A 57,671-nucleotide genomic window follows, 5' to 3' on the forward strand; every position below is an offset into this window, starting at 1 on the left:
ATTTTAAAACAATTAGTAAAGCATGATTTGTACTAGTTATCTAGGACAGCCCCAATAATTATCTAGTCATCAACTGAAGATGGAATTTTCTAGCATGTTAAACTTGGGCAGATCTGTTTCTTTGAAAATAATTGCTTATTTTTTATTTCTTGTTCTTTATGGTCTTGTTCTGATAACTCTACAATCAAAAATGAGTCAGATAAAGTAAGTTCTATCAATAGATATGTGTTCAGAGATATAGCCGATTCAATATACCATGATATTCCGGCACCTAAGTTCCTTGGATATGAAAATGGTGTAGACGTAACACGATTTTATAAGGGACAAATCCCTTCTGATATGAATATAAATTTATTAATACAACAACTTAATGATAATAACTATAGTACTAGATTTTTAAGAGAAGACAAAAAAATGACTGCGGCTTATCTTTTTTACACAAAAGGATTTATTAGAAGGGTAGAAACACAAATATATATTGAAGTTGACATAGATAATATTTCTAATTTTAAAGCAACTTATTTTAGTAGTTTAGATATTTAATGTGAGATGTTAAAAGGGATTAAAGAGAAATTTATTCAAGTAGGTTATAGGGTTACGGTGGATTTGTATGTTAGGGGCTTTCACTGGTAATTATCTTATTTTTTAAGTTTTAGTCAGCGATAAATATGCCTAATGAGAAACCATATGCTTGAATTACTAGGCTGGATGCTTGGTGTTTCAAGTAATTTATTGCTTTTTGTTTGATTTTTAGTGAATATGCCATGTAATGGGGTCTATTCAGTTAGAGTAGAGGCGTTATTTGTACTTTGATTAGCTATAGTTATTTTTATTTGACGATGTCTGATAAGTTATGCAGTCGTATTGAGTCTCATAATAAGCATAACGCTTGATGGGGGTGTAATGTCGAAAAAAGGAAAAGCCTAAACGATTGTTTAGGCTTGTGAAATTTGGCTCCCCGACCTGGGCTCGAACCAGGGACCTGCGGATTAACAGTCCGTCGCTCTACCGACTGAGCTATCGGGGATTTGAATTTTGAATTATAATTTAACTGAAAAACTTGTCAAGTATACGCGCCATAACAAAGAACCGTAAATTCCTATTGTATTGAAATCAAAAATAATTTTTCGGAAATAAAAAAGAAAATGTTGAGATTGCCTTGGTTGATATATAAGCTTTTGAAGAAAAAAGACAAGTTGATTATAAGAGGCTTGACTACAAATGAGGTTGCATTGGCAAAAAACGTATATGGCGATTTAATAGATTATCAAAAAGTAACGGTTATTAATTGTCCTTATTTGCCATGGCAGCCGTCAGGAACTTTTATGGCGCCTAATGGCTGTATTTTTGTATTTGGTAAGCATTATAAAGATGACTATTCTGTAGAAAATAGTATCTATCAGGGCATTTTTATCCATGAAATGGCGCATGTATTGCAATATCAGCGGGGCGTGAATGTATTTTTTTGGGGTGCATTACTGCAAACCGCTTACTATTTGAGCTTTAAGCGGTATAGCCCGTATCGCTACATTCTTCGGAAGGATAAGCCTTTTTTTGCTTATAATGTTGAGCAGCAGGGTGATATTGCACGTGATATCTTTCTTAAAAGAATCCCGAATATTTTGTTAAAGAATAAGCTGGAAAGATGAATGCCTGTCTGAAAACTTTCAGACAGGCATTTGATTTCAGGTGGAGAGGGTTAGTTATGTATGGCTTGTTCCACCGCTAATTTTTCTTGGCGCTCTGCTTCGGCCGTTTCCCGTTCTCGCTTGGTAGTTTGGCGCATCATGTACCAGTTGATGATGATAACCAGTGTGCCTACGATGGCAATGATGATGGTTGCCAGTACGTTCATTTGCGGATCCAAGCCTCGTTTGATTTTTGAGAAAATCACTTGGGGCAGTGTAGAAGAACCTGGGCCTGATAAGAATGACGTGATAACCAAATCATCCAGTGAGAGGGTGATGCCGAGTAAAAAGCCGGATATGATGGCGGGGGCAATCAAAGGCAATGTGATGATGAAAAAGATTTTTAACGGTCTCGCCCCTAGATCCATTGCTGCTTCTTCCAGCGACTGGTCAAGCTCCAGCAGGCGGGAGCGGATGACAACAGTAATGTAAGCCATACACAAGGTGGCGTGACCGAGGAATATGGTAAAGAAGCCCCGATCCAACCATTCTGCTTGTCCCCCTGTGATACCTTGAATCATGCCTTGCACTTGGATAATCAACAAAAGCAGAGATAAACCGGTAATGACGTCTGGCATAACCATTGGAGCTGAGACCATCCCCGCAAATAAGGTGCTGCCGCGGAAGCGCTTGATACGCGCAAGCGCATAGCCGGCTAAAGTACCGAGGATAACGGCAACGAAGGAAGAAACGACAGCAATACGCAACGATAACCAGGCGGCTTCTAAAATTTCACTGTTGTTAAGCAGGCGGCCATACCATTTGGTTGAGAATCCGCCCCATACGGTTACCAATCTGGAATCGTTGAATGAATAAATAACTAAGACAATCAACGGAATATAGAGAAAAGCCAAGCCGATAAACAGCATTATCTTTAGAAACCAAGATGTTTTCTGTTTAGCCATGTTTGGCTCCTTCTTCTAATTCACGGTTTTCGTAGTATTGAAACAAGGCAATGGGTACCACGAGCAGCAAGACCATAATGACAGCCAGTGCGGCGGCTAACGGCCAGTTGTTGGCATCGAAGAAAGTCATCCAAAGCGTTTTACCAATCATCAGATTGTCGGAGCTGCCCACTAAATCGGGTATGACAAATTCACCTACCGACGGCACGAATACCAGCATGGAGCCGGCAATAATCCCTGTTTTCGACAAGGGCAACGTGATGGTAAAAAATGATTTAATCGGCCCTGCACCTAAGTCGGAAGCGGCTTCCAAAAGGCGGCCATCGAATTTTGCCAACTGGGTATAAAGTGGCAGAATCATAAAGGGCAGGTAGGCATATACCATGACCAGGTTCAATGAAAAGGAGTTATAAAACATTTGTAACGGCTCATTAATAATGCCATATTTAATCAACAGGTTATTGATGATGCCGTTTTGGCTCAAGAGCCCCATCCATGCATAAACCCTCAGCAGAAAAGATGTCCAGAAGGGTAGCATGATGGCTAGAAGCAATGTATTCCGATAATTCGGCTTGGCGCGCGCAATAGCGTAAGCCATAGGATAGCCCAGTAGTAGGCAGACAAGTGTTGTAGTAATGGCGGTTTTTAAAGAAAGCCAATAGCTGCGCAAATATATATTGCTGCCTTCCACACCGCTGAAGCCCAACATGTGCTCAAGCGTGTTGAGAAAATTGGCAAAAATATCTTGGTAATTCTGATAGACGATGTGCAAAATTTGCTTGCCGGTTTCTTCGTCGTTCAGAAACAGATCGGTATAGGGAGGAATTTTTAATTCTTGTTCTGCAAAGCTGATTTTGAGCACAATGAAAAACGGAATTAAGAAAAGCACCAGCAGCCAAATATAAGGAATGCCGATGACAATACCTCGCCCCGGGCGCAAGCGGCGTTTGATGTTGATAGACATGGAATTTCCTTAATTGGTCAGCGGGGTAGGTTGGTTTTCAGGCCAGTCGAGATACACCTCTTCCCCCCACGTTGGCGGTGTTAAATTGCGCACATACCAATAAGGTGCGGGAACTTGGCTTTTAATGATGCGTCCGTTTTCCATTTGCACGTGATAGATAGCAAAGCTCCCCAGATAGGCGATATCTTTGACCACGCCCTTTGCCCAGTTGTGAGTATCGCGGTGTGCCGGTTTTTCTTTATGCAGATCAATATCTTCTGGTCGAATGCTAATCCAGATAGTCTGTCCTTCACTGCCCTGGAATTTTTGATCGGTATAAATTTTGCTCGGCAGTTCGGGGCAGTTGACCAAGGCATGGTTGTCATTCATTTTATCAACGGTACCTTCGAAAATATTAGTTTCGCCGATGAATTCTGCGGTAAAGCGGCTATTGGGGAAGTCGTAGATATTGCTGGGTGTGTCTACCTGTTTGAGTTGCCCGTCTGACATAATGGCGACTCGTGTGGCCATAGTCATGGCTTCTTCTTGGTCATGGGTAACCATGATGCACGTTACTCCAACTTTTTCTAATGTGTTGACTAATTCCAGCTGAGTTTGTTGGCGCAGTTTTTTGTCCAATGCACCCAGAGGTTCGTCAAGCAGCAAGATTTTGGGGCGCTTGGCAAGACTGCGTGCCAAAGCGACGCGCTGCTGCTGCCCGCCGGAGAGCTGATGAGGTTTGCGTTTGGCAAATTTAGTCATTTGAACCAGACGTAACATCTGCTCTACACGTTCGGCTATATCAGCTTTGGGTATTTTGTCTTGTTTAAGGCCAAAGGCAATGTTCTGCTCAACTGTCATATGAGGGAACAGAGCATAGCTTTGAAACATCATGTTGATAGGGCGATCGTAAGGGGCAAGGTGGGTAATATCTTGACCGTCAAGAATAATTTTGCCTTCGTTCGGCGTTTCCATGCCGGCCAGCATACGCAGTAATGTCGATTTGCCGCTGCCCGAACTACCTAGCAAGGCAAAAATTTCATGTTTTTCAATATTGAGGTCGATGTGATCGACAGCGTAATTGTCACCAAACTTTTTTACCAAACCTTGGATTTGCAGATAGGCTTGGTTGGCAGACGCAGTGGTCATGGCAATACTCCAATAAAACGAGTACCGCGAAGCGGAATTTCGCGAGGGTGAAAATAAAGCTGTTTGATTGCTTTCTGAATTTAGGGCCTTCAAGCGTTCGGGCAGCGCGAAAATGGAAACTTATTGTTTGAGAACCTGTAATTATATTTTGTTGTTGCCAATCGGGGCAATGGAAAATTTAATTTTTTATGTGGCAACTGGGGATTTTTATATCATTCAAAGTTGAGATTTTAAGGATTAACGCCTGTCTGAAAGTATTTTCAGACAGGCGTTGTAATTTTCGTATAAAAATCGCAGAAGCTTAGTTTATCAATCGAGATTTTTAAATTTTTGGTCGGAGTGAAAGGATTCGAACCTTCGACCCCTTGCACCCCATGCAAGTGCGCTACCAGACTGCGCCACACTCCGACTTGGAAAGGAAAAGGATTATATGAAAAGAATTACTGCTTGGCAAGGGCTTTCTCTATGCCAGACAGCATTTCCTCCAATGCACCTCGTACTTCTTCTGCGTCAGCAGCAGGATTGCCTTGGTAATCCAAAGCGTTGTGATTGAATTCATCAATAAAAGGCGCAAAAGTACCTTGAAGCTGGCGCAGCTTGACGATATCCTGCCGGGTATAATATTCGCCTCCGTAGCCGATAACAACACCGTTTGCATTTTGCCATTCCGCAAATTGAGCTGGGCTAATTTGCACTAATTCGCATAATTCGGTCAATGTGAAATAGCGTTTGGCAGGCAAGAGAGGAAGGGCGTTAGTGTTGTTTGTCATAGTAATGCTCTACCATGCCTTTTAATTTCTGGCTTGCATGGAATGTAACGACACGACGGGCGGAAATCGGCACTTCTTCTCCTGTCTTCGGATTGCGGCCGGGCCGTTGCGGTTTGTCTCGTAATTGGAAATTGCCGAAGCCGGAAATTTTGATTTCTTCTCCGCGCTCTAAGGTAGTGCGGATTTCTTCAAAAAAGAGCTCGACGATTTCTTTCGCATCGTTTTTGGATACGTTACTTACTTTTTCTACTAGAATATCGGCTAATTCGGCCTTGGTTAAAGTCATTTGATTACCTTTGTGTTTAGATAAGGGTGAGATTATCACTAGTTTTTATTTGAAATTCAAGTGAATATCTTAATTGCTTAAACTCTTAAGCGAGCATTTGTTGTTTCTGCCGCTTGAATCAAAGCGGCTATGACCGGTTCTACAACTTCATCGGTAAGCGTTGCATCCATGTCTTGAAGAATCACTTTTACTGCAATGCTTTTCATGCCTTCTGGCAATCCGGTGCCTCGATATACGTCGAACGCGCTGATTTCTTTAATTAACTGGTTTTTTACGTTGTGTAAAGCGGAAAGCAGCTGATCGTGGGAAACGCTTTCGGGCAGTACGAAGGCCAGATCACGACGGGAAGGCTGGTATTTGGAAACCGGTTGGTAGGTGGTTTTTGCTGCGTCTAATACAGTATCCATATTTAATTCAAATACCAACGGGGCTTGCGGCAAATCATATTTCTGCAACCATTTCGGATGAATTTCACCGATAAAGCCGATGATTTGGCCATTATAAATGATTTCCGCGGTGCGCCCGGGATGAAGCGCAGGATGTTCCGCTTTTGCAAATGTAATATCTTTACCGGCAAGCAAATTCTCTATATCGCTTTTGACATCGTAAAAATCGACTGTACGGTTTTTCTCGCCCCATTGTTCAGGGAATACGGTGCCGCATGCCAAACCGCCGATACGTTCATTCTGTATGAAGTTGCCGTCAGTGTTTTTAGCGAATGTGCGGGCAATTTCAAAGATGCGTACGCGGTTTTGCTTGCGGTTTAAGTTGTTTTTCAGAATTTCCACCAAGCCGCCGATGAGGGTGGAACGCATGACGCTATATTGTGCGGCCAGAGGGTTCTGCAGGCGTATGGGATTGGTATTTTGAGCAAAGTCTTGCTCCCATTGTTCGTCTACGAAGGCATAGCTGACCACTTCCTGATAATCGCGTGCGGCCATTTGGTGATAAACGGAGAAGCGTGAGCGGCGGGTTTCAGGCAGCTCCAACATGCTTAACTGGCCGGAAGTGTAATTGCTGGGAATGTTTTCGTAGCCGTACACTCGGGCGATTTCTTCAATCAAATCGGCTTCGATTTCAATGTCATAACGGAAACTCGGCGAGGTTACGGTAAAGCCGTTTTCGGTTTTTTGAGGATGGAATTCAAGCGCGTTGAGTATGCTCTCAATGCGTGTTTCGTTTATGGCAAGGCCTAATAATTTTTCAACCCTCTCGTTGCGCACTGTTACGGTTTTTCGACAGGGGAGGTTGCCTAAAGCTTCGGTTATCTTGCCTGCACGGCCTTGGCAGATTTGCAGTATCAATTCGCTGGTGCGCTCGATAGCGTCATGTTGCAGTTCGAAGTCTACGCCGCGTTCGAAGCGGAAAGATGAATCTGAACCGAAGCCATATTGGCGCGATTTTCCTGCTATAGCTGCAGGAGCAAACCATGCCGATTCCAATACGATATTTTTCGTATCATTTGACACGGCGCTTTCTGCACCACCCATTAGGCCGGCAATGCTTAATGCTCTTGTTTCATCGGCAACCACTAATGTGTTTTCAGACAGGCATACGGTTTTTTCGTTTAGGCATTCGAGCGTTTCGCCGCTCTTTGCTTTGCGGATAATGATTTTGCCGTTTAATTTGTCGGCATCAAAAACGTGCATCGGTTGGCCGAGCTCAAGCATGACATAGTTTCCGATGTCTACCAACGCAGAAACACTACGGATGCCGCTACGCTCCAAGCGCTGTTTCATCCAATCGGGCGTTTGGGCTTTGGCATCGACATCTTCGATAACACGGCTTAGAAAACGGCCGCAATCAGCGGGAGATTCGATACGGACAGGAAAAATTTTGTCACTTTGCACCGGAACCGATTTAACGGCTACGGGTGTGATTTCACATTGCGTCAGGGCGGCTGTCTCACGAGCCAAACCTTTTATGCTTAAGCAATCTGTACGATTCGGGGTGATTTTTAGTGTAAAAACGGTGTCATCCAAATCCAGATATTCTCGGATATTTTGGCCTATGGGTGCATCGGATGGCAAAATCAACAGCCCGTCGGCATTTTCAGACAGGCCTAGCTCTTTGGCCGAGCACAACATGCCGTTGGACGTTTGCCCGCGCATTTTGGTGGGCTTGATTCTGAAATTGCCGGGCAAGACGGCACCCGGTAAAGCACAAGGTATTTTGATACCCGCTTTTACATTAGGTGCGCCGCAAACAATTTGGATGATTTCGCCCGTGCCGGCATCCACCTGAGTAATGTTCAAACGGTCGGCATCGGGATGTTTTTCAACGGATTTTACTTCTGCGACGACAACGCCGGAAAAGGCGGGTGCAGCCAGATCAGCTTCTTCGACTTCAAGTCCGGCCATGGTTAGCATGTGTGCAAAGTCATTCGACGAGAGTTGGGTATTTGCCTGTGTTTTTAGCCAATGGTAAGAAAATTGCATTTTTTGTCTCTTGGATTCGGATTGCTTTGGATTTCAAATGGTTTGAAATATGATGGTTTATTTAAATTGTTTTAAAAAATTCAAATCATTATCAAAGAACAAACGTAAATCGTTGACGCCGTAACGCAGCATGGCGAAGCGGTCTAAGCCGATGCCAAACGCGAAACCGGTATATTGTTCAGGATCGATATTTACGTTTTGCAATACGTTGGGATGCACCATGCCGCAACCGCCGACTTCCAGCCATTTACCATTATCGCCCATGATGTCGATTTCGGCGGAAGGTTCGGTAAAGGGGAAGAATGAAGGGCGGAAGCGGACTTGTAAATCATCCCGCTCGAAGAAGCGGCGGATGAAATCGGTAAACACGGCTTTCAGATCGGCGAAGGTTACCCCTTCTTCTACCCACAAACCTTCGGCTTGATGAAACATCGGGGAATGGGTGGCGTCGGAATCAACGCGATATACGCGACCGGGTGCGATAATCCGAATGGGCGGATTCTTTTTGTCGAGCATGTAGCGGATTTGAATCGGCGAGGTATGGGTGCGCAAAACATCGCCGTTTTCTACGTAGAAAGTATCCTGCATGGCTCGGGCAGGGTGGTTTTGCGGAATATTCAGTGCTTGGAAATTGTGGAAGTCGTCTTCGATTTCAGGGCCGGCGGCCACCTCGAATCCTATGCTGTGAAAAAGTTCGACTACGCGTTGCAAGGTTAAGGTTACCGGATGCAGGCCGCCTGAGTTCTGGCCGCGGCCCGGTAGGGTAACGTCTAAGGCTTCGGCTGCCAGTTGGGCTTGCAATTTGGCCTCGCTTAATGCTTCGTGTTTGGCGTTGTAGGCCGTTTGGAAGCGATTTTTGCATTCGTTGATGTGCGCGCCGACGGTTTTGCGTTCTTCCGGCGGCATTTGGCCAAGCTGTTTTAATAAGGCGTTTAATTCCCCTGTTTTTCCCATGTATTGGGCTTTTACGAGTTCGAGGGTATTGAAATCCGAGGAGGATTCGATGGCGGCAATACCGGCGGCGGCAATGTGATCTACGTTTTGCATGGATGGTATTTCAAGGTAAATGGTAATGGCTTCAATCGATAGCAGATAGGACTTTTAAATTATCGGAAGCCCTAAGGCTAATTCAAAAGCCTGTCTGAAAAGCTGTGTATTGTAGCGTAAATATGTTTTTATAAACAGAACTATGGCATTTTTTAATGCCTATCTGAAAAATATCCGCTCAATAATAAGCAAAACCCGACTTGGAATGCCATTCATCTTCAATTGTGATTGCAAATTGATGAATATCACGCTTGACCTCAGCGGGTTTGCTTATTGTTTCAAAATAAATTTTTAGCGCAAAAGTAAACAATCGTACTTAAAGATTAATCGTGAGTTAATAACTTCAAGGCTTCCTGATATTTTTCGACGGTTTTTTGGATGATTTCGGCAGGAACGCGCGGCGCAGGCGCTTGTTTGTTCCAGCCGCTTTGTTCCAACCAATCGCGGATAAATTGTTTATCAAACGAAGGTGGATTGGTTCCTATTTGATATTGGTCGGCAGGCCAGAAACGGCTGGAATCGGGCGTAAGCACTTCGTCCATTAAGGTAAGCGTGCCGTTTTCATCCAGACCAAACTCGAATTTGGTGTCGCAGATAATGATGTCGCGCGTTTGGGCATAAGCAGCGGCTTCGGTGTAAAGGCGAATGGCTTTATCGCGTACTTCAGCCGCTAATTCTTTGCCTATGATGTTTTCGCATTCTGCAAAACTGATGTTTTCATCGTGATAGCCTACCGCCGCTTTGGTAGAAGGGGTAAAAATAACTTCCGGCAATTGCTGGGCTTCCTGCATGCCTTTTGCCAGCGGAATACCGCAAACAGAGCCGCTTTTCTGATAATCTTTCCAGCCGCTGCCGGCAAGATAACCGCGTACGATGGCTTCTACTTTTACAGGCGTAAGCTTGCGCGCAACCACGGCGCGTTTTTCTAGAATGCGCGCCTGTGCTTCGGGCAAAACGTTGTAAACCGTATCACCGGTAAAATGGTTGGGCATGATGTGGCTGAGTTTGTTGAACCAGAAATTGGAAATCTGAGTAAGGATTTCTCCTTTTCCGGGAATCGGATCGTCAAGAATTACATCGAATGCAGACAAGCGATCAGAGGCAACCATTAATATTCTTTTATCGTCTATTTCATAAAGGTCTCTGACTTTGCCGGAATAGATTTTTTTCAAACTGATATCGGCCATCATGCTGTTCCTAGAAAAATTAAGAAAAGGGGTGTTATTTTAACAGGATTCAGAATTGTCTTGCAGGTTAAGGCACAAAAAAACCATCCGTTTCGGATGGTTTGAGCTTGTTTTTCAGGCGATGGCGCTTTGGGCCTGTTGCTGGATGGTTTCCAAATCGCTGCTTGCTGGCAATGAGGTATAAAGGCTTTCAGTGGCTTGCTGAATTTGCTCGGACCCCCATGCCTCGCCGCTATTGAACAAGAATTCTTCAATTTGATATTCTTGCCCGTCGAACCATTGGCTAACGGTCAAAGTATCGTCAGAATCATGCAGACTGATTACTAAGTCGTTGCCGGAGCGGGATAATTCCAGATCGGATGCGCTAATTCCTTCTCCGAAGGAGATGCGGTCTTCGCTGCTTTCGGATGGATCATAATCAACGATGGTGTCGCAACCGTCGCCCTTGCCGAATTGATAAGTATCGAAGCCGAAACCGCCGTTGAGGAGATCATTTCCAGAGCCGCCGTTAAGCAGGTCGTTGCCATCGTGTCCGAAAATTTGGTCGCAACCGTCGCCACCTAATAAGATATTGTTGCCATCGTTGCCGTGCAATAGATTGTCTAAGCTGTTGCCGGTTAAGTTTAAGTCTTTATCGCCTAATAGGGTTAGGTTTTCAATATTGTCGCCGGCGGTGTAATCGATGGCGGTAAAAACGGTGTCGGTACCTTCTCCGTAGCATTCGACCACTGTATCGCCGATTTGGTCGACATAATAAGTATCGTTGCCTTCTCCACCCGCCATATAATCTGCACCGGATTCGCCGTCGAGAATATCGTTTCCGGCATGGCCGTAGAGATTATCGTTGCCTGCGCCGCCGCTTAAGTCGTTATGGCCGTCGTTGCCGTGTAAAACGTTATCTAGATTGTTGCCTGTTGCATTTAAATTGTTGTCGGTCAGCAGATGGACGTTTTCAACGTGATCGGGCAAGATGTAATTGATGCTGCTGAAAACATGGTCGTTACCTTCGCCGGCTTTTTCTTCGACTTTGTCGCCTGCGGCATCAACGTAATAAACATCGTTACCTGCGCCGCCGCGCATGGTGTCGTTGCCGGCTTCTCCGTCTAATACGTCGTCGCCCGAGCAGGCATTGATGATGTCGTTTCCGGCACGACCGGAAATGTCTTCGTCAATTCGGGTGCCGTTGATTACATCGGCTTTGTCGGTGCCGATAATGATTTTTTTATCGCCGGTACCGTTGTTGTCTACCCATGTTTTGTCGCATGAGCCATCGTTGCAGCCTGAAATTTGCTCTTCGGGCAGTAACCTCAGAGAATCGTTACTCATCATATACCTCGCTTTGGAAAAACGGCAGAATCATGCCGATAAATATGTCAATAAAATATAAAATTTGTATTGCATTGTAATTAATAGCTAGTTTATATTCAATATGGTTAGATATTTTTTTATGAAATTCGTATAAATATGTATGATTTTTGCATATTAGAAGATATTTAATTTTTAATGAGAATATGATTTTATCTTATCTGAAATGAATTGATTGCTCGTGTAAAATAACCGTTCTTCATAGCGTTAACTCAAAGCCGATAAAATTTGGTAAAATGATAGAAAATTGATTTAAAAGGTAAATTAAAAGTGAGTGTAAAATCAACCTCTGCGGCGGTCGCGGCGCTGTTGTTTATTGTTTTTAGTTTTAGTGCGCAAGCGGAAGAGGAAAGGCCGGTTTTGCCGACAAATAGCCGTGTGATTTATGAAGGTGGTCAGGCGGTTGGTAAAGGATCGGTGAGAGAGTATTCTGAATGGGTAGGAACGCCAACGCGTTTACTGTCAAGCGGGACTAGCTACGGTACGCGTATCGAAGTAGGTACGGTGTACCCCGATTCTTATTTTTATGACGATAGTCGTTATCCTAGTGGTTGGAGGGGCGATTATTTCCAGTGGCAGAATCGCATGCGTTTGAGAGAACATCGATTGGAAGCTCAGCATTTATCGCCGAATACGAACAATAAACTTTATAACGAAGTGGTAACCAAACAACGCTTGAAAGAGCGACAACAGCAAGGATTGGATAATAGGGAGCGACCGTACCCGCCGCCTCCGCCACCACCGAGACCTATTCCTGATAGAAACAGAATGTAACTTTTGGTTGGCTCGGTAAGCAGTAACTTTGAATTTCGGCCTTTCAGACAAGCATATGCCTGTCTGAAAGGCCGAATTTTTGATTGTTTATATGCCTGAACATGCTTTAGCTGGGTTACGAGGCAAAATTTTTGTTTGCATCATCGTAACCGAGCAACTCATTAAGCTGTTTGGTTTGCGGGTAGAAACCATAGGTTAAGCTTTACCGGTGCTGCCGAAGCCGCCTTCGCCTCGCTCGCTGGCGGCGAATTCGTTAACGATTTTAAATGCCGCTTGTACTACCGGCACGATAACCATTTGTGCGATGCGTTCCATTGGTTGAATGGTAAAGGCTTCTTTGCCACGGTTCCATACTGAAACCTTGAGTTCGCCTTGGTAATCCGAATCAATCAATCCGACCAAATTGCCTAATACGATGCCGTGTTTGTGGCCCAAGCCTGAACGAGGTAATAGAACTGCGGCATAGTCGGGCCTGCCCAGATGGATGGCCAAACCGGTGGGAACGAGATAGGTGTCGCCCGGCTGCAGGGTAACTGCTTCGTCGAGGCAGGCTCGTAAGTCCAAACCGGCGGAGCCTGGGGTTGCGTAGGCTGGAAGCTGCTCGGTCATACGGGGATGGAGGATTTTTAGTTCGACTTCTGTTTGCATAATTGGGTATTCCTGAAATTCGGTTTAATGGGAATGAACGAGGTAGGTTGTTTAATGCCTGTCTGAAAATTTTCAGACAGGCATTTTTATTCTTTGACTTTATGATGGTTAATCAATAACCGATATAAACGCTGAATGATAACAATAAAATCATCACAACGCTAAAAATCAGCATCAACGGCCAGACAAATTTTGCCCATTTGCTCCAGCCTACTTCGGCGGTTGCTAAGAAAATCAATAATGCGCTGGAGGTCGGCACAACCATGTTGCTCAAGCCGTTGCCCATTAGAAAGGCGAATATGGTGGTTTGCGGCGACACGCCAGTCAATTCGCCCATCGGGCCCAGAATCGGAATGCTGACTGCTACCTTTCCTACGGCGGAAGGCATTACAATATCCAGCAATAATTCTGAAATGAAAACGAAAAAAGCGGAAAAATAAGTGCCGTGTGATCCGATGGATTCGACCAGATAATAAATCAAGGTATCAAGAATTTTCCCTTTTAGTAGAATAATTTCCACTGCAGCGGCCAATCCGATAAGCATGGCGGCCAGCACCATTTTTTTTCGTTCCTTCAATAAACGCATCGGCACATTGATTGGCGCTCAAGCCGCTGAATAATGTAACCAATACGCTTAAAAACAGATAATAGCCTGATAATTGAGTAGTTTTTCATCCGAGATGGTTGGCGGCATAAACCAGAAAGCCGATGCCGATAACCATAATCCAAAGCATGGCGGAATGTCGGAACGAAAGTTTGGGGCTGTCGGCTTGAGTCGGCGCAGGCAGCAGCTGTTCGTTTTTCTTGATATACCACAGCACGAAGCCGATGCCTATCAATAGAGTGATGACATAAGTTGCGACTCTCAGGCCGATTCCGCTAAATACGGGCAAACCCAACATAGGTTGGGCAACCGGCAGGATGTAAGGGTTGGTAATCGATGCGATATGCCCGATTTGATTGCCGAGCGCAACGATGGCCAGGCCGACCAGATTGGATAGGCCCATTTGGTTGCATAAGGCCACAACCAAGGGAATCATCAGTACATATTCTTTAGAAAAGCCTAGAAACGTTGTGCCTGCAGAGAAAATCAACATCAGCACGGGCACCAATACATAAATGTTGTTTCCGGTTATTGCCAGCACGCGTTGCAACCAGGCTTCGACCATGCCGCTTTTGTTAAGAATGCCGAACATGCCGCCGACAAATAAAACCATAACCACTAGGGCGAAAAGTTTGGCAATGCCTTCAGGTATCGACATGAAAAAGCCGGAAATGCTGATCGGCGCTATTTTTTTGGCAACGTGCGGTGCCGTGCCGGATGTCGCCGTTGCCTCGATTTTTTCCGTTTCCTCGTTTGTTTTTTTAGCATCTGTTTTAGGCTTGTCGGCAGGAGAAACCAGTATGTTGCTCAAAGAGAAGTCTTTTTCGAGCACTTGATATGTGCCGGGAACCACCATTTTATTTTTGCGCTGGTATTCGCCCGAAGGTAATACATAGCTCATGATGGCAGCAATCAGTGCGATTGCCGCCATCAGTAGAACAGGATTGATGCCTGACTTTTTAACAGGGGTTGGCTCGTTTATTGGTTGAGGGATTTTTGTCATGAAGCAACTCTTTAAATTTTCGATTTTGTTAAAAGGTTGCGTTTTCCCACTTGTTTTTCAGACAGGCATTAGAATGCGGCCTATTCGTTTTTCATGATTTTGCCGGATTGTAACAGATTGTCGGTGATTTCGCGCCATGCCGCCAATTCCGGTTCGCCTTCCTGCCGTTTGCCGAAAATCTGAATGACTGTTTTGCGGCGGCTGTCGAAGCCTTCCAGGCAGGTAACGAAACCATCGCGTATCGGTCGGCGCACCACCCAAGTTTCTACGATACCTTCATCATTCAGATGCATGCTGAAGCCTTCTTCTTTACCGTCGAGCACATTAAGATAGCCGCGTGCACGCACGATATTGTGAAGCAAGCCGGTTTGGATTTGAACGATGCCTCGGTTTCCGACAAAAATCATAATTTCGATATTGTGCTCGCAGGCGGCTTCCAATGCTTGTTGCCATGCTTCATGGCTTAGCTGGCGGGTGGAGCCTGCGGGTGCATGCCGATAGGCGGTTTGTCGGTCGATGTCGAATGTTTCGAGCAAGCCGCTGAAATGATGGACGTCTTTCAGTTCTTGCCAACGTTCTTGGAAAGAGATTTCTTTTTCAGGAGAAAGGGCAGGGGTTGCAATAACGGGCGGCAGTTCGCCGGTTTGGAATTCCGGCTTGCCTTCTGTGCGGAAGGCATCAATCAAGGCGTGCCATTCGGTTTCTTTGCCGTCTTCTCGCAGGAATACTTTTTGTATGCAAACGCCGAATTCGTCGTAAAACTGAACGGAACGGCTTATTTTGTCTTTGTCTTGCGTGGTAACGGCGAGTATGTGGTGCCAGCGGGCGGGGAAAATGCGTAAATCAATGCCGCCGATGTTGAGTGCAATGCCTGAGGTGGGCGCCATGCTGACATTTTCGTAAATGCCTTTTTTTTCATGCACGCATACGCTGTTGCGTACAACGCATTGCACCAGCCCTAGTGTGTTGAGTTTTAACACGACATCGCGCACGTTGGCTTTCCCGCCGAGGTAAACGGTATCGGGTGCTTCGGCCATTAGTGCGCCTTCGCTTACGCCTAAGTCTTCCGCTCCTTCGCGGGGAAAATAGATGCCTTGTTTTTGCGTTTTGTTGCTTTGGTATTGTTGCCAGAGGTTCATAGCGGTACTCCTTTGAGGGTGTTCAGGCAGGCATTAAGATGAGAAATGCCTGTCTGAAAAGGTTTATGAATGACATATTTCTGGCAGTGTTTTGTGTTGCACGGCTATATAGACGTGAAGTTTTCAGTGGCTTAATCCGGCCGCTTGATGAGTTTTGAAGTAGGCTTTAAACATAAATGCCTGTCTGAATATTCAGACAGGCATTACCGTTTGATTATTTACCAGTGTAGGCTTGATACTGGTAGTAGTTTCGAGCAGTGCGTTCCACACCGTTGAAAATAATGCCTTCTACTTTGATACCGGCATTGTTCAGACGAGTCATACTGTCTTCAAGCTCGTCGTGAGAAGTTTTTCTGTAACGGGCAATCAACAGGTTGAGGTCTGCAATACGGCCAATGACAGAGCTGTCGGTTACGGCCAACACAGGCGGCGTATCAATGATAACGTAATCGTATTTATCTTTTGCCATGGTGATGAATTCTTTAAATTTATCACTCATTAGCATTTCAGACGGGCTTTGCGGTGAATGGCCGCGTGAAATAAAGTCCAAACCCGGAACATCGGTTTTCTTGATGCAGCTGTCCAAGCTCAACGAACCATCAAGAATTTCGGCCAAGCCGTTTTCTTCAGACAGGCCGAACGAATGATGCAGCATGCCGCGGCGCAAGTCGGCATCAACCAGTAAAACGCGCGAACCGGCTTGAGCAGTAACGGCGGCCAGATTGGATGACACGAAAGATTTACCGACGTCGGGCGTAGTACCGGCAATCATAATCATGCTGCTCTTATTGTTGATGGTTGCGAAATGAAGGTTGGTTCGCAAGGCACGGATGGTTTCAACGGCAACATCGTTGGTATGGATATTGGCCAGAAGGTATTGCGGGCGTTTGCTTTTGCTGGTGCTCAAACGAGTATAGCGTTTGTCTGCCTTCAATTGGGTATTGGAAACCGGAATGGTCGCAATCAGATTGTAGCCCATCGCACGGATATCGTCGGAAACTTTGATGGTCGGGCGAGCAATGGCACGCAGTACAAACAAGGAGGAGGCCAGTAAACCGGCAGCAACCGCAGACAATAAAGTAATCATGGCGCGGCGCGGCTTGAAGGGTTTTTCTTCTGCGGCAGCCGAGTCGATAACGCGGATATTACCTTGCGAGCTGGCTTTCAGAATATTCAACTCTTGTTGACGGTTCAGCAGTTGAACATAAGTGGCCTGATTGATTTCGACATCACGGTTCAAACGGATAACTTCTTGCTCTGTTTGAGGCAAGGTTGAAATCTGACGGTTAATTCTCTCTTTGGCGGTTTCTAAAACTTTCAAGCGGTCGCGAACCGATTTGTAAGTCGGATGTTCCGGTGTGTACAGCTCCGACATGCCTGCTTCTTCGGCACGTAAGGTGGTAATCTGAGTCTCGATATCGGTCAGGCTGCGCAAAGCGCCTTGGGCTTCGGAGGGAATGTCTACCGAGCCGGTGTGGGTTCGATATTGATTCAACTTGGTTTCAGCTTCTTGCAGCGATTGTTTTAACCGCGGTAATTCTTCGCTGATGAAAGCCAAACCGCTGGTTGCCATCTGAACATCGCGGTTTTTATTTTGGCTGACATAATTGTCAATGATATGGTTGAGAACCATTTCAATCTGTTTCCGGTCCGAACCGTTATAGCTTAAGGTAATCAGTGACCCCGCCTCGCTTTGGGTATTGGCAGACAGATTGTCGTTAACCGAATTGATGGCACGCAAACGGGAAAGTTTGGTAATCGAGAAAGATTGTCCAGCATCAGCAACCAATTGGTTAACAACCAATTCGCCGGTACCGATTTTTAATGGTTTACCAACTTTGCCTTCTAAATTATCACCGTCAGGCGTTGTCAAAGTATAAGCACTCGGGCTTTTGACATCCAATGTGAATTTTTTATTTTCAAAGTCTTCAGGAACAGTCATTCTCTCAATTTTGAGTTGAGGCTGGCCGGAGCTATTAAATTTGGCAAGTGTGGCACCGATGATGGGGGTGTACATCGGCTGAATCTCCAAATCGAGTTGGAGGTTGTCTACAGTTTGCCCGATAACGGAGCGCGACTTAATTAAGTCGATTTCAGCATCGGAACCAGTACCGTTAATGCCGCTGCGTTGAGGAACGTTGGCATTATTCAATTGCGGCAAAATTTGGTTATTTTGAGCTTCTACTGCCAAGAGAGCATCGGCACGATATACAGGTTCGGCAGACATGCTATACAAGCCGCCGATGATAAAGCCCGCTGCGACGGCCGTTCCAATAGGTAACTTATGACGATAAAGAATTGTCATTAACTGTCGTAAATCGATAGAACTTTCAAATGTTTGGGTGGATTTATTTGTCATTTATTTGTTCTCTAAAAGTTTAAGCAAGTTGTCTTTCGAGTAGATAAGCATTTTGGGGATATTGAGTGTGCCAGGTAGGCTAAAAAATAAGCTAATGCCGAAGTTTTTCAGCCCAGGCTTGGCAGGCCTTTTCAATTTGTTTGTATATCTGATCAAACGTATCTTGGCTTTTTTTATAAGGATCTCTGATAAATAAAGGGCTTATCCATTGGCCTAGCAACATTGTTTTACTGCGGGACTGCGGGCTGATTAAAGCAATATCATCAACATGAGATTCTTCCATTACTAAAATCAAGTCTGCAAATTCACACATTTGCGGTGTTAATTGGCGTGCAATGTGCGGAGTTATGTCAATGCCGTTTTTACGAGCCGATAGAATCGCTTCTGGTTCTGCCGGACGATCCGGCGTTACATTGATGCCTGCTGAAACAATGAATAAGTCCGGCAATAATTGCTTTAATACGTACTCCGCTGTTGGAGAGCGGCAGATATTGCCGGTGCACACAATCAATATCTTTTCATAACTCATGGTCTTAAATTTAGAACGAGTTATTAACAGCTGCAATGGTGTTTGCCGCACCGACAGCTTGTGCAACAACACGATCCCAACGAGTAATCGGTGCGGCGGTGATGTAGACTACATCGTTAGATTGCAACTTGAATCGGTTACCCAAAGCATAGGCGGTAGCATCTTTAAGATTCAGCTGATAAACGTGTATCGGTTTTTCCACATCGGAAGGTACGTTACGAATTACGAACACACCGCTTGCGTTGGCATGAATTTGATCCATACCTCCTGCTTCGCCGATAGCTTCGGTTAGCGTCATGCCTTTAGGTGTCATCCGCAAAGAGCTTTGTCGTGTTACTTCGCCCATCACAAAAACTTTGCTATTTTCATTTGACGGCACATAGACAATATCGCCATCGCTCAATAAATGATTCTGCGTTTCGTCGCCGTTGGCACGTAAATCTTCAACGGAAACCGTGTTGTCTATGCCTTTATGTGTCCATTTGACATGCTGCGGATCCGCCTGATCGGTAATGCCGCCAGCCAAATCAATGGCATCCAATAAAGTCATCGGCACGTTCGTAATAGGTAATTGCCCTGCTTGGCGAACGGCTCCAGAAACACTTACTTTTTGAGAGCGGAATTCGGCAATATTGACTTCGACTTGAGGGTTTTTAATATATCTTTTTAATCGAGAAGCTAGTTCGGATTGAACTTGGTTAATGGTTTTGCCGGCAACCAGTACTTCACCGACCAGGGGGAAGAAAATACGACCGTTATCGTTTACCCAAATGCCATTATTAGCTTGCTGGTTTTGTGCAATATTGGTAACGCCTGAATTTGGAGAAGGCGTATTGATACTGGCCGGTGTATTCAAGTCAGGATGGTACCAAACACGAATATTAAGAATGTCACCTTTACCCAAAGCATAGCGGTAGTTAGTTTTCTTAGAGGCTAACTCTCTATTTGAGCGATTAACTTTAGGCGGCAGCTCAATACTTTGCAGTAAATTAAGCGTAATGGGATAGATATTTACCCTGCTATCTAATTGTGCGGCGCCGTCGGCAACGTCATTTTCATGATGTACGATGGTTTTATGTTTGGTAGATAAACCCGAACCGGGAATAACCGTACAACCTGAAGCCATCAATATGACTGATAAGCTGATAAAAGTCAGTTTTTTCATGTTTGTTTAATTTCCTTACTTAAGTAAGCCCGTTTAAGGTAAAACGGTAACCAATTTTATAATATGTTTAGTATTTTATTTTTGAATTGAGTGTATGCTACATAGCTCTTATTCAGACATTGCTACCGAGTTGTTTTGCAACCCAAACAAGATCGCAAATATCATCTTTAGGTTTGAAGCCTGTCGGCGCGTCAAGCAATAATTGGCGTACAACCAATTGATTGCCTTGCGAACAAGCCTCGTCCATTTTTTGCAATATATCAGAAAGCTTTTCCCAGGGTAGCATTATCTCATTAGCGGTCATAATGCGAGGGTGAGTGGTTTTTTCGACCGCATCCCCGATTAAAAGTTCTTCGTAAAGTTTTTCTCCGGGGCGTAGGCCTGTGATTTTTATTTCAATATCACCTGACGGATGGTTGGCATCTTTGACTTCTAAGCCGCTTAAACGAATCATTTGGCGTGCCAAATCGATAATTTTTACAGATTCTCCCATATCTAAAACGAATACGTCCCCACCTTTGCCCATCGCGCCGGCCTGGATAACCAGTTGGGCGGCTTCAGGAATGGTCATAAAGTAGCGGGTAATGTCTTGGTGGGTTAAGGTTACAGGGCCGCCGGCGGCAATTTGCTTTTCAAATACAGGAACGACAGAGCCGGAAGAGCCAAGAACATTACCAAATCTCACCATGCAAAACCGAGTGTTGTGGTTGTTTTCTGCGGCCAAAGCCTGCAAAACCAATTCCGACATACGTTTAGAAGCGCCCATCGTATTGGTAGGTCGAACAGCCTTGTCTGTTGAAATCAATACGAAAGTTTCTACTTTTGCATCAATAGCCGCTTGTGCGCAGAACATGGTGCCGTAGATATTGTTCCGCACACCTTCCAATGTGTTGAATTCAACCATAGGAACGTGTTTGTAAGCAGCTGCATGGTAAATAGTTTGTACGCCGAATGCGGTCATAACGTTGTAAAGACGTTTGCGATGTTGTACGGAACCAAGTAAAGGCAAAACTTCAATATCAATCTTGTTGGCTTCTTTATATTCGCGTAGCTCCTTATCAATGCTGTATAAAGAGAACTCGGATAATTCGAACAAAATTAATTTTGCCGGTTTATTTCTAATGATTTGACGACATAATTCTGAGCCAATCGAACCGCCTGCACCAGTAACCATAACCACTTTGTTTGTGATGTCTGCGCTCATCAGATCGGGTTTCGGGGCAACGGGATCTCGGCCGAGCAAATCGAATACGGAAATTTTGCGCAAGGAAGTTACACTGATTTTTCCGTCTACCAATTCTTTCATACCGGGCATGGTCAATACTTCGCACGGATATGGCTCAAGGGATCGAATGATTTTTTTGCGCTCTTCTTGAGAGGCACTTGGAATAGCCAGTAAGATTTTTTCTACTTGGTAGCGCTCAATCAATTCGGAAATGTCGCCGGGTTGATGGACTGTCAAGTTGTTGATAATGTTTTTTTGCAAAGATGGATTGTCATCAACAAAGGCGACTGCATGATACTCATTAACCTGTTTAACGGCTTCTAATAATTGGCGGCCGGATTGACCGGCACCGTAAATGATGACGGGTGCCATGGTCTTTATATTATTATTGGTGCTATTTAAAATCGCCCTTAGCACAAAGCGAGAACCACAAGTCAATACCAGCATCATTAAGAAGTAAACAAATGAAGGAAGCCAGTTGATTTGCTGATGTAGAATTGATGAGCACATTGTCATAATGATAGTAGACAGCAAGCTGCCTAAAACAGCGGTTGTGATAACCTTGGTGCCCATAAAGCGGGTAACGGCGCGGTATAACCCTAATTTTACAAAGAAAGTAATGGTTAAGCTGGCGGTGAGAATGAAGGTAATCCAGTTGCTGATGTCGCTCCATTCATGCGAATAGCTTGCTTTTAAACTTAAGCTGAACCAAAAAGTGAAGAAAATGATTAATGTATCGTGAATAACAAAGAATGCTTTTTTTATACTTCTCGGCAAGGAAAGTAAATATGCTAAATTCATGATATTGGGTAACTTATGCTAGGTTGAGGGTAAGATTTACCCAGAGGCAGGTAAATCCGAAGCTGTATTATGCTTTCAGACGAAATTATTTGTTTGGCTTAATTATTTGAAACAAAAATGACAACATTTAATTATGAATAGTTATTTTAGGTAATTGGCTAGTGTGCGACATGAAACAAGTTAAAGTAAAAAGCTGGAACCGCCCGTAGCCACGGGCGGTGAACCTTGCTCAATCAAGCAGTTGCTTGAGTAAGAATGTCATTCAGATTTTTACAGCAGAATTGGATTTGTTCTTCTGTAATAGTAGGATGAACCAAGAACATCAAGCTGGTTTCTCCTAATTCAACTGCATTTTTGAGGCGCTCCTTGGGGCGCCAAGGTGTTTTGTCGAATGCTTTTTCTAAATAAACTTCCGAGCAGCTTCCTTGATAACAGGGAACGCCTAATGCGTTTAATTCATTTACGATGCGATCACGCGTCCACCCTGCGGCTAGGTTTTCTGGTTTCACAAAAGCATAGTATTTGTATTGAGCATGTTCGATATAATCGGCTACTTCGATTGTGCGGATTGATTTGAATTGTTTCAAAACTTCTTCCAATCGTGCTGCATTAGCTTGGCGTTTTTTGGTCCAATCAGCCATGCGTTTCAGTTGGATTCGACCAATGGCCGCTTGCATTTCCATCATGCGCCAATTAGTTCCGAAACTTTCGTGAAGCCAGCGGAATCCGGGCGGGTGTTGGCGGTTGTATACCGCATCATAACTTTTTCCGTGATCTTTATAAGACCACATTTTCGACCAAAGTTCTTTATCGTTGGTTGTTACCATGCCGCCTTCACCACCGGTGGTCATAATTTTGTCTTGGCAAAATGACCATGCACCAACATGGCCGATGGAACCTGCCGATTTATTTTTATATCGTGTTCCGTGTGCTTGTGCGCAATCTTCAATTACCCAAAGTTTATGTTTTTCTGCCAAGGCCATAATGTCATCCATTTCCGCAGGCATGCCGGCAAGATGTACGACGATAATGGCTTTTGTGTTAGGAGTGAGCGCAGCTTCTATGGTTTCGGCGGAAATGTTTTGGCTATTCAAATCGACATCTGCGAATACGGGGTTGGCACCTGCCGTTACGATGGCTGATGCAGAGGCCAAAAAGGTACGAGATGTAACGATTACATCATCACCCGGGCCAATATCCATGGCTTTTAGCGCAACGTCCAAAGCTAAGGTGCCGTTACCTAAGGCTACGGCATATTCTGTGCCTGCCCATTGTGCAAATTCTTTTTCAAATTCGCGGCATTCGGTACCGGTCCAGTAATTGACTTTGTTAGATAATAAAACCCGGGAAACAGCATCCGCTTCTTCTTGGGTGAAGCAAGGCCATGGTGCCAGAGAGGTGTTTAACATGTGTATTTCCTTTTATATTACATGGTGTGTTGCTGATAGCGGGGGCTTGGCGCAACATTTTTATAACAAAACAAATAATCATTATGCCGGTTGACGATGTGATTCAGAATGACAATGCGCTGTTCAATCTGTTTTCTTTTTCGTACCGGTGAATTTATTCATGGTAGCTTCACCTTCTGCGGCAATTCCTTCTTTTATAAAAACTTTTTTTACGGTTAGAAATAGAATTTTTAAATCCAACAAGAATGAGCGGTTGTCTACGTACCAAACGTCAAGTTTGAATTTTTCTTCCCATGACAGGGCGTTTCGACCGTTGACTTGAGCCCAGCCGGTAATGCCGGGACGAACGTCATTGCGGCGGCGTTGCTCGTCATCATAGTGTTCCAAGTATTCCATCAGTAAAGGGCGCGGGCCGACCAAACTCATTTCACCCTTCAATACATTCCATAATTCGGGTAGTTCATCTAGACTGGTGGCGCGTAAAGCTCTGCCGAAGGAAGTCAATCGTTCCTCATCCGGTAGTGGGTTGCCGTTTTGGTCGAGGGCGTCGCGCATCGAGCGAAACTTAACCATTTCAAACGGTACACCGTCTTTACCGGGCCGGATTTGTCGGAACAACACGGGAGAACCTAGGTTTTTTTTCACGAAATAGGCGAGTATCAGTAATACGGGCGAGAGAACCAGCAGGCCGATGAATGAGCAAATGATATCGAAGAGGCGTTTAATAAGGTCTGACATGTTTATCCTGTTTTTTATAGATGCCTGTCTGAAAGTAACGGAGTTCCAGACAGGCATGATTGGATGTTTTTGTTGGGTAAAGTTCTTTATCAAACTTTCATGGTTTGCAACATGAAATCGTTGATGATGTTTACATCATATTTGGTTTTTACGGTTTCGAGAGAGGCTTGACGCATGCTTTCAATCAAATCGGGATTTTCCAAAAAACGAGCCATTGTGCTGGCTAATTTTTCCGCAGATTGAACCGGAACTAAAAAACCATTATAGCCTTCGTCTACTGTTTGACGGCATCCGGGAGCGTCAGTGGTAATGATTGCACGACCAGTGGCCATGGCTTCCAAGACGGTACGTGGTGTTCCTTCACGGTAAGACGGTAGTACGAAAACATGGCAGGCGTTCAATGCAGGGCGAACATCGCTTAGCTTTCCCCAGAATTTGACAGTACCGTCATTTACCCATTGATCCAGTTCGGCTTGGGTAACGGAGCTTGGATTGCTGTCAAGAAAACCAACCATATTGAATACGGCGTTTGGGTATTTCTGCTTGATGAGGCGCGCTGCTTCTACATATTCACGCACGCCTTTGTCTTTTAAGAGTCGGCCGATCAGCAGAAAATGTACTTCATCGCCTTCTGGTAATGGCTGAGGGATGAATTTTTGGGTATTGACTCCTGAACCATTAACCACCACCGTGTTTTGTGACGGAGAAGTAATGCCTAAGTCGGCAAATAATTTTTGGTCGTCGTTATTTTGGAAAAACGTAATTTCGGTAGTAGATAGGGCTTGTTTATAGAGTCGGCGTGTAATCTGGCGTATCCAGCTTTTGGGCGTGCTGTTATCCGTATCTTGGAATGCATAGCCTAGACCGGTAATCAGCGCGATGCGGTGAGGCACGCCTGCCGATTTTGCAGCCAACATGCCGTAAATAACCGGTTTGATTGTGTAAGCCAAAGCATAATCAGGGCGAATTTCTTGCATCAGTTTGCGTAAAGCCAGGAGGGTTTTGAAATCTTCAATAGGATTGGTGCCGGTACGCTGCATAGGAACGTCGTGAACAATAAATCCGTGGCTCTGTAATTTATCTCGGGTCGGCGCATCTTTAGTAATTTCCGGAGCGGCAATGTGTACTTCCAAACCTTTGGCTTGAATGGCACAGATTAAATCCCATCGAAAATTGGTTACGGATTCGGCAAAGCCGGCAATCAGTAGGAATTTTTTCATCATATTTCTTAATATCAGCAATTATTTTTTAAATGCCTGTCTGAAAACAGGGATGTTCAATTTGAAGCGGCTTTACGCAGTAATTCGGTCAGCTTGGGTGCAGTTTTTTGGATGCAGAATAAATTTTCGGCATCTTGCCTGCCTCGTTCTCCGAAATGCTGGCGCAGAGAAGCATCCTTTAACAAGGTGCTCAATGCTTCTATCCAAGCCGTATCGTTATTGACTAAGAAACCATTTTTATCAGGTTCAATAATGTTTTTGTTAGCGCCGACATCCGAGCCTACCACTGGTAAACCGCAAGCCATATATTGGATAAGCTTATAACCGCATTTGCCGTTGGTCCAAGGGGTGTCTGGCAAAGGCATGATGCCGATATCGCATTCGGCTACGCGGGGCACTTCGGTATCTTCCGTCCAGTCGATACATTCTACATTGACATCTGGAATATCCAGTTTGGCACCGATTATGCGCAGTTTGTAAGGCGTTTGCTTGGCCAATTCCGCCAACGGTTTGGCAATGTCGTTCACATATTGTGCGGTAGAGGGAGAACCAATCCACACGATGGTTGGCGTCGTGCTGATTTTTTGCGGGTTGGTAAAATAGCGGTCGATATCAATGACCGTCGGAATGATTTCAACCCATTTCGCTCCGGCACTTATGGCTCGGTCAGCCAGATATTGGTTGCCGCAAACAACCAGTTTGGCCGATGCCATGAGCTTATCCAGCCTTTGACCGAATATTTTGCGTACGATCGGCAGACGGTGCATGTCGTAATTGTGGAAAAGCGCATCGTCGTAATCCAAAACGTAAGGTACGCCGGATAATAAGAATTTTTCAAACCATGCCGGAGTCCAAGGCAGGGCTTCTTTTTCAATCCAAATTAAATCGTATTCATTTTTTGCATTTAACAGCAAACGAACGCGGCGCCAATAGATTTTTAGCACTTCATTATTGCTGTAAGACTGCTTAAGGTATTTGGCCGTCAATGCTTCATCGCTGATCAGAGGAAAAACATCACAATGAATACCGTTTTGTTTCAACCAAGGGATGTATTGCATGGTACGCAAACGAGAGGAAGCGCCTTTGGGCCCGTATTTGGTAAGCATTAGGATTTTCATCGTGTACGGCCTCTCAAGACAGCCGGTAATGCTTTCCAAAGCATGCCGTAACCAATCCATGTGTTTTTAACATCGGCGGTAGAGCCCTTTAATAGCCCTAAAGCTGAGCGGGAAAAAGGCTCTAAAAATAAGGTAACGAATGTAATTCCGGCTGCCTTTAAAAACGACATGTGGGTAAAGCTATAAATCAAGCGGCTGCGCAAGGAATAAAACAAGCGGGTAGCCTTAACTTGATTGGAAGTACCGCCTCCTGCATGGAAAGCTTGTGCATCTGCCAGATACATACTTTTATAACCGGCTTGTTTGGTGCGGTAGGCTAGATCTAAGTCTTCAAAATAAACGAAAAAGCGTTCGTCGAAGCCTTTAAGCTGGTCAAAAATCGCGCGACGCATAAAGAAAAAGGCGCCGATTACTTGATCAACTTCACGGGTGCTCAAGTGATCCCATTCGCCCATGTGCATGTGCATGGATTTGAAGGATTTAAACGGTAGTTTGTTTAGGCCAAGGGCATTAACCGTAAAGGTGGTAAACGAGGGAAAACGGGTGCAGCTACGTGCAACATGATTGTCTTCTTCTAAGAGCTGGATACCGCAGATGCCGACATCCTTATGCTCAGGGTTTTCCATATATTCATAGGGAACGCGAAGAGAATTTTCGAAAAGCTGGGCGTCTGGATTCAGGAAAAGAATATATTTGCTGGAGCAAACCGAGGCGCCTTGGTTGCATGCTGCTCCAAAACCGTTATTAGTGGTGTTTTTAATAATTTTTAATTCAAAAGGAAAGTCGTTGCCTAATTCTTCAACGAGTTGAATCGAATTATCGGAGGAGTGGTTGTCGACAACCGCAACGGTCGCGACTAAATCGGAATGGTATTTAATAATGCTGACAACGGCATCGCGCAACAGGCTGCCTGCATTCCAGTTAACAAAAACGATATCTATCATGGAAGGTTCATCTCTCGGGGGTATTAATTTGTTGTAAGACTGATTTGATTACGCTGTGGTATGGCATTTTGGTTTTTATTTTTATCCAGTCTTTGCAATTGATTGAAAAATGAAATTGCAAAGAGTGTGATCGGTAGCATTCTCGGGTAAATCAGATTAGAAAAACCAATCTCGAAAATCAGATAAACGATCGTTAGGAATAAAGCAAATTTTCCTTGTATGTTTCGGAAGGTAAATCTGGTAAAGGCCCATATGATGGCAAGGGTGCCTAAGATTGAATTGCGTAATGAGTATTCCAAATAGCCCGAGTCGGCGTACATAAAGTTTGTGGTATAGCCAAAGCCGATTCCGCTAAGCGGATTGTTTAAAATATATTCCAGATTGTTTGCCAGATTACCGCCGTCGGCATAGCGCCCGCCTAAGCCGTTTCTGTGTGAGAACATTTTCATTAAAACAGAATCTATTAGCTCATTGGCGAATGGCAACATAATGAGCAGTGCGAGTAGCTCCAATCCGTAGATTAAATAGGCAAAATGTTTATTGTAGCGATATAGCTCCACTTGCAATACAACCAAGGAGAATAACAGCATGGTCAGAGAGGTTGAAGATTGCAAGAAAAATAGGAAAATTAAAAATAAAAAGGTAACCAACAAGAATTTTTTTTGGTGCGTATATTTAAACGCCATTAGGTTAAGCAATAGGAAAAGGAAATCGTAAAAACCTGCCACGGAGTGAGTGGCAAAGATTGCGACAGGCTTAAGCTGAAACAACATATTGGGAATCAGCTCGGGATAAAAAGCGGAATAATATTGGCGGATGATTTCAGTAATCGCCGGAATTTGAAAAATGATGCCCAAGGACAGAATAACCAGATAAATATCGGCAACAATAAGCACCGACAAATAGCTTTTCAGGTTTGACGGGTTATCGTTGCTGTTAATCAATAGCATACTGAAAAGCGTGATGAACAATAAACCGGTACCATATTTGTAAGAATAATATTGAGAGGAGAAGGTAAAAGCGGTAATTGCGATACCAAACGCCAATCCTAGAAATAAGTTCACTAAATCCAGTTTATTTTGCCTAAATAATAAAACCATCAAACAGGCTAAGCTGACAAAAGACGAAAACACCCCGAAAGTCGATGTGATTTGCCCTCCGACAGAGGCGGGTAGGAAAATGCCAAACAGGAATAGGGAACAGATAAGGTAATTATTCATAGTATTTGGGTCATCATATCTGATGTGGATATGGAAATTGGATTATTTTGTTTTCTGGCAGGCCAACATTAATAAACTTAAATCTAAAGTCATGCGGGCGGACCAAGCTACCGCCGCGCCAGCAATGCCAAACTTGGTTAGGGCAAAATACAAAAATGCGAAATAGATTGGAAATTCAATCATATGGAATTTTGCCGTAATAGAGGCTTTGCCTCGGGCGTGAAGTTGCGAATAAAACAATGCGGACAGAGAATTCAAAAATACGCCCACGCATAAAATTTGTCCGACTAAAACGGATTCTGGGTTGAAATTGGTTTTCAACCAGAATTTCAATACAAACGGCATCAAAACAGCCATGCTTGCGGATACCAGCAACATCATTCCGCCGACACGGAATAGCCAAGTATTGAAATAGCTGCGCCATTTTTCGGGCTGCTCTTGTATCAGCCGCGATAAGGAAGGAAAGATAACCGATGTGATGGCGCTGACCAGAATCAGGCTTTGCGCGACCAATTCGAAAGGCACGACATAAATGGTTACCGCAGAAGCGGAAATGAGTGCGGCAATCATAAAACGGTCAAGCTGAACCATCATAGGGCTCAGGATGCTGCTCACGGTTACCCAACCGCCGAAAGAGAATAAGGTTTTGGCGGTTTGGGTTGAGTAAACCAATTGGTTGGGCTGGTAGCCCGGTTCGTTTTCTTTCAGGCAGGCAAAGGCCAGATAACGGAATAGGAACAAGGAAGCGACGCGGCTGATAACCAAGCTGGCGATGATCCACGCCAAGTCGTTTGTGAAGTAGGAAATTGCCAAAGGCCCGGCAAAATTGATGGCACCTAAAAATACTCTCAATATGCTGATGCCTTTGAAATTCATATAGGCTTCGTTCATGCCGCGGTAAGTGGCACTCATGGCTTGGGCGGGCAAAACGATGGCTAACAGGAAAATGGCATTGCGGATTTCGATGTTGGGAATATGCTCGGTTTTAACCAAGCTGCTGCCACCGAGTAAATTGAAGACAATAATACCGACACTGCCGATTAATCCGGCAATCATGGTAATGCGCGAAGCCGTGGCCAATACGACGGGAACTTGATCGGTTTGTTGCTGGCCGCGCAACTTGGATACCATCTGGGTAAGGGCTCTTCCGATGCCCAAATCCAAAATGCCGGCATAAGTCATCATTGCCCATGCCAGCGCCAATAGGCCGAAGCGTTCGTTGCCAATGCTGGAAATTAATTGAGGAATAGCAAACAGGGCAATGAGCAGTGGTAATGCCAAGCCAGCCATGTTCCAGCCAATGTGTGACAATTTCAAAGGTATACTCTTTTCAGTTTAAATCAGGCAGGGTTATTCATTATTTAAAGTATTTGGGCCTGGTTAACTTTCGGAAACAGATTTCAGGCTGTGCGGGAATCAGGTGCTGTTCCGCACGTATTATTATTGGAATAGGTAAACCCGTAGTGAAGCGAATATGTTATATGATTAAAATTGGTTAGGTTTTTAGTTTTCAGACAGGCATTTAGGCCTGTCTGAAAATGGTGTTACCAATGTATCAGGTTATTTCAAAAAACCTTTATACCAAGGCATGGCTTTATGGATGCCTTGCTCAATGGTAAATTGCGGATCATAGCCCAGCAGCGTTTTCGCCTTGCCGATATCGGCTTGGGAGTGGCGCACGTCTCCGGCACGGAAATCGCGGTAAATCGCATCTTTATTATACTGGATACCGTTTTCAGCCAAGCTGCTTTTAATATAGGAGAACAGTTGGTTTAAGGTGGTACGACCGCCTACGGCAACATTGTACACCTGGTTGCGCGCTTCTTCGTCTTGAGCTGTGGCCGCAAGAATATTGGCTTGTACTGTGTTTTCAATAAAGCAGAAATCGCGGCTGGTTTCGCCGTCGCCGTTGATGAACAAGTCTTCGTCTTTAATCATCGCGGAAGTCCATTTCGGGATAACCGCTGCATATGCGCCGTTTGGATCTTGGCGTTTGCCAAATACGTTGAAATAACGCAGGCCGATGCAGGTAAATCCGTAAGTACGGGCGAACACATCTGCATACAGCTCGTTTACATATTTGGTAACTGCATAGGGAGACAAAGGCTTGCCGATTGTATGTTCCACTTTCGGCAGACCCGGATGGTCTCCGTAGGTGGAGCTGCTGGCCGCATAAACAAAGCTCTTAACTTTTGCATCGCGGGCGGCAACCAGCATGTTTAAAAAACCGTCGATATTCGCACTGTTGGTGGTAATCGGATCGTTGATGGAGCGGGGTACCGAACCCAGTGCAGCTTCGTGCAATACGTAGTCTACCGCTTCGCATGCTTGATGGCAGGCTTCCAGATTGCGGATATCGCCTTCGATAAAGGTAAAACGTGACCATTGCTCGGGTGTAACGGTGCGCTGCACTTCATCGAGGTTGTGTTGGTGGCCGGTTGCGAAGTTGTCTAAGCCTACTACTGTCTGATTGAGGGTTAACAAGGTTTCAAGCAAATTGGAACCGATAAAGCCGGCCACACCTGTGACCAGCCATTTTTTCGGTGATTGCTTTAAATCCTGTTGAATTTTTTCATATTTATTCATTAGGTATTTATTCCGTTTTCAAGAAACAATCATATTACGGTTATATTTTCAGAATTACAGACGCAAATCAGTTTCTTCTGCGGTAAACAGGTATTTCAAATCGTAAACAACATGATCTTTTTTACCAAGTTTGCGAATGTCGGCAATACCCATTTCTTTAAACTGGTTATGGGCAACGGCGAGCACGATACCGTCATATTTGCCGTTTTCCAAGCTGGAAATAGGCGTAATGCCGTATTCATGCTGTGCTTCGGCATGATCAATCCACGGATCATACACATCAACGGAAATATTGTAATCTTTAAGCTCTTTGATGATGTCGACCACTTTGGTATTACGTAAATCAGGGCAGTTTTCTTTGAAAGTCAGACCCATCAACAGGATTTTCGCGCCTTCTACCTGAACTCGTTTTTTCAACAGGGCTTTTACCAATTGTGAGGCAACATAGCTGGCCATGTTGTCGTTCAAGCGGCGGCCTGCCAGAATGATTTCCGGGTGGTAACCGATGCTTTGGGCTTTATGAGTGAGGTAGTAGGGGTCTACGCCGATGCAATGGCCGCCGACTAAGCCCGGGCGGAAAGGCAGGAAGTTCCATTTGGTACCGGCTGCTTTTAATACGGCTTCGGTGTCAATGCCCATTTTATTGAAAATCACGGCCAACTCGTTAATCAGGGCAATGTTCAAGTCGCGTTGAGTATTTTCGATAACTTTGGCAGCTTCCGCTACTTTGATGCTGCTGGCTTTATGAGTGCCGACCACGATGATTTCGTTGTAGAGGGCATCAACGATATCGGCAACTTCGGGTGTGGAGCCGGAGGTTATTTTCTTGATGGTGCTAACACGGTGCTCTTTGTCGCCCGGGTTGATGCGCTCTGGGCTGTAGCCTGCGTAGAAATCCTGATTGAATTTTAAGCCGGAGAATTTTTCCAATACGGGAACACAATCTTCTTCGGTAGCGCCGGGGTAAACAGTGGATTCGTAAACAACGATATCGCCTTTTTTGAGCACTTTGCCGATGGTTTCAGAGGCTTTGACTAAAGGAGTCAGGTCGGGTTGGTTGTGTTCGTCAATCGGGGTGGGAACGGTTACGATAAACACGTTGCATTTTTTGAGCTCTTCCAGATTGGCGGTGTAGCTCAGATGTTTGGCGCTGGCCAATTCTTCGTCATCCACTTCCAAGGTTGCATCGTGGCCTTGTTTCAAGGCTTCGATACGAGCCTGATTGATGTCGAAACCGACAACGGGGCGTTTTTTACCGAATTCTACGGCAAGGGGAAGGCCTACATAGCCTAGGCCGATAATGGCCAGATTGATTTGATCAGGTGTCATCATATTTATAATCTCAAAGTTCAGGGTAATAAAATTTTTCGTTGTTAATTTTCAGACAGGCATTACTGTTTGAGTTTAATTAAGGCGGCTGTTAACGATACAGTTCGCGTAACTCTTGCAATGATTTGCCTTGCTGGTCTTTAGCAGAAAGTAAAGGATTTGCTATCGGCCATTCTATGCCTACGGTTGGATCGTTCCACATCAGGCTGGCTTCGGCTTGCGGATTGTAATAATCGGTGCATTTGTATTCGAAGTCGGCAATGTCGCTCAAAACAACAAAACCATGTGCCAAACCGGGCGGAATCCAAAACTGGGTTTTGTTTTCTTCGCTCAAAATAACGCCTTCCCATTGGCCGTAAGTGGGCGAGTCGGGTCGGATGTCTACTGCAACATCAAACACTTCTCCGCGTACGCAACGAACCAATTTTCCTTGAGGATTAATGGTTTGCACGTGCAGGCCGCGCAAAACGCCTTTTTGAGAGCGGGAATGGTTGTCTTGCACGAAGTCTAAATCAATGCCGAGTGCTTCCCGGTAACGGTTTTTCTCAAAAGTTTCCAGAAAAAAGCCACGGTCATCGCCGAATACTTTAGGCTGGATGATTTTGACGTCTTGGATTTTCGTATCAATAACTTGCATTTTAAGTTCCATATTTTTCAGACGGGCGTTAGACAAGATGCCCGCCTGAAAGTTTTATTTTGTGTTTTCCAACAAGCGTTGAAGGTATTGGCCGTAACCGGTTTTGGAAAGCGGTTTGATTTTTTCTGCCAATTGAGCCTTGTTCAACCAGCCTTTGGTGAAAGCGATTTCTTCCAGACAAGCCACTTTCAGGCCTTGGCGGCTTTCGATGGTTTGCACGAAGTGGCCGGCTTCCATCAGGCTGTCGTGGGTGCCTGTATCAAGCCAAGCAAATCCGCGACCCAACAACTCAACGTTCAGAGAGCCTTCTTCCAAATACATTTGATTGATACTGGTGATTTCCAGTTCGCCTCGGGCAGAGGGTTTGACGCGTTTGGCTTTTTCCACGACGCTGTTGTCGTAGAAATAGAGGCCGGTAACGGCATAATTGGATTTCGGTTTTTCCGGTTTTTCTTCGATAGACAGAACCTTATTGTCTTTGTCGAATTCGACTACGCCGAAACGTTCGGGGTCGGCAACCTGATAACCGAATACAGTTGCGCCTTTGGGGCGGGCGGCGGCCTGCTCCAGCTTGCGGCCGAAACTTTCGCCGAAGTAGATGTTGTCGCCCAAAATCAGACAGGCACTATCGTTGCCGATAAAGTCTTCACCGATTAAAAAGGCTTGAGCCAAGCCGTCCGGGCTGGGCTGGATGGCATAACTGATGTTAATACCGAAATCGGAACCGTCGCCAAGCAGGCGCTGATAGCCCGGCATGTCATCCGGCGTTGAAATGATCAGGATGTCGCGAATACCCGATAGCATGAGTACGGAAATCGGGTAATACACCATCGGTTTGTCGTAAATGGGTAGAAGTTGCTTGGAAACACCGCGAGTGATCGGGTACAGACGGGTTCCGGAGCCGCCGGCTAAAACGATGCCTTTCATAGTTTCTCCAGTTGGGGGTTTTAGTTTTGTAAGCCCAGACGTTCGCCTTGATAGTTACCGTCTAATACGGCTTGCCACCATGCTTGGTTGTTCAAATACCACTCGACGGTTTTGCGGATGCCTGTTTCAAAGGTTTCTTGCGGCTTCCAGCCTAAATCGCGGCCGATTTTTGCGGCATCAATGGCGTAGCGATGATCGTGACCCGGGCGGTCGGTAACGTGGGTAATCAATTCTTGATAGGATGTGATGTTGGGTGTGTTCGGGTTTTGTGCGGCAGGGCGCAATTCATCCAGAATGCCGCAAATGGTTTTGACGACATCGATGTTTTTGCGTTCGTTATGGCCGCCGATGTTATAGGTTTCCGCAACTTCGGCTTGGGTAAAGACTGTCCACAATGCGCGGGCGTGGTCTTCAACAAACAACCAATCGCGGATCTGATTGCCTTCGCCGTAAACCGGCAAGGGTTTGCCGGCCAAGCAATTGAGAATCATCAGCGGGATCAGTTTTTCCGGAAAGTGGAAAGGGCCGTAGTTGTTTGAGCAGTTGGTCAGTACGACAGGTAAGCCGTAGGTTCGGTTCCATGCGCGCACCAAATGGTCGCTGGAGGCTTTACTGGCAGAATAGGGGCTGCTGGGTGCGTAAGGCGTGGTTTCGGTAAATAAGTCGTTGGTGCCGTGCAGGTCGCCGTATACTTCGTCGGTGGAGATATGGTGGAAACGGAAGGCAGCTTTGTCTTCTTCAGACAGGGTATTCCAATATTGGCGGGCGGCTTCAAGTAAGGTGTAGGTGCCGACGATGTTGGTTTCGATGAAGTCGGCAGGGCCGTCAATTGAGCGGTCTACATGGCTTTCGGCTGCCAAGTGCATGATGCCGCGAGGTTGGTATTGGGCAAAAAGCTTGTCCATCGCTTCGCGGTCGCAAATGTCGGTTTGTGAAAAGATATAGCGGGAATTGCCGGAAACGTTTTCCAGAGAATGTAGGTTGCCTGCGTAAGTGAGTTTGTCGATGTTAACCACCGTTACGTCGGTGTTGTTGATTAAATGACGCACAACGGCAGAACCGATAAAGCCGGCGCCACCGGTGACAAATACGGTGTTTTTTTGCATAATTTCAGACCTAAGGTTTTAGAAAAATAGATGATGATATTTTTAAAGTGAGATATTTGACGGCCTTCTTAATGAGGCAGATGATTTTATTATTTCTCTATTATAGAGTGTTTGAATGATATTTTGTTCCGTTAGGGTGTGAAATACCATGAATTTTGATAAGCGTGTTAATAATTTGTTTTTAAATCAAATTTTTACTTAACAATATAATTTTAATGTCATTTTTTAGCAGATTTGCGGCTACAGGGTGGAAGGCGGGCGGATTATTTAGGGCGGCAGGGTTTTCCGGCAAGGCAAATAAACCGCGGTTGCTTTGCCCTAAAATTTTGGCTGACTGGTAGAGTATGATTTCGTCAACCAGATTATTTTCCAATAAAGCGGCGTTCAATTGTGCGCCGGCCTCGACCAGCACTTCTCCAATACCTTTTCCGGCGAGAATGTGCATTAATTCTGGCAAATCAATGCGCCCGTTTTTTTCAGACAGGCATACAACCGACACATGAGGGTAAGCGAGGTAGGGAGCGTGCAGAGCGGTGTCTTTAACGAGTGTGGCGATGAGGGTGGAGCTGCCGCCATCTTGAATCAGATGATGGCTGATGGGCGTTTGCAGCTTACTGTCTAAAACGATACGGGTGGGTTGGCGCAGCGTGGGAAATGCGCGGACGTTAAGACGTGGGTTGTCTGCTAAAACGGTGCCGATGCCAGTCAGGATTGCGCAGCTTTCCGCCCGCAGGATTTGTACGTCTGCGCGGGCGTCTTCGCCGGTAATCCATTGGCTTTGCCCGTTACTTAACGCGGTTTTGCCGTCTAGGCTAGCGGCGCATTTCAGGCGGATAAATGGTCTGCCCCGTTCGATACGGGAAAGAAAGCCTCGGTTGATTTCACGTGCTTCTTGCGTTAACAGGCCGCTTTCTACGGTAATGCCGGCATTTTTAAGCAAAGCCAAACCTTGGCCTGCAACGAGGGGGTTGGGATCGGTCATGGCCGCAACGACGCGTTTGACTTTGGCTCGGATTAGGGCTTCTGCGCAAGGCGGCGTACGGCCGTGGTGGCTGCATGGTTCTAAGGTAACGTAGGCGGTTGCGTTTTGCGCCAGCGCGCCGGCTTGGTTTAGGGCATGTACTTCTGCATGAGGGCCGCCTGCTCGGATATGGAAACCTTGTCCGACAATTTGCTCGCCTTGTGCAATCACGCAGCCGACACGGGGGTTCGGGCTGGTGGAAAAGCGGCCTTGGCGGGCAAGGTTTAAGGCGGTTTGCATCAAACGGATGTCAGTTTCGGTGAACATGTTTCCAAATGGTAAAGAAAAACGATAAAGGCGTATTTTAAAATACGCCTTTGGTTTCGGGGAAATATTTTCAGACAGGCATTTAAGCTGTTTTTATGATTGGGGGTTCAGCTTGATGTCGTTCAGAACGCGTTCCAGTTGGTCAAGCGAGGCGCTCGGGCTGTTGGCACAGACATTGTAAAGACCTTCCGGAGAGTAAACGGATACGCAGGTTTCGTTTAGGATTTCTTCTCCGCTGGCTTGGCTGAAGTGATAGTCCATACGGTTTTCGGTGGCTACGCCAATTTTAATGTCTTTAAGGCTGCTATCCGATTCAATGGCTTTTTTCAGCTTGGCAAAATATTCTGTGGCCGGTTTTTTAGGTTTTCCAAGGCTGGTAACGTAGAGGGTAATATCTTGTGCTTCATCACGTTGTAGCAACACGATGTCGGCAGTATCGGCTCCGGGCGGAAGCTGATTTTTATCTGAAGAAACGTCGGTAAAGCTGGCGTTTTCAACGCGGATGCTGATTTTCCCGTCTTTGCTGGTCAGGGTTTGCACGGCACTTTCGGGAGTGGAAGCGGCTTCGTTGATGGCGGAAGCGGCTGATGAGGTGGTTTCGGGGGAAACGGAGGTTTCAGACTGTTGGTCGCAAGCGCTTAGGGAAAAAGCGGCTGCTAGTGCCAATAATGCGATTTTTTTCATGTTTTGTCCGTTAAATTGGGAAATAATTTTAACCGTGAGAAAGTATAGCAAAAACCGTGCCGCCCGAACAATTTCCCAGCATTGCTTATTATGTTGGAAAAAAGGATTTTCAGACAGGCACAACGCGTATGGGTCTTGTTTTTACTATGTTTAGACTTGCAGATGTGATGATTGGTAAAGAAGCAGGGCCAATATGCGTTTATGCGACAACTCCGGCGGCTCGGGCGATGGCAAGCCCCTCTTCTTGAGAAAGGTAATGGGGTTGGGCCGGGCAATCGCGTTGCGCAATGTCTCCTTGCCGGAAAGCGATTAATTCGTTACAGGCGAATTGCTGCCAAGTTTCGTTTTGTGTTAGCGGCAGCGTGGCGATAACGGCTACTTTGTCATTCGGCGTGGTAACGGCGGAAAAATCAACGGCAACATCGTCGTCTAACAAGCGGGCTTCGCCGAACGGGGCTTTACGGATAATGTAATAGAGTAAGGTGCTGGCATGGGCAAACATAACGTCGCCGTTGGATAGGATAAAATTAAACAGGCCGTATTGGCGGATATGCTCAGTCAATTCCTTAATTGTATCGAATAAAACGGGCAACTCCGGTTTTTCATCAAAACGGTTGCGCATTTCTTCCAATATGTGGCAGAACGCGGCTTCTGAATCGGTATTGCCGACAGGGCGGTAGTAACGGCCTTTGTTTGGGTGAAAACCGGTTAGGTTGCCGTTGTGGGCAAACAGCCAGTATTCGCCCCATGCTTCGCGTACGAAAGGGTGGGTGTTGGCCAGAGATGTGCGGCCTTGGGTGGCTTTGCGGATATGGGCGATGACGTTTTCAGATTTAATCTGGTAGGCTTTTACCAAGTCGGCCACTGGAGACTCGGCGCTGGGCTTGTCGTCGTGGAAGGTGCGGATGCCTTTTTGTTCGAAAAAGCCGATGCCGAAACCGTCGGCATGGTGGTCGGTAAGGCCGCCGCGTCGGCGGAAGCCTTCAAATGAGAAAACGATGTCGGTCGGTGTGTTGCAATTCATGCCCAGAAGCTGGCACATTGTTTTATCCTTTTTTTGATGAATGTGGCTGCACAAGCCGATGAAGAAGCGTAGTTTATCATCAACCGGTAAGACTGTCTTAGTGGAAAAGCCTGTCTGAAGATTTTCAGACAGGCTTTTTGTAGCTGCTTAATTTTTATAATATGTTATGAGGCGATGATAAGGCGATAACTATTTAAATACTTTTAAACATGTTTCCAGCCATTTGGGCCGGTTTTTGGGCGGGAAATGATTGGTTTTGCGGGTGTAATAATCTATCCAGTATTGCAGATATTCATAAGGATAAGAGAGATCATATTTTTTCATAAAATCAAATATATCTCGATATTCTTCTTCCGGCAGCGGATCATAAACAATCAAATCTTTCGGCGCGATTTCATGATCTATCTCTAGGTCGAAACCATGCATCGAAGCCAGTTTTGAATACATAACGATTTGTGGTTGTAGGTAAAAATCAAAATAAGATAAGGTTTCTTTGGCGGCAGCTCGGGCGATTTTAGGGATAAAAAACGGTTCTAATGCTTTTTTCATGCCTTCAATATCTTGCTCGGCAAAAGCCAAAAAGAAACGGTAGTCATCCAGTTTTTTCTGTAGAGATTTGCTCGGCGTCGGGTGTTCCAACACTTTCAGGCTGCGCTGCTTTAACCGTTCTACTTGCGTATTTTCCAACATTAATAGTGTATTAAAAATCATATGTCGGTTTAAATCATCAGGGCCTATAAAGTTTTCGGTGGGGTTGGATATTTCATTGATGTTGCTTAACAGAAATCTTTTGATTTGCGGGCTATCGCTCATCAACATTAAAAACATCGGATTCATCACGTTCCACATACCACAATGAAAGAAAAACGGGCAGGGGTGGGAATAGCTTATGCTGCTTAAAATATTCAGTTTAGCGCTGATATAAGCATATTGTTTGAACTTTTTCAGGTCTTTTTCAAACAAATAAGCGTAAGAAGCTGTTGCTTCAACATATATGTTCAGATTCTCCATTGCTGCAAGAGGAACGCCTTCTCTTTTTTCTACATATGGAAGTTTATCTTTATAAGCCTCATCAAGAACATTCTTTTTGCTAGTAATAACTTCGACAATATAATCGTGCCATTTCTTGGTGCTCATTATATTATTCATAATAATTCCTTAAATTAGCGATATTCGTTTTACTTGAAATCAAAAAGGTTAGTATGGCGGCCGACCTGTCAATATTAGTTATCATTGTTTAATATGTTAATTTTACCCGTATCTCTAAGTATTCCGATAGTGGAAAATCAATGCTTGTCTGAAAATTTCTTATGGCAAACTATTCATGATGCCCATTGCCAATACGATAGATTGAAAAACGATTAAAGCGCTAGCGGTATCACTTGATTTCGGCGTTTTTGTAACCATATAGCGGTTAATTCTTAATTAGTATAGAAAGTACGTAATGAATTCGAAGCCGGCTGTGTTGGTACGAGATGATTGCCGTAACCGTTTTATTTTTGACGATTTCCCGGTGCGCGGGCTGCATGTGCATTTGAGCGGGGTATGGCGGCATATTGTAGAGCGCAAGCATTATCCGATTGCCATCCGTCGGGCGTTGGGCGAGCTGGTGGCTGCGGGTGTTTTGCTTTCTGCGGATTTGAAGGCGGCGGGTACGCTGATTTTGCAGGTGCAAGGTCAGGGGAAATTGAAAATGCTGGTGGCAGAGGCTACATCGGGTCAGACTTGCCGTGCGACGGCACGTTGGGATGAAGAGGCTGAAATCGGCGACGAGGAAGATTTGAACAGCTTGTTGGGCGAAAACGGTGTGTTTGTGATGACGTGGCAGCCGCAAGACGGGGAACCTTGGCAAGGGGTTGTACCGTTGGAAGGCGGTAGTATCGCCCAAATGCTGATGTCTTATATGAAACGTTCGGAGCAATTGGAAACACATATTACGCTGGCGGCCGATGAAAATAATGCCGGCGGTTTGCTGTTGCAGCGTTTGCCGGAGCAGGGACACGACGAAGACGCTTGGACGCGGTTGGCTGTGTTGGCCGATACGGTAACGCCGCAGGAGTTGCTGGATTTGGATGCGCAGCATTTGCTTTACCGTTTGTTTCATGAGACGCCGCCGCGGGTATTTGAACCCGAGACTCTGGAATTTGCCTGTACTTGTTCGCGCGGTAAGGTAAGCGATATGTTGTTGCTTCTGGGGGTAAACGAGGTTGGCCCGATTGTGGCGGAGCAAGGCAGTGTTGAAATCGATTGCGATTTTTGCAATGAAAAATATGTGTTTGACGAGGCCGATGTGAATCTGTTGTTTGATGTGGATGTGATGTCGGTTGTTGAAGAGGCGTCGAGCCATCATTTGCAATAGTGATTTCAGCTTTGGGGTAAAGAAAAAATGCCTGTCTGAAAACGTTTTCAGACAGGCATTTTTTGATTTTTATTTAAGCTAAATGCGTGCTATTGCTGCTTATTTTTTCAATGAATCGCGGATGTCACGCAACAGCAAAACTTCTTCGGAAGGTTCGGCAGGTGCTTCTTCGGCCGGAGCTTGTTTTTGCATGGAGCTCAGCAGTTTGATAACGGCAAAAATGGCGGCAGAGATGATCAGGAAGCTGATGATGGTGTTGAGGAAAGTACCGATATTCAGGGTAACTGCGCCGGCTGCTTTGGCTGCGGCCAGTGAGGAATAGCCGTCTGCAGGGGGATTGGCGCCGTCTTTCAGGGTTAAAAACAGGTTGGAGAAATCAACGCCGCCAATCAGCAAACCGATGGGAGGCATAATGACGTCGTCTACCAATGATTTGACGATGCCGCTGAAGGCGGTACCAACTACCATACCGACGGCGAGGTCGACTACGTTGCCACGCATAATAAACGCTTTAAAATCTTGTGCTAAAGACATATTGGTTTCCTTTGATAAGTGATAAAAAAATGATAAAAAATCAATATAAATGGTTTTCGGACTATCCGCTGAGGAAGGGATTCTATAAAAGGCTTGGATTTTATGCCTTGTTGCGGGTTACATGGTCTGATTTCCCGCCAGTCGGTCGGTTTTTCAGGCGTAAAGAGGGGATTCGTATTTTATCCGGCCAAACTTTATTCACTTTGAAAAATTATTTCCGTTGGGCGGATTTTACGTGCAAATTGCATATTAATAAAGGCTGATTTGCCGCAATTTTCATTCGGCAGGCATGAAACCTGCCGAATGAACGGGCATTTGATGTTTTCAGACAGGCAATGATTACACTTCGCTCAAAGCGTTGATGCTGTAGCCGCCGTCAACATAAGTGATTTCGCCGGTAATGCCGGAAGAGAGGTCGGAGAGCAGGAAGGCGGCGGTGTTGCCGACTTCTTCGATGGTTACGTTGCGGCCGAGCGGATTTTGTTCGGCAACGTGGTTCAGCAGCTTGCTGAAGTCGGCAATACCGGATGCGGCCAGCGTTTTGATGGGGCCGGCGGAAATGCCGTTGCAGCGGATGCCGTCGCGGCCGACTGAAGAGGCGGTAAAGCGGATGGCGGCTTCCAAGCTGGCTTTGGCCAGACCCATTACGTTGTAATTTGGAATTGCGCGTACGGCGCCTAAATAAGAGAGGGCAACCACGGCGGATTGGCGGCCTTTCATCATCGGGCGGGCGGCTTTAACCAGCGCGGGCAGGCTGTAGGCCGAAACATCGTGTGCGACATTGAAGGCTTCGCGGCTGAGGCTGTCGAGGAAGTCGCCGTTCAGGGCTTCGCGCGGGGCGAAGGCGATGGCGTGTACCAAGCCGTCGAGGCCGTCCCATGATTTACCCAAATCGGCAAACAACTGTTCAATTTCGGCATCGCTTTGCACGTCGCAACGGAAAACCAGCTTGGAACCCAATTCGGCAGCCATTTTGCGTACGCGCTCTTCCAATTTGTCGACCACGTAAGTAAACGCCAGTTCGGAGCCTTGCTCGCGACAGGCTTTGGCAATGCCGTAAGCAATGGAGCGCTCGGAAATCATGCCGGTGATAAGAATTTTTTTACCTTGTAAGAAACCCATGTTTTTTCCTTGAGTATTGATTTTGAACCGTCGGGCAGACGCAAACTTTATTTTCAGACAGGCATTGAATAGTGTAGCACCCATCGTTATCGAAACAAGCTGTCTGCAATCAAGCGGCATTATAACGGAGTTTCGAAATAGCCTGCAAAACTTCCGGGCTGGCGATACAGGTGTTTCAAGGGGCGGCGGCTGGGTTACAATGCTTGGTAAACTGCTTGAAACGGATACGCCATACATGAAAAAACTGTTTGTTACGGCTCTATGCCTATTGCCCGCTTCGCTCTATGCCGCACCTAGCCTGAGTTTGGGGCAGGCGGCGCTTTACCAACCGGGCTTTACCCATTTCGGCTATGTGAATCCTTCGGCGCCTAAAGGTGGAACGCTGGTGCTGCCGGCATACGGCGGGTTTGACAGTTTGAATCCGTATACCCTGAAAGGCGATGCGGCAGATGGCATTGATATGCTAACCGTTGATAAGCTGATGGTACAGGGGGAGGACGAGCCGTTTGCGGTATACGGATTGTTGGCCGAATCGATAACCGTGTCGCCCGACGAGCGCTCCGTTATTTTCAAACTGAACCCGAACGCGCGTTTTCATAACGGCGATCCGGTGTTGGCTAAAGATGTGAAAACGTCTTTTGAAACGCTGACGCGAGATGAGGCCGCGCCGCCGATGTTTCGCCTTTATTGGGCTGATGTGGCGGGTGTTGACGAATTGGATGAGCGCACAGTGCGCTTCCGCTTGAAACAGCGTAATGCGGAGCTGCCTTTGTCGATCGGCCAATTGCCTGTGTTTTCGCATAAAAGCTATCCAAAAGGGCTGGCCGCCGCGCCCAATACGCCGCCCATCGGGTCGGGCCCTTATAAGCTCGGCAAAAGCGAGGTTGGCCGCAGTATTGAATTTAAACGCGATGCCGCTTATTGGGCGCAAAACCTGCCGACGCGCAAGGGTATGTTCAACTTTGATACCGTGCGTTTTCTTTATTACCGCGACAATGCGGTGCGCGTTGAAGGCATTAAAGCCGGTCTTTATGATTTTGTTGAAGAAAACACGTCCCGCGATTGGGCGCGCGCTTATCCCGAAGCGGTGCTTGAAAAGCGGCATCTGCAAAAGCATGAGTGGCAGCACAACAATGTGATGGGTATGCAGGCGTTTATCATGAACCAGCGGCGCCCCTTTTTTAAAGATGTGCGCGTGCGCCGGGCGATGGTATTGAGTTTTGATTTCGAGAGCCTCAACCAGCGTCTGTTTTACGGCTCATACAAACGGAGCAACAGCTTTTTTACCAACAGCGAAATGGCGGCCACCGGCAAACCGCAGGGGCAGGAGCTGGCCATTCTGGCACCGTTGCGCGCTAAATTGCCTGAAGCTGTGTTCAAATACGATGTGCCTCAGCCGCCGAAAATCAATATTCAGACAGGCATTCGCCCCAATTTGCTACAGGCGCGTGCTTTATTATTGGCAGCGGGTTACCGCTATCAACAGGGTGCGCTGGTTGGTGCGGATGGTAAGCCGGTGCGGCTGGAATATCTGACTCATGCAAAAACCCTTGAAAAAACAGTGGTAAAGTGGCAGCGTGATTTGGCGAAAATCGGTATTACGCTGTCTATTCGCGTGGTTGATGCGGCTTTGTATCAGCGCAGAGTCAACAATTATGACTACGATATTATCACGGGTGCTTATACTAACGGGGCTAGCCCAGGTAACGAGCAGTTTTCTTATCACAGCTGCCAAGCCGCCAAAACGCCGGGCGAGCATAATTATTCCGGTATTTGTGATGCGGGGGTGGAAGAGTTGCTGAAACGCTTCAGCAGCTTTAGAGACCGTGCCGATTTGGTGGCCAGCGCCCGCGCGTTCGACCGTGTGCTACGCTGGCAATATCTGGTGGTGCCCAATTGGTATGTGGATAAGAAACGGGTGATTTACCGTGATACGCTGGCTACGCCGCAGCGGCCGCCGAAATATTACAGCGCAACCTTATGGGCGCTGCAAACTTGGTGGGAGAAGAAATAAACAAAATGCCTGTCTGAAAACCGTTTTTCAGACAGGCATTGTTTTTTCAGACAGGCTTTATGCAAATTGAGCGATAACCGGTGCGTGATCGCTGGGGCGTTCGAGACCGCGGGTAACGGTGTCGACGCTGACGTCGGTTAAGCTGTCACGCAGTGCGGGGTTAACGAGGATATGGTCGATGCGCAGGCCTTGTTTGCGGCGGAACATGGCGCCGCGATAATCCCACCATGTATACATGACCGAATCGGGGTGGATGTGGCGCAGGCCGTCGGTTAGGCCGCAATCCAGCAAGGCTTGGAACCATGCGCGTTCGATGGAAGAGCAATGGATTTTTTCATGCCATTGTTTCGGGTCGTAGCAGTCTAAATTGGCCGGCGCGATATTGAAGTCGCCCAATAATACCAGCTTCTCATGGCGAGTCAGTTCGTCTTGTACGAAAGCAGTCAGGGCGGCAAACCATTGGCGTTTGTATTCAAATTTAGGGCTGTCGAGCGCCTCGCCGTTAACGCAATAAACATTAATCACGCGCACGCCGTTTACCGTAGCGGCAAGCACTCGCCGTTGCGGGTCGTCCGGCAGTTCGGGCAGGGCGGTGCAAACGTCAGCCGCTTCGTTTTTGCTGATAAGGGCAACGCCGTTATAAGTTTTCTGCCCGCTCCACTGGGCATGGTAGCCCTGCATTTGAAACACAGCGGCGGGAAACTGGTCTTGATCCAGCTTTAATTCTTGCAAAACCAAGACGTCGGGCTGGTGCTGCTGCAACCAGTCTTGCACTTGCGGCAGGCGAACTTTGAGGGAGTTGACATTCCAAGTGGCGATTTTCATGAAACAAACCTGAATTAGAGAGAAAGCCGGATTGTAACAAAAAACCGCGGCGGCGCCGAAAAGTTACTTTCAGACAGGCTGTGGCCAAACACTAGGATGACGGTCAAACCGTTTGCTCATGCTTGGGCAGGAGCCGATATCGGCGGTTTAAGTTGAGCAGCATTTGGTTTTGAACCGCTGCTGTTATTACGCTTCAGGCAGTGCTTTATGCGGGCTGACAGGTCTATATACAGGAAATCTATTTCAAATATCGGCGGAAATACTTTCCTGTTAAGAAATTCTTTCTTTTCGCAAGACGGCTTGGCTTGATGCAAACTTCGTTTGTATACTGTACACATTAGTTATTGGGTCAACCCGATGATATTCTTTTTTAAAACTAGAGGGTTAAATCATGTCATATCAAGATTTGCAGCAAGTTGCGCAGACGCGCCGTTCGATTTATGTTTTAAACAAAAATCTGCCGTTGCCTGAGGCAGAAGTGGCGGAAATTGTGAAACATGCCGTTTTGCATACGCCTTCTTCATTCAATTCGCAATCAACCCGCGTGGTGGTGCTGTTTGGCCGTGAGCACGATAAATTGTGGCAGATTGCCGAAGATGCTTTGCGTGCCGTCGTGCCTGCCGATAAATTCGAACCGACCGCTCAAAAGCTGGCGTTGTTTAAAGCGGCGGCCGGCTCGGTGCTGTTTTTTGAAGATCAGGATGTGGTTAAAGGTTTGCAGGAACAGTTCCCTTCTTATGCGCAAAATTTCCCGATTTGGGCCGAGCATACGGATGCGATGCACCAGTATGCAGTGTGGACAACCTTGGCCGCAGCCGGTATCGGTGCCAACCTTCAGCATTACAATCCGTTGATTGACGCCGGCGTCGCTAAGGAGTGGAATATTCCCGCCAACTGGACATTGCGTGCGCAAATGGTGTTCGGCGGCATTGGCGCGCCGGCCGACGAAAAAGCCTTTGCGCCTTTGGAAGGCCGCTTTGCCGTACACGGCCTGTAATATCGGGCTGAAACAAAGCAGCGTTTGCAGAGCGAAGTAGTAAGCAACACATAATGCCTGTCTGAAAACTAATTCAGACAGGCATTATGTGTTTTAGCGTGCATGATTTGCTAGTGATGACATCGTGCGGCATTTGAAAATTTGCATGGCTGATGTGGTTATGAAAAAGGGATTAGTGTTGTATTTTTCCCGATAAACATGCCTGTATGAATGTTTTCAGGCAGGTATGATGAGAAATAGCTTGCAAAATGAGGCGAAAGGTTATTATGTTTTCCATGCTTCGTCGGCCAACATGGCCGGCTGGAGATTTAACGATCAATTTTTTAGGAGTTTGTATGATGAAATTATGGCAACCTGCCGTTGCGGTTTTGGCATTAGGCATTTGTGCGCCTGCTTTTGCAGCAAGCCAAACGGTTTCTTATACTTGTCAGCAAGGTCAGAAAGTGAACGTGCGCTATCAGTTTGATGCTGACGGCAATCCGCTCAGCGCCGCCGCACGAGTGGGCGGGGCAAGCCGGTTTATGAAATTCGATTCGCGTCATTCTGATAACGTGAGCACTGCGTTTAAAGACGCCAGAGGCTATGCGCTGACTGCGGGCGACTTGAATGCCGATAATGTAGGCTCTGCCAACGGCATCAGCATTATGTCGCCGAAAAGCGAGATTCTGTTTAAAGACTGTAGCCCGAAACGGAAAACTTCGACTGCATCTTCAGGCCGGATAGATGCTTCTGAAGTGGTTAAAAGAGGCAGCGTGGCTTATGTTTGCCAAGACAACCGCCGGTTGAACGTATCTTACGGTTTTAACGCAGCAGGCATTCCCGTATACGCCCAAGCCAAAGTTCAGGGCCGCAATTACAAACTGCCTTACAACCTGGATCGGTCTGACCGCGTAGATACCGTTTTCTCCGGTTCGGGTTACACGCTGACGGCCGGTTATGTGGATTCGAAAAACTACCGTTCGCAAAGCGGCATCATGCTGACTTCGCCGCGCGACGAATTGCTTTACAAAGAATGCCGCCCGCTTCGTTAAACGTTTGGGTAAACAAAAAGCCGCAAGATTTTGCGGCTTTTTTTCAGACAGGCATTGGTTTGCCCTGCGTTTCTTTCGCCATATCGAGCAATTCGGCGGCGTGGCTGCGGGTGGTGTCGGTGATGGTTTCGCCGCCGAGCATACGGGCGATTTCTTCGATGCGGTCTTGGCCGGTCAATAGGTTGATTTCGCTGGTTGTATGATCGGCGGTGCTGCGTTTTTCCACCTTCCAGTGGTTTTCGCCGCATGCCGTGACTTGCGGCAGGTGGGTTACTGCTAAAACCTGATGTTTGCCGCCGAGCGCCCGCAAGGCTCGGCCTACGGTCTCGGCCACGCCGCCGCCGATGCCGGTATCGACTTCGTCGAAAATCAGCGTAGGCACTTGAGTGTAGCGGCTGGTAACCACTTGCAAGGCGAGGCTGATACGGGCAAGCTCGCCGCCGGAAGCCACTTTGTTAAGCGGTCGCAGGGGGCTGCCTTGGTTGGTGGAAACTTGATATTGCACCTGTTCCAAACCGGAAGCGGAAGGTGTGGAGGGCAGGAGCTCGATGTGGAAATTGGCCCCTTTCATGGCCAGATGCTGCATATGGCCGGTGGTTTCGCTGCTGAGCTTGGCGGCGGCGCGGCGGCGTTCGGCGGAGAGTTGCTGTGCCGCTTGCTGATAAGCGGCTTCGTTTTCCGATACGGCTTGTGCCAAGGCTTCAAGATCGGCAGCGGCATCCAGCGCTTGCAGTGCGGTTTCGAGTTCGGCTTGTTTTTCGGGCAGGGCTTCGGGTTCGACGCGGTATTTTCGCGCCATGCCCATCAATTCGCTCATGCGCGCTTCCTGCGCGGCCAATTCTTGCGGGTTGACTTCTACTTTGGCGGCAACATTGCGCATGTTGGCGGAAATTTCGCTTAATTCAGCTTCAATGCTGGCCAGCATATCAAGGCTTTCGGCAAACAGAGGTTCGATGCCGCTGAGTTGCTCCAGCGTTTTGCGGCATTGGTATAAACGGCTTTGGATGCCGCCGTCGCCTTCGATGGTATGCTCGGTTTCTTGTGCGGATTGGATGAGCTCGGTTGCGTGGGCGAGGCTGTCGTGATTTTGGCTGAGGCTTTCCCATTCGCCGTTTTGCAAATTGAGTTTGGCTAATTCGTTGGCCTGCCATTCCAGACGTTCGCGTTCAACGGCGATGCTTTCGGCTTGCTGCTTGGCATCTTCCAGCGCTTGCAGGGCGGCTTGGCGGGTTTGGTACGCTGCTTTTACCGAGGCGGCCAATGCGGTGCAACCGGCGAAGGCGTCGAGCAGTTTGCGCTGGGCGCTTTCTTGATTCAGAGAATGGTGGGTGTTTTGACCGTGGATGTCGATGAGGCGGCTGCCGATGTGTTTGAGCTGGGCGAGCGTGACCGCTTGGTCATTGACGAAGCTGCGGCTTTTGCCTTTGGCATCGATGATGCGGCGGATGGATAATTCTGCGGCTTCTTCGGATAAAAGCCCTTGTTCGCGCAATTCGGCTTGCAGATCGGGCAAATCGGATAGGTCGAACAAGGCTGAGAGGCGAGCTTCGGCGGTGCCGGTGCGGACTTGGCCGTAATCGGCTTTGTCGCCGAGCAGGAGGCCGATGGCATCGAGGGTAATGGATTTTCCGGCGCCGGTTTCGCCGGTCAGCACGGTAAAGCCTGTCTGAAAATCGAGGTTGAGCTGTTCGACGGTAACGAAGTTGCTGAGAGAAAGCGCCAGAAGCATCGGGGTATCCTTGTGTGGGAAGCGATTTGCTGAGTTTTTGCTGATTATAAATAAGTTTTTGGGCGGTTTGAACCGCTTTGCTGATTAAATGCCTGTCTGAAAACGTTCAGACAGGCATTTAATCAGGTCGGGCGATTGCTCGGGATGAACTCAAATAAGCTGCTCGCCCCAATGCAGTTTCTGGCGCAGAGTTCGGTAATATTGGTAATCGCTGGGGTGCAGTACGCGCAAGCTGTGCTGATAGCGGCGGATGCGGATTGTATCCATGCTTTTGATGTCGACGTAAGATTGGCCGTCGAGGTGTATGCGTGCATCGCCGGTTTTGGTAATCAAAATGTTGATTTCGCAGGTGTCGGCCACGGCGATGGGGCGGTTGGTCATGGATTGGGGGCAGATAGGCACCAGCGTGAAAGCGCGCAGGCTGGCCTGCAGGATGGGGCCTCCGGCGGCAAGGGCATAGGCGGTTGAACCGGTAGGGGTGGAGACAATCAGGCCGTCGCTGCGCTGGGTGTAAACGAATTCTTTGTTGATGAACACTTCAAATTCAATCATCTGTCCCGATGCGCCGCGCGAAAGGACAACGTCGTTTAACGCCAGCGAACGGTTGATGGTTTCGCCGTTTCGGATAACGGAGGCTTCCAACAAGATGCGCTCTTCGGCATTGTATTTGCCGGTTAGCATGTTTTTGATTTCTACATCCATGCTTTCGCGCGAAACTTGCGTCAAAAACCCTAAATGGCCTTGGTTGACGCCGATTAGCGGCACGCGGTAGGCGGCAACTTTGCGGGCAGCGGAAAGGAAGGTGCCGTCGCCGCCGAGCACGATGACCAAATCGCATTTCTTGCCGATTGAGCCTTTTTCTATCGTTTCACATTTGTGGCGATTGGCGGGCGAAACCAGATTTTCGTCTACGCTGTCTTTATCCAGATAAATATTGAGCTTTTCTGCGTGCAGGAGCTCGATCAGGTGATTAAGGCAATGTTCGATTTGCGGGGTTTGCGGACGGGCCACGATGCCGATGTGTTTGAATTGGCTGGTCATAGGACGTGCGTATTGAGTGGGATGTCGAAATTATAACGCAATCGGCAGGCAACGGGCTACATAGGGCTACAGCGGGCTATTTTTGCTGCCGTTTGCTTTGGAAAAAGCGTTGTAAGACGGCACGGCATTCTTCGGCCAGAATGCCGCTTTTGACGGCGGTGTGTTGGTTTAGTCGGATATCGCCAAACAGGTTGAGAACGCTGCCGGCTGCGCCGGTTTTAGGCTCTGTCGCGCCGTAGATGAGGCGGCCGATGCGCGCTTGGATGATGGCGCTGGCGCACATGGCGCAAGGCTCGAGCGTGACATAAAGGTCGCAGCCTTCGAGGCGGTAGTTTTGCAGGGTGCGGCCGGCGGATGATAAGGCGCGGATTTCGGCATGGCTGCTGATGCTGCAATCGCCGATACAGGTGTTGTGCTCCGCTGCCAGAACCTGCCCGTTTCGAACAATCACGGCGCCGACCGGCACTTCGCCCGATACGGCGGATTTGGCGGCTTGATCCAGCGCCAGCCGCATGTAACGTTCCATTTCTTCTTCTGGCGGAAACAGGCTGACCGGCGGATGGCGGTGCAGAGCTTGAAGTAGCGCTTCTTTTTCAGACAGGCTTATGTCTTGCGGGCGACGGTTTTCAGCCAGTGCGGTCAGTTGCCACAAGGTGCTGCGGGTTAGGGTTAGCCCTGCGGCTTTGAGCTTGAGGAAAACGGTTACAGCACCGTGCGCTTGCAGGTCGGCTCGGCTGAAGATGCCGAGCTTATGCAGAGCGTTGAGGGTTTTGGGGGCAATAGGCGGCGATGTAAGCATGGCGTTTCAGATAGGCATTGGGTAAGCGGGCGGTAGGCTATCCGCGCGGGTGGTGTTCTTGCACGATGTTTTTCAGCCGTTCGTTGGCAACATGGGTGTAGATTTGGGTGGTGCCTATGCTGGCATGACCGAGCAAGAGCTGGACTACGCGCAAATCGGCGCCGTGGTTGACCAGATGGGTGGCAAAGGCATGGCGCAAGCCGTGCGGGCTGAGGTGCTGTATGCCGGCGGCTTCAGCATATTTTTCAACAATCATCCAAGCCAGTTGGCGCGAAATGCCGGTGCGTTTCTGGCTGACGAATAGTTCGTTGCAGGCTTTGTCTTTAAGCAGTAGCTGCCGGGCTTCGGTTAAGTAACGCGTGATCCAGTAGGCGGCTTCTTCGCCCAGCGGCACGATGCGCTGTTTGTCGCCTTTGCCGATGGTGCTCAAGATGCCTTTGTTGAGGTCGATTTCGCTGATTTGCAGCTTGACGGCTTCGCTCACGCGCAATCCGGTGGCATAAATCAGCTCTAATAAGGCTTTGTCGCGCAGGCCGTGCGGCGTGTCGATGTCGGGCGCGTCGAGCAGCGCGTCGATCTGGCGTTCGCTGATAAGCTTGGGCAACGTACGGGCTTGTTTGGGGGCGGTTAGATTGCGGGTCGGGTTGTCGGTGCGTTGTTCGGTCTCAGCCAGCCAGAGATATAAATTTTTGCAGGCCGACAGAGCGCGCGCCTGTGAGCGCGGTTTTTCTTCTTGATGATATACGGCGGCGGCTAAATCGGTGCTTTGTGCCGTGAGCCAGTTTTGCCCCTGAGCTTGCAAGCGGACGGCGATTTTTTCCAGATCGCGGCGATAGCCTTCCAGCGTGTTTTGGCTCAGGCGGCGCTGGAGCCAGAGGTATTCGAGCAGGCGGTTAATCAGGTCATCCATGATGTGCGGGGCTTTCAGACAGGCTTTTCTGTGCGGTTAAACGGTTACGCCTTCGTGCTGCAACAGCCAGCGTTTGATATTCAATGCGTCGCCTTCACCGCTGGAAAAGCCGCCCAAGCCCTGTTTGGCGACGACTCGGTGGCAGGGAACGACGAGTGCCAGCGGGTTTTTGCCGCAAGCGCCGCCGACTGCGCGCGGATGGCTGCCGATTTGGCGGGCGATGTCTTGGTAGGTAAGCACTTCTCCGGCCGGTATCATGGCGATTGCCTGCCAAACTTTCTGCTGAAATGCGGTGCCGCGGGAGGAAATGGGATGGTTGAAATTTTTCTGGCGGCCTGAAAAGTAATCGTCCAGCTTGCGTTGCCAGCACTTGGGCAGCGGATAAGGTGCGTATTCCAGTTTGCCGTGCAGATGCAATTCGACGAGATTGTGCTCTTCATCGAAAATCAGGGTAATGTTGCCGAACGGGGCGGTGTAAAGACAGGCGTGGTTCATAGGGCGGATTTTATCATTTCTTAATCCGTTGTGCGTTGGCGGTAAATAATCAATGCCTGTCTGAACAGGTTTTCAGACAGGCATTGATGGTGCGAACGGTTTGGTTTGCCTTGGGTTGGCGGGTTAGGCCGGCAAATGCGAAGGGTACGGCTGATTATTTTTTAACGTAAATCTGGTCGAAAATCGCGCCGTCGCTGAAGAATTTCTGTTGTGCTTTTTGCCAGCCGCCGAATTGGTCGTTGATGTTGACCAATTTTAAATCGGGGAATTGCTGTTTGAATTCTTTGGCGATTTCCGGGTCGCTCGGGCGGTAGAAGTTTTTGCCGATGATGCGCTGCGCTTCAGGGCTGTAAAGGTGTTTCAGATAGCCTTCGGCTACTTGGCGCGTGCCTTTGGCATCGACCACGGCATCGACCATTGCCACGGGCGGTTCGCACAAAATCGATGAGGGCGGGGTAATGATTTCAAATGCGTTCGGATTTTCGTTGATGGCCAGATGAGCTTCGTTTTCCCAAGCCAATAATACGTCGCCTAAATTGCGCTGGGTAAACGAGACGGTGGCGCCGCGGGCGCCGGTATCCATAATCGGTACGCGGCTGTAGAGCGCTTTTACGAATTCGCGCGCGCTGTTTTCATCGGCATTGGGCAGGGATTGCGCATAAGCCCATGCGGCCAGAAAATTCCAGCGTGCGCCGCCGGAAGTTTTGGGATTGGGCGTGATGACCTGCACGTCACCTTTGATTAAATCTCCCCAATCGTGAATGTTTTTCGGATTACCTTTGCGAACCAGAAAAACGATGGTCGAGGTGTAGGGCGTGCTGTTGTGCGGCAATGATTTTTGCCACTCGGGGTTAATCAGTTGTTTGTTTTTGTTAATCGAATCGATGTCTCCGGCCAGTGCCAGCGTGGCCACGTCGGCCTTCAAACCGTTTTGCACGGCCAGTGCCTGCTTGCCCGAGCCGCCGTTGGATTGCTGGATGTTTACTTCGGTGCCGGTTTTTTGCTGCCAGTATTTTTCAAATAGGGCGTTGTATTCTTGATAAAGCTCGCGGGTCGGGTCGTAGGAAACGTTTAATAAGGAAACCCGCCCCGGTTTTTCGGTTTGGTCATTTTTCCCGTTTTCTGCGCCCGAGCCGCAGGATGCGGTTAACACGGCGGCGAGTAAAATGGCGCTGATGCTTTTGAGGGTCATGGTTGCTCCTTAATGAATAAACTTGTTGTTGATTAAGGTGCAATGTAACAGAGGGCGGGAGCGCTTAAAAAGAATGTTTTTACATGACGTTATAACCAAACTTCATGATGGAGCCGGTTACGGTTTCAAACGCGCGGCCAGATTGGCTTCGGCCTGCGGCCATTCTTCCCGTATCATGCTGTAGACAACCGTATCGCGTATGCTGCCGTCGCGTCGGGTTTGGAAACCGCGCAAGACGCCGTCTTTTTTGGCGCCGAGCCTTTCGATGGCTTGTTGCGAGCGGGTGTTGATGAGGTCGGCGCGCCAGCCTACGGTTTGTACGTTTAGCGTATCGAATGCGTGGTGTAGCAACAGGTATTTGCAAGTGGTGTTGACGCGGCTGCGCCAGTAGCTTTGCGCATACCATGTGTAGCCGATTTCAAGGCGTTTCGCGGTCTGAACGATATTGCAGTAGCTGGTGCTGCCGATGATGCGGTCGTTATCGGTTTCGTCTATCACGGCGAAGGCGATTCTGTCGGGCATGGCGAGCGCGTTTCGGATGTAGGCGGCGGTATTCTCGGGCTCCGGCACGGTGGCGACAACGAGTTGCCACAATTCGCCGTCTGCCGCGGCGGCGCGCAGGCCTGTTTCGTGTTGCGGGCCTAAAGGTTCGAGGCGAACGCCGTTCAGGCGCAGGGAAACGGGTTGAGGCGTTTGCATGGTTTAGGGTTTTCTTATCCGTTGGATTCGGGTTGTTGGCTTAATGCTTCCAATACTGCCTGCGCATGGTTGGCCACTTTGACTTTGCGCCATTCATGGGTGATTTCGCCTTGCCGGTTTAAAACGAACGTGCTGCGTTCGATGCCGAGCGATTCTTTGCCGTAGAGCTTTTTCAGTTTGATAACGTCAAACATTTTGCATACGGTTTCGTCTTGGTCGCTTAATAATTCAAATTGAAAACCTTGTTTGGTGCAGAAATTTTGATGCGATTTGACACTGTCGCGCGAGATGCCGACCACGGTGTAGCCGAGTGCTTCAAACTGGCTTAACCGTGCGTTGAAATCGATGCCTTCGGTGGTGCAGCCTTGCGTGTTGTCTTTCGGGTAAAAATAAACAATCAGCGGCAGATGCTCGTCGGAAATAAAATCGCGGCCGGTATTGGAAGGAAGGGTAAAACGGTATTGCGACATGATTGGCGTTTCTTTTATCGGGTTTCAGACAGGCTTTATCTTACGGGATTGTCGCTCGAATGCCAATCGGTTTGCCGGGTAGACTGAGGGTTGCGAACAAGTCGGGCGATGTTTGGGGCATGACGTTGATATGCGGTGTTTTTTTAGCTGATTATCATAATGTGCTTTATCCACTATATAATGCCTGTCTGAAAATATTTTTTAGGGGTGGGCTTTTATGATAAGCGTGTTAAACAGTTTGCTGGGTATGGCGGTTTTGCTGGCGGTGGCAGTGCTGCTTTCTTCCAACCGGCGGGCCATCAGGTTGCGTACGGTTGCGGGGGCGTTTCTATTGCAGGTGGCTTTGGGCGCGCTGGTGCTGTATGTGCCGTGGGGGCGCCGCCTGTTAATCGGCGTGTCAGACGGGGTGGGCAAAGTCATTTCTTATGGTAATGAAGGCGTGTCGTTTCTGTTTGGCGGCATGGTGTCGGACAAAATGTTTGAAGTGTTCGGCGGAGGCGGCTTTGTGTTTGCTTTCCGCGTGTTGCCGATGATTGTGTTTTTCGCTTCGCTGGTGGCGGTGCTTTATCATTTGGGTGTGATGCAGATATTGATTAAGCTGATCGGTGGGTTTCTGCATAAAGTGTTGGGCACTTCAAAAGCGGAGTCGATGTCGGCAGCGGCCAATATTTTTGTGGGGCAGACCGAAGCACCGCTGGTGGTGCGCCCTTATATCAAAAGCATGACGGAATCGGAATTGTTTGCGGTGATGAGCGGCGGCCTGGCTTCGGTGGCAGGCACGATTCTGGGCGGTTATGTCAGCATGGGGGTGCCGCTGCCTTACTTGATTGCCGCTTCGTTTATGGCCGCACCGGGCGGTTTGCTGTTTGCCAAACTTCTGGTGCCGGAAACCGAAACCGTGCGCACTGAAGTGGAGCCGGATAGCGCGGATGACGAGAAACCCGTTAATGTGATCGATGCGGCGGCGGGCGGTGCGATTACCGGGGCGCAAATTGCGATGTGCGTGGGTGCGTCATTACTGGCTTTTGTGGCGCTGATTGCGATGATTAACGGTATTATCGGCGGCGTGGCGGGCTGGTTCGGCCACGGCGATTTAACGTTGCAGGCGATTCTGGGCTGGCTGTTTGCGCCGCTGGCGTGGGTTATCGGCGTGCCTTGGAGTGAAGCGGGCATCGCTGGTTCGCTCATCGGTCAGAAAGTGGTCATTAATGAATTTGTGGCTTATTCGGAATTCGTGCAATATTTGAAGCCCGGCTCTGCCGTGAAACTTGATGAAACGACTCAGGCGATTATTTCTTTTGCTTTGTGCGGCTTCGCTAATCTGGGGTCGGTGGCGATTTTGGTTGGCGGTTTGGGCATTATGGCGCCAAACCGCCGCAAAGACGTGGCAAGGCTGGGGTTGAAAGCAGTAGTGGCTGGCTCGTTATCCAATCTGATGAGCGCGGTGATTGCCGGTTTGTTTATCGGGCTGTCGGGCGCCGCACTGGTGGCCTGATGCCTGTCTGAAAAAAAACATTCGGAAAGTAAATTATGTATATAGAACAAGTATTAAAGGTGTTGAAAACGTTGCAAAACCAAATATGCTCGGCGCTGGAAGGGGAAGACGGTAAAGCCGTATTTGTCGCCGATGCATGGCAAAGCCGTTTGGGTACGGGCGAGAGCCGCGTGTTGAAAAACGGTGCCGTATTTGAGCAGGCGGGTGTGAATTTTTCCCATGTGAAGGGAGACGCAATGCCCGCATCAGCCACCGCACACCGCCCTGAGCTGGCCGGCGCACCGTTTGAAGCGACAGGCGTTTCGCTGGTGATTCATCCTCATAATTCTTATGTGCCTACCAGCCACGCCAATGTGCGCTTTTTTATTGCTTATCCCGAAGGGCGTGATCCGGTATGGTGGTTTGGCGGAGGTTTCGATCTGACGCCGTTTTATCCTTTTGAAGCGGATATTTTGCATTGGCATACCGTTGCGCGTGATGTATGCGCGCCGTTCGGAGATGACGTGTATGCGACTTATAAAAAATGGTGCGATGACTATTTTTATCTGAAGCATAGAGGCGAAACCCGCGGAGTGGGCGGGCTTTTCTTTGACGATCTGAATCGTTGGGATTTTGAAACCTGCCTTGATTTTATCCGAGCGGTAGGAGAAGGCTACATAGCGGCTTATCAGCCAATCGTGGCGGCACGTAAAAATACCGAATACGGCGAACGTGAACGCAGCTTCCAGCTTTACCGTCGCGGCCGTTATGTGGAGTTTAATCTGGTGTGGGACAGAGGCACGCTGTTTGGTCTGCAAAGCGGCGGGCGTACTGAGAGTATTCTGATGTCGATGCCGCCGCTGGTGCGTTTTGAATATGCTTACGAACCGGAAACGGGCTCTGCGGAAGCGCGCTTGAATGAATTTCTGCAGCCGAGAGATTGGTTGTCTGAATTGGTGGATGCGAGATAAGTTTTATGGGAGTGTGATTTAACTTGAGAACAGTATTCCGCCTGTTTTTCGTTCTTTAACGGTTTAATGCCTGTCTGAAAACATTCAGACAGGCATTAAACATAAAGCGGGCAACTAAGATTTATTTAGTGGCAGATGCGGCTTCGGATGCGGCTTTTTCAGGAGCATCTTTCTTAAACCATTTGCTTTCAATCTGAGCATAGGTGCCGTCTGCCTTGATTGCGGCCAAGCCTTTGTTGATTTTTTCACGCAGGCCGTCATCGCGGCCTTTTTTGAGGGCAAAGCCATATTGTTCTTTCGGGAATTTGGGGTCGATGAACATATGGTAGTTTTTGCCCGGATTGTTGGAAACGAAGTTTTGTACAACGGCGTTATCGCCTACGGTTGCATCAACGCCGCCTGCTTCCAATTCTTTAAACGCCAGCGGCATGGTTTCGAAACGCTTGATGTTGGCGCTGTCTTTGCCTTGCAAATCTTGCAGGATAAGGTCGGCGGTGGTGCCGGTTTGTACCGAAGCACTGCGATTTTTCAGGTCTTTAAAGCTTTTGATATCGCTGCCTTTTTCGGCAGTAACAATCATTTGGGTCGCTTCGAAATAGGGGTCGGTGAAGTCGACTTGTTTTTTACGTTCGTCGGTAATGGTGATGCTGGCCAGAGCCACATCGCTATCGCCTTTGTCGACGTTGGCAAAAATGCCTTCAAACGGCGTGTTTACAAATTCAAAGTGTACGCCTTCTTTTTCACCGGCGGCTTT

General features: G+C 47.4%; 53 protein-coding genes and 2 tRNA genes (1 of these 55 running past the window's edge). 8 read left to right on the forward strand and 47 right to left on the reverse strand.

Going from position 1 to position 57,671, the window contains the following annotated elements; all coding sequences use genetic code 11:
• Positions 1–951: 951 nt before the first annotated feature.
• A tRNA-Asn gene (locus Q4A84_RS08745) sits at positions 952–1,027 on the reverse strand.
• A 118-nt stretch (positions 1,028–1,145) separates the two neighbouring features.
• On the opposite strand from Q4A84_RS08745, the gene Q4A84_RS08750 reads away from it, so the two are divergent.
• Positions 1,146–1,649 carry a hypothetical protein gene (locus tag Q4A84_RS08750; RefSeq protein ID WP_303088547.1) on the forward strand — a complete coding sequence of 168 codons (504 nt, stop codon included), beginning with the start codon at positions 1,146–1,148 and terminating at the stop codon, positions 1,647–1,649.
• Between the two features lie 50 nt (positions 1,650–1,699).
• On the opposite strand, the gene Q4A84_RS08755 is transcribed toward Q4A84_RS08750, so the two are convergent.
• The 10 genes from Q4A84_RS08755 to Q4A84_RS08800 all read right to left on the reverse strand — a co-directional run bounded on the left by Q4A84_RS08755 (position 1,700) and on the right by Q4A84_RS08800 (position 11,742).
• A complete protein-coding gene (locus Q4A84_RS08755) occupies positions 1,700–2,593 on the reverse strand; it encodes an ABC transporter permease subunit (RefSeq protein ID WP_303088548.1) in 894 nt (297 codons plus the stop codon).
• Entirely contained in the window at positions 2,586–3,557 is a 972-nt protein-coding gene (locus Q4A84_RS08760) for an ABC transporter permease subunit (protein WP_303088549.1), read from the reverse strand. The genes Q4A84_RS08755 and Q4A84_RS08760 overlap by 8 nt, the downstream gene beginning before the upstream one ends.
• 9 nt (positions 3,558–3,566) lie before the next feature.
• The gene (gene potA / locus Q4A84_RS08765) at positions 3,567–4,691 is read right to left on the reverse strand and encodes an ABC transporter ATP-binding protein (protein WP_303088599.1); all 1,125 of its coding nucleotides are present in this window, start codon (positions 4,689–4,691) and stop codon (positions 3,567–3,569) included.
• Positions 4,692–5,016: 325 nt separating this feature from the next.
• Positions 5,017–5,093, reverse strand: a tRNA-Pro gene (locus Q4A84_RS08770).
• Between the two features lie 32 nt (positions 5,094–5,125).
• On the reverse strand, positions 5,126–5,455 hold the full coding sequence (locus Q4A84_RS08775) for a hypothetical protein (protein WP_303088550.1): 330 nt from the start codon (positions 5,453–5,455) through the stop codon (positions 5,126–5,128).
• Complete coding sequence (locus Q4A84_RS08780; RefSeq protein WP_303088551.1) at positions 5,439–5,741, reverse strand: integration host factor subunit alpha; 303 nt, start codon at positions 5,739–5,741, stop codon at positions 5,439–5,441. The genes Q4A84_RS08775 and Q4A84_RS08780 overlap by 17 nt, the downstream gene beginning before the upstream one ends.
• A 77-nt stretch (positions 5,742–5,818) precedes the next feature.
• Entirely contained in the window at positions 5,819–8,179 is a 2,361-nt protein-coding gene (gene pheT / locus Q4A84_RS08785; RefSeq protein ID WP_303088552.1) for a phenylalanine--tRNA ligase subunit beta, read from the reverse strand.
• 57 nt (positions 8,180–8,236) lie between these two features.
• A complete protein-coding gene (pheS, locus tag Q4A84_RS08790; protein ID WP_303088553.1) occupies positions 8,237–9,226 on the reverse strand; it encodes a phenylalanine--tRNA ligase subunit alpha in 990 nt (329 codons plus the stop codon).
• A 323-nt stretch (positions 9,227–9,549) separates the two neighbouring features.
• The gene (locus Q4A84_RS08795; RefSeq protein WP_303088600.1) at positions 9,550–10,413 is read right to left on the reverse strand and encodes a phosphoribosylaminoimidazolesuccinocarboxamide synthase; all 864 of its coding nucleotides are present in this window, start codon (positions 10,411–10,413) and stop codon (positions 9,550–9,552) included.
• Positions 10,414–10,527: 114 nt separating this feature from the next.
• Positions 10,528–11,742 carry a calcium-binding protein gene (locus tag Q4A84_RS08800; RefSeq protein ID WP_303088554.1) on the reverse strand — a complete coding sequence of 405 codons (1,215 nt, stop codon included), beginning with the start codon at positions 11,740–11,742 and terminating at the stop codon, positions 10,528–10,530.
• Positions 11,743–12,138: 396 nt separating this feature from the next.
• On the opposite strand from Q4A84_RS08800, the gene Q4A84_RS08805 reads away from it, so the two are divergent.
• On the forward strand, positions 12,139–12,552 hold the full coding sequence (locus Q4A84_RS08805; RefSeq protein ID WP_303088555.1) for a hypothetical protein: 414 nt from the start codon (positions 12,139–12,141) through the stop codon (positions 12,550–12,552).
• Positions 12,553–12,747: 195 nt separating this feature from the next.
• Here Q4A84_RS08805 and dut read toward each other — a convergent pair whose 3' ends face one another.
• The 24 genes from dut to Q4A84_RS08925 all read right to left on the reverse strand — a co-directional run bounded on the left by dut (position 12,748) and on the right by Q4A84_RS08925 (position 39,407).
• A complete protein-coding gene (gene dut / locus Q4A84_RS08810) occupies positions 12,748–13,200 on the reverse strand; it encodes a dUTP diphosphatase (RefSeq protein ID WP_303088556.1) in 453 nt (150 codons plus the stop codon).
• 112 nt (positions 13,201–13,312) lie between these two features.
• Positions 13,313–13,786: a hypothetical protein gene (locus Q4A84_RS08815; RefSeq protein ID WP_303088557.1), complete on the reverse strand. Its 474-nt coding sequence runs from the start codon at positions 13,784–13,786 to the stop codon at positions 13,313–13,315.
• Between the two features lie 85 nt (positions 13,787–13,871).
• Entirely contained in the window at positions 13,872–14,807 is a 936-nt protein-coding gene (locus tag Q4A84_RS08820) for a hypothetical protein (protein WP_303088558.1), read from the reverse strand.
• Positions 14,808–14,887: 80 nt separating this feature from the next.
• Positions 14,888–15,946, reverse strand: coding sequence for a ChuX/HutX family heme-like substrate-binding protein (locus Q4A84_RS08825; RefSeq protein WP_303088559.1), 1,059 nt, complete (start codon positions 15,944–15,946; stop codon positions 14,888–14,890).
• Positions 15,947–16,160: 214 nt separating this feature from the next.
• Complete coding sequence (locus Q4A84_RS08830; protein WP_303088560.1) at positions 16,161–18,305, reverse strand: polysaccharide biosynthesis tyrosine autokinase; 2,145 nt, start codon at positions 18,303–18,305, stop codon at positions 16,161–16,163.
• 91 nt (positions 18,306–18,396) lie between these two features.
• On the reverse strand, positions 18,397–18,834 hold the full coding sequence (locus tag Q4A84_RS08835) for a low molecular weight protein-tyrosine-phosphatase (RefSeq protein WP_303088561.1): 438 nt from the start codon (positions 18,832–18,834) through the stop codon (positions 18,397–18,399).
• Between the two features lie 10 nt (positions 18,835–18,844).
• Complete coding sequence (locus tag Q4A84_RS08840) at positions 18,845–19,999, reverse strand: polysaccharide export protein (RefSeq protein WP_303088562.1); 1,155 nt, start codon at positions 19,997–19,999, stop codon at positions 18,845–18,847.
• Between the two features lie 112 nt (positions 20,000–20,111).
• Positions 20,112–22,025 carry a nucleoside-diphosphate sugar epimerase/dehydratase gene (locus Q4A84_RS08845; protein WP_303088563.1) on the reverse strand — a complete coding sequence of 638 codons (1,914 nt, stop codon included), beginning with the start codon at positions 22,023–22,025 and terminating at the stop codon, positions 20,112–20,114.
• Between the two features lie 233 nt (positions 22,026–22,258).
• Positions 22,259–23,434 carry a DegT/DnrJ/EryC1/StrS aminotransferase family protein gene (locus Q4A84_RS08850; RefSeq protein ID WP_303088564.1) on the reverse strand — a complete coding sequence of 392 codons (1,176 nt, stop codon included), beginning with the start codon at positions 23,432–23,434 and terminating at the stop codon, positions 22,259–22,261.
• Between the two features lie 123 nt (positions 23,435–23,557).
• Positions 23,558–24,172 (reverse strand): sugar transferase, encoded by a 615-nt coding sequence (locus Q4A84_RS08855; protein WP_303088565.1) that lies wholly within the window; start codon positions 24,170–24,172, stop codon positions 23,558–23,560.
• Positions 24,173–24,261: 89 nt separating this feature from the next.
• Positions 24,262–25,395 (reverse strand): glycosyltransferase family 4 protein, encoded by a 1,134-nt coding sequence (locus tag Q4A84_RS08860; RefSeq protein ID WP_303088566.1) that lies wholly within the window; start codon positions 25,393–25,395, stop codon positions 24,262–24,264.
• 53 nt (positions 25,396–25,448) lie between these two features.
• On the reverse strand, positions 25,449–26,510 hold the full coding sequence (locus Q4A84_RS08865; protein ID WP_303088567.1) for a glycosyltransferase family 4 protein: 1,062 nt from the start codon (positions 26,508–26,510) through the stop codon (positions 25,449–25,451).
• Positions 26,507–27,454: a glycosyltransferase family 2 protein gene (locus tag Q4A84_RS08870; RefSeq protein ID WP_303088568.1), complete on the reverse strand. Its 948-nt coding sequence runs from the start codon at positions 27,452–27,454 to the stop codon at positions 26,507–26,509. Before Q4A84_RS08870 ends, Q4A84_RS08865 begins: the two co-directional genes overlap by 4 nt.
• A 23-nt stretch (positions 27,455–27,477) precedes the next feature.
• Positions 27,478–28,674, reverse strand: a complete 1,197-nt coding sequence (locus Q4A84_RS08875) for a hypothetical protein (protein WP_303088569.1) — start codon at positions 28,672–28,674, stop codon at positions 27,478–27,480.
• Positions 28,675–28,716: 42 nt separating this feature from the next.
• Positions 28,717–29,991, reverse strand: a complete 1,275-nt coding sequence (locus tag Q4A84_RS08880) for a flippase (protein WP_303088570.1) — start codon at positions 29,989–29,991, stop codon at positions 28,717–28,719.
• Positions 29,992–30,234: 243 nt separating this feature from the next.
• On the reverse strand, positions 30,235–31,260 hold the full coding sequence (locus tag Q4A84_RS08885; protein ID WP_303088571.1) for an NAD-dependent epimerase/dehydratase family protein: 1,026 nt from the start codon (positions 31,258–31,260) through the stop codon (positions 30,235–30,237).
• A gap of 54 nt (positions 31,261–31,314) precedes the next feature.
• Positions 31,315–32,592 (reverse strand): Vi polysaccharide biosynthesis UDP-N-acetylglucosamine C-6 dehydrogenase TviB, encoded by a 1,278-nt coding sequence (tviB, locus tag Q4A84_RS08890; RefSeq protein WP_303088572.1) that lies wholly within the window; start codon positions 32,590–32,592, stop codon positions 31,315–31,317.
• Positions 32,593–32,680: 88 nt separating this feature from the next.
• The gene (gene rfbC, locus Q4A84_RS08895) at positions 32,681–33,226 is read right to left on the reverse strand and encodes a dTDP-4-dehydrorhamnose 3,5-epimerase (RefSeq protein WP_303088573.1); all 546 of its coding nucleotides are present in this window, start codon (positions 33,224–33,226) and stop codon (positions 32,681–32,683) included.
• Between the two features lie 54 nt (positions 33,227–33,280).
• Positions 33,281–34,153 (reverse strand): glucose-1-phosphate thymidylyltransferase RfbA, encoded by an 873-nt coding sequence (gene rfbA, locus Q4A84_RS08900; protein WP_303088574.1) that lies wholly within the window; start codon positions 34,151–34,153, stop codon positions 33,281–33,283.
• A 20-nt stretch (positions 34,154–34,173) separates the two neighbouring features.
• Entirely contained in the window at positions 34,174–35,259 is a 1,086-nt protein-coding gene (rfbB, locus tag Q4A84_RS08905) for a dTDP-glucose 4,6-dehydratase (RefSeq protein WP_303088575.1), read from the reverse strand.
• Between the two features lie 181 nt (positions 35,260–35,440).
• Positions 35,441–36,547 (reverse strand): bifunctional diaminohydroxyphosphoribosylaminopyrimidine deaminase/5-amino-6-(5-phosphoribosylamino)uracil reductase RibD, encoded by a 1,107-nt coding sequence (gene ribD, locus Q4A84_RS08910; protein WP_303088576.1) that lies wholly within the window; start codon positions 36,545–36,547, stop codon positions 35,441–35,443.
• A gap of 93 nt (positions 36,548–36,640) precedes the next feature.
• Complete coding sequence (locus tag Q4A84_RS08915) at positions 36,641–37,231, reverse strand: hypothetical protein (RefSeq protein ID WP_303088577.1); 591 nt, start codon at positions 37,229–37,231, stop codon at positions 36,641–36,643.
• A gap of 199 nt (positions 37,232–37,430) precedes the next feature.
• Complete coding sequence (locus Q4A84_RS08920; RefSeq protein WP_303088578.1) at positions 37,431–38,273, reverse strand: class II glutamine amidotransferase; 843 nt, start codon at positions 38,271–38,273, stop codon at positions 37,431–37,433.
• A gap of 171 nt (positions 38,274–38,444) precedes the next feature.
• Complete coding sequence (locus Q4A84_RS08925) at positions 38,445–39,407, reverse strand: Imm49 family immunity protein (protein ID WP_303088601.1); 963 nt, start codon at positions 39,405–39,407, stop codon at positions 38,445–38,447.
• A 292-nt stretch (positions 39,408–39,699) separates the two neighbouring features.
• Here Q4A84_RS08925 and hslO point away from each other — a divergent pair, with 292 nt between their 5' ends.
• Positions 39,700–40,614, forward strand: coding sequence for an Hsp33 family molecular chaperone HslO (gene hslO, locus Q4A84_RS08930; RefSeq protein ID WP_303088579.1), 915 nt, complete (start codon positions 39,700–39,702; stop codon positions 40,612–40,614).
• 99 nt (positions 40,615–40,713) lie between these two features.
• Here the strand turns inward: hslO and mscL are convergent, their stop codons facing one another.
• Together mscL and fabI are read right to left on the reverse strand one after the other, a co-directional pair.
• On the reverse strand, positions 40,714–41,148 hold the full coding sequence (gene mscL / locus Q4A84_RS08935) for a large conductance mechanosensitive channel protein MscL (protein ID WP_303088580.1): 435 nt from the start codon (positions 41,146–41,148) through the stop codon (positions 40,714–40,716).
• Between the two features lie 339 nt (positions 41,149–41,487).
• Positions 41,488–42,270, reverse strand: a complete 783-nt coding sequence (gene fabI, locus Q4A84_RS08940; protein WP_303088581.1) for an enoyl-ACP reductase FabI — start codon at positions 42,268–42,270, stop codon at positions 41,488–41,490.
• Positions 42,271–42,505: 235 nt separating this feature from the next.
• Between fabI and Q4A84_RS08945 the strand changes: the two genes are divergently transcribed.
• Positions 42,506–44,284 carry an extracellular solute-binding protein gene (locus Q4A84_RS08945; RefSeq protein WP_303088582.1) on the forward strand — a complete coding sequence of 593 codons (1,779 nt, stop codon included), beginning with the start codon at positions 42,506–42,508 and terminating at the stop codon, positions 44,282–44,284.
• A gap of 57 nt (positions 44,285–44,341) precedes the next feature.
• Here the strand turns inward: Q4A84_RS08945 and xth are convergent, their stop codons facing one another.
• Positions 44,342–45,109 (reverse strand): exodeoxyribonuclease III, encoded by a 768-nt coding sequence (xth, locus tag Q4A84_RS08950; RefSeq protein WP_303088583.1) that lies wholly within the window; start codon positions 45,107–45,109, stop codon positions 44,342–44,344.
• 391 nt (positions 45,110–45,500) lie between these two features.
• Between xth and Q4A84_RS08955 the strand changes: the two genes are divergently transcribed.
• Both Q4A84_RS08955 and Q4A84_RS08960 read left to right on the forward strand, forming a co-directional pair.
• Complete coding sequence (locus Q4A84_RS08955; RefSeq protein ID WP_303088584.1) at positions 45,501–46,106, forward strand: nitroreductase family protein; 606 nt, start codon at positions 45,501–45,503, stop codon at positions 46,104–46,106.
• Between the two features lie 335 nt (positions 46,107–46,441).
• Positions 46,442–47,137 (forward strand): hypothetical protein, encoded by a 696-nt coding sequence (locus Q4A84_RS08960; protein ID WP_303088585.1) that lies wholly within the window; start codon positions 46,442–46,444, stop codon positions 47,135–47,137.
• A 43-nt stretch (positions 47,138–47,180) separates the two neighbouring features.
• On the opposite strand, the gene recN is transcribed toward Q4A84_RS08960, so the two are convergent.
• The 8 genes from recN to Q4A84_RS09000 all read right to left on the reverse strand — a co-directional run bounded on the left by recN (position 47,181) and on the right by Q4A84_RS09000 (position 54,472).
• Entirely contained in the window at positions 47,181–48,866 is a 1,686-nt protein-coding gene (recN, locus tag Q4A84_RS08965) for a DNA repair protein RecN (protein ID WP_303088586.1), read from the reverse strand.
• A gap of 150 nt (positions 48,867–49,016) precedes the next feature.
• Positions 49,017–49,907 carry an NAD(+) kinase gene (locus Q4A84_RS08970; protein ID WP_303088587.1) on the reverse strand — a complete coding sequence of 297 codons (891 nt, stop codon included), beginning with the start codon at positions 49,905–49,907 and terminating at the stop codon, positions 49,017–49,019.
• A gap of 76 nt (positions 49,908–49,983) precedes the next feature.
• On the reverse strand, positions 49,984–50,706 hold the full coding sequence (tadA, locus tag Q4A84_RS08975; RefSeq protein WP_303088588.1) for a tRNA adenosine(34) deaminase TadA: 723 nt from the start codon (positions 50,704–50,706) through the stop codon (positions 49,984–49,986).
• Positions 50,707–50,743: 37 nt separating this feature from the next.
• The gene (xerD, locus tag Q4A84_RS08980; RefSeq protein WP_303088589.1) at positions 50,744–51,616 is read right to left on the reverse strand and encodes a site-specific tyrosine recombinase XerD; all 873 of its coding nucleotides are present in this window, start codon (positions 51,614–51,616) and stop codon (positions 50,744–50,746) included.
• Positions 51,617–51,652: 36 nt separating this feature from the next.
• Positions 51,653–52,111, reverse strand: coding sequence for a methylated-DNA--[protein]-cysteine S-methyltransferase (locus Q4A84_RS08985; protein ID WP_303088590.1), 459 nt, complete (start codon positions 52,109–52,111; stop codon positions 51,653–51,655).
• 154 nt (positions 52,112–52,265) lie between these two features.
• Positions 52,266–53,303, reverse strand: a complete 1,038-nt coding sequence (locus tag Q4A84_RS08990) for a sulfate ABC transporter substrate-binding protein (protein ID WP_303088591.1) — start codon at positions 53,301–53,303, stop codon at positions 52,266–52,268.
• 117 nt (positions 53,304–53,420) lie between these two features.
• The gene (locus Q4A84_RS08995) at positions 53,421–54,002 is read right to left on the reverse strand and encodes a GNAT family N-acetyltransferase (protein ID WP_303088592.1); all 582 of its coding nucleotides are present in this window, start codon (positions 54,000–54,002) and stop codon (positions 53,421–53,423) included.
• 14 nt (positions 54,003–54,016) lie between these two features.
• Positions 54,017–54,472, reverse strand: a complete 456-nt coding sequence (locus tag Q4A84_RS09000) for a peroxiredoxin (RefSeq protein WP_303088593.1) — start codon at positions 54,470–54,472, stop codon at positions 54,017–54,019.
• A gap of 220 nt (positions 54,473–54,692) precedes the next feature.
• On the opposite strand from Q4A84_RS09000, the gene Q4A84_RS09005 reads away from it, so the two are divergent.
• Together Q4A84_RS09005 and hemF are read left to right on the forward strand one after the other, a co-directional pair.
• Positions 54,693–55,967, forward strand: a complete 1,275-nt coding sequence (locus tag Q4A84_RS09005; protein WP_303088602.1) for a NupC/NupG family nucleoside CNT transporter — start codon at positions 54,693–54,695, stop codon at positions 55,965–55,967.
• A gap of 35 nt (positions 55,968–56,002) precedes the next feature.
• On the forward strand, positions 56,003–56,917 hold the full coding sequence (gene hemF, locus Q4A84_RS09010) for an oxygen-dependent coproporphyrinogen oxidase (RefSeq protein WP_303088594.1): 915 nt from the start codon (positions 56,003–56,005) through the stop codon (positions 56,915–56,917).
• Between the two features lie 121 nt (positions 56,918–57,038).
• On the opposite strand, the gene Q4A84_RS09015 is transcribed toward hemF, so the two are convergent.
• Positions 57,039–57,671: the 3' portion of a basic amino acid ABC transporter substrate-binding protein gene (locus tag Q4A84_RS09015; RefSeq protein WP_303088595.1), read on the reverse strand. 189 nt of this gene lie beyond the right edge of the window; the window shows 633 of its 822 coding nt (coding positions 190–822); its start codon lies beyond the right edge, outside the window; it ends in the stop codon at positions 57,039–57,041.

This window comes from Neisseria sp. (genome assembly GCF_030527965.1).
GTDB lineage: Bacteria > Pseudomonadota > Gammaproteobacteria > Burkholderiales > Neisseriaceae > Neisseria.

Excerpts from the sequence above, each read along its gene's own strand:
- Q4A84_RS08920 (WP_303088578.1), bottom strand. The coding sequence starts at position 38,273 with ATGTGCCAGCTTCTGGGCATGAATTGCAACACACCGACCGACATCGTT.
- mscL (WP_303088580.1), bottom strand. The coding sequence starts at position 41,148 with ATGTCTTTAGCACAAGATTTTAAAGCGTTTATTATGCGTGGCAACGTA.
- dut (WP_303088556.1), bottom strand. The coding sequence starts at position 13,200 with ATGCAAACAGAAGTCGAACTAAAAATCCTCCATCCCCGTATGACCGAG.
- Q4A84_RS08985 (WP_303088590.1), bottom strand. The coding sequence starts at position 52,111 with ATGAACCACGCCTGTCTTTACACCGCCCCGTTCGGCAACATTACCCTG.
- Q4A84_RS08800 (WP_303088554.1), bottom strand. The coding sequence starts at position 11,742 with ATGATGAGTAACGATTCTCTGAGGTTACTGCCCGAAGAGCAAATTTCA.
- Q4A84_RS08990 (WP_303088591.1), bottom strand. The coding sequence starts at position 53,303 with ATGACCCTCAAAAGCATCAGCGCCATTTTACTCGCCGCCGTGTTAACC.
- Q4A84_RS08850 (WP_303088564.1), bottom strand. The coding sequence starts at position 23,434 with ATGTTAAACACCTCTCTGGCACCATGGCCTTGCTTCACCCAAGAAGAA.
- Q4A84_RS08960 (WP_303088585.1), top strand. The coding sequence starts at position 46,442 with ATGATGAAATTATGGCAACCTGCCGTTGCGGTTTTGGCATTAGGCATT.
- Q4A84_RS08755 (WP_303088548.1), bottom strand. The coding sequence starts at position 2,593 with ATGGCTAAACAGAAAACATCTTGGTTTCTAAAGATAATGCTGTTTATC.
- Q4A84_RS08815 (WP_303088557.1), bottom strand. The coding sequence starts at position 13,786 with ATGCGTTTATTGAAGGAACGAAAAAAAATGGTGCTGGCCGCCATGCTT.
- ribD (WP_303088576.1), bottom strand. The coding sequence starts at position 36,547 with ATGTTCACCGAAACTGACATCCGTTTGATGCAAACCGCCTTAAACCTT.
- rfbB (WP_303088575.1), bottom strand. The coding sequence starts at position 35,259 with ATGCAAAAAAACACCGTATTTGTCACCGGTGGCGCCGGCTTTATCGGT.
- hslO (WP_303088579.1), top strand. The coding sequence starts at position 39,700 with ATGAATTCGAAGCCGGCTGTGTTGGTACGAGATGATTGCCGTAACCGT.
- Q4A84_RS08955 (WP_303088584.1), top strand. The coding sequence starts at position 45,501 with ATGTCATATCAAGATTTGCAGCAAGTTGCGCAGACGCGCCGTTCGATT.
- pheT (WP_303088552.1), bottom strand. The coding sequence starts at position 8,179 with ATGCAATTTTCTTACCATTGGCTAAAAACACAGGCAAATACCCAACTC.
- Q4A84_RS08845 (WP_303088563.1), bottom strand. The coding sequence starts at position 22,025 with ATGAATTTAGCATATTTACTTTCCTTGCCGAGAAGTATAAAAAAAGCA.
- Q4A84_RS08945 (WP_303088582.1), top strand. The coding sequence starts at position 42,506 with ATGAAAAAACTGTTTGTTACGGCTCTATGCCTATTGCCCGCTTCGCTC.
- fabI (WP_303088581.1), bottom strand. The coding sequence starts at position 42,270 with ATGGGTTTCTTACAAGGTAAAAAAATTCTTATCACCGGCATGATTTCC.
- Q4A84_RS08860 (WP_303088566.1), bottom strand. The coding sequence starts at position 25,395 with ATGATGAAAAAATTCCTACTGATTGCCGGCTTTGCCGAATCCGTAACC.
- Q4A84_RS08830 (WP_303088560.1), bottom strand. The coding sequence starts at position 18,305 with ATGACAAATAAATCCACCCAAACATTTGAAAGTTCTATCGATTTACGA.
- Q4A84_RS08795 (WP_303088600.1), bottom strand. The coding sequence starts at position 10,413 with ATGGCCGATATCAGTTTGAAAAAAATCTATTCCGGCAAAGTCAGAGAC.
- Q4A84_RS08840 (WP_303088562.1), bottom strand. The coding sequence starts at position 19,999 with ATGAAAAAACTGACTTTTATCAGCTTATCAGTCATATTGATGGCTTCA.
- tadA (WP_303088588.1), bottom strand. The coding sequence starts at position 50,706 with ATGCTTACATCGCCGCCTATTGCCCCCAAAACCCTCAACGCTCTGCAT.
- xerD (WP_303088589.1), bottom strand. The coding sequence starts at position 51,616 with ATGGATGACCTGATTAACCGCCTGCTCGAATACCTCTGGCTCCAGCGC.
- hemF (WP_303088594.1), top strand. The coding sequence starts at position 56,003 with ATGTATATAGAACAAGTATTAAAGGTGTTGAAAACGTTGCAAAACCAA.
- rfbC (WP_303088573.1), bottom strand. The coding sequence starts at position 33,226 with ATGCAAGTTATTGATACGAAAATCCAAGACGTCAAAATCATCCAGCCT.
- Q4A84_RS08995 (WP_303088592.1), bottom strand. The coding sequence starts at position 54,002 with ATGCAAACGCCTCAACCCGTTTCCCTGCGCCTGAACGGCGTTCGCCTC.
- pheS (WP_303088553.1), bottom strand. The coding sequence starts at position 9,226 with ATGCAAAACGTAGATCACATTGCCGCCGCCGGTATTGCCGCCATCGAA.
- Q4A84_RS08820 (WP_303088558.1), bottom strand. The coding sequence starts at position 14,807 with ATGACAAAAATCCCTCAACCAATAAACGAGCCAACCCCTGTTAAAAAG.
- Q4A84_RS08915 (WP_303088577.1), bottom strand. The coding sequence starts at position 37,231 with ATGAAAAAAATCGCATTATTGGCACTAGCAGCCGCTTTTTCCCTAAGC.
- rfbA (WP_303088574.1), bottom strand. The coding sequence starts at position 34,153 with ATGAAAGGCATCGTTTTAGCCGGCGGCTCCGGAACCCGTCTGTACCCG.
- Q4A84_RS08825 (WP_303088559.1), bottom strand. The coding sequence starts at position 15,946 with ATGAACCTCTGGCAACAATACCAAAGCAACAAAACGCAAAAACAAGGC.
- Q4A84_RS08855 (WP_303088565.1), bottom strand. The coding sequence starts at position 24,172 with ATGTCAGACCTTATTAAACGCCTCTTCGATATCATTTGCTCATTCATC.
- Q4A84_RS08780 (WP_303088551.1), bottom strand. The coding sequence starts at position 5,741 with ATGACTTTAACCAAGGCCGAATTAGCCGATATTCTAGTAGAAAAAGTA.
- xth (WP_303088583.1), bottom strand. The coding sequence starts at position 45,109 with ATGAAAATCGCCACTTGGAATGTCAACTCCCTCAAAGTTCGCCTGCCG.
- Q4A84_RS08760 (WP_303088549.1), bottom strand. The coding sequence starts at position 3,557 with ATGTCTATCAACATCAAACGCCGCTTGCGCCCGGGGCGAGGTATTGTC.
- Q4A84_RS08870 (WP_303088568.1), bottom strand. The coding sequence starts at position 27,454 with ATGATAGATATCGTTTTTGTTAACTGGAATGCAGGCAGCCTGTTGCGC.
- Q4A84_RS09000 (WP_303088593.1), bottom strand. The coding sequence starts at position 54,472 with ATGTCGCAATACCGTTTTACCCTTCCTTCCAATACCGGCCGCGATTTT.
- Q4A84_RS08835 (WP_303088561.1), bottom strand. The coding sequence starts at position 18,834 with ATGAGTTATGAAAAGATATTGATTGTGTGCACCGGCAATATCTGCCGC.
- Q4A84_RS08865 (WP_303088567.1), bottom strand. The coding sequence starts at position 26,510 with ATGAAAATCCTAATGCTTACCAAATACGGGCCCAAAGGCGCTTCCTCT.
- tviB (WP_303088572.1), bottom strand. The coding sequence starts at position 32,592 with ATGATGACACCTGATCAAATCAATCTGGCCATTATCGGCCTAGGCTAT.
- Q4A84_RS08775 (WP_303088550.1), bottom strand. The coding sequence starts at position 5,455 with ATGACAAACAACACTAACGCCCTTCCTCTCTTGCCTGCCAAACGCTAT.
- recN (WP_303088586.1), bottom strand. The coding sequence starts at position 48,866 with ATGCTTCTGGCGCTTTCTCTCAGCAACTTCGTTACCGTCGAACAGCTC.
- Q4A84_RS08750 (WP_303088547.1), top strand. The coding sequence starts at position 1,146 with ATGTTGAGATTGCCTTGGTTGATATATAAGCTTTTGAAGAAAAAAGAC.
- Q4A84_RS08875 (WP_303088569.1), bottom strand. The coding sequence starts at position 28,674 with ATGAATAATTACCTTATCTGTTCCCTATTCCTGTTTGGCATTTTCCTA.
- Q4A84_RS08885 (WP_303088571.1), bottom strand. The coding sequence starts at position 31,260 with ATGAATAAATATGAAAAAATTCAACAGGATTTAAAGCAATCACCGAAA.
- Q4A84_RS08970 (WP_303088587.1), bottom strand. The coding sequence starts at position 49,907 with ATGACCAGCCAATTCAAACACATCGGCATCGTGGCCCGTCCGCAAACC.